Source organism: Cellulomonas sp. FA1 (assembly GCF_000986825.1).
Classification (GTDB): Bacteria; Actinomycetota; Actinomycetes; order Actinomycetales; family Cellulomonadaceae; genus Cellulomonas; species Cellulomonas iranensis.
On sequence record NZ_LBMY01000001.1, the window covers coordinates 2,995,212 to 3,051,805 of the forward strand.

The window sequence follows — 56,594 nt, forward strand, 5'->3', positions numbered from 1 at the left end:
GTCGTCCGCGTGTCGAGCGGGCCGACCCAGGCCGGCGCGCCCTCGGTCGCGGGTGCCTCGAGCGTGCGCTCCCACGCGACGCCCCCCTCGGGCGTGAGCGCCCGGACCCGCAGCACGTCGTCGGCGTCGTCCCACACCGCGAGGTCGGCACCGGCCGCTGCGAGGTTCCGCGGCAGCGGGCGCGGCAGCGCGTCGGTGAGGTCGGTGAGCACCCGCCCGTCACGCGCGTCGAGCACGAGCAGACGCGCGACGGTCGGGGGCAGGCTCTGCCACTTCTCGCCGTCCGTGTACCCGGCGGCGTCGGTGGCGAGGCACGCGACGGCGTCCGGGGTCACCGGGTGCGCGACGCACGTCCCCGCGAACCCGAGGATCTCTGCGTCGTCCGGCGCGTCGCGTGCGACCGAGGCGAGCGCCTCGACCCGCCACCGCTCGGTGCCGTCGGTCGCGTCGACCGCCACGACGTCGGCACGCTCGTCGGACTCCGTGCGGATGCTCACGAGGACGTCGCCGACGGGCGCCACGAGCATGTCGAGCCGGCCCTCGGGTGCGGTCCACGCCACGCGGGGCGGACCGTCGAGCGGTGCCGCCACGAACGGCAGGTCGGCGAGCGACGCGAGACGTTGGCGCTCGCGGGCGTCGGCCCGCACGTGGACGACCAGCACCGCCGCGAGGACGGCGAGGGCGGCGAGGGCGGACGTCAGCACCGTGCGACGTCGACGACGTCGGTCGGCGGCGGGTGTCGCGTGTGGTGGCGCCGCGGCGGAGGTCGACAGGTCCGGCGCCGGGGCGGAGCCCGGACGTGTGGTGCCGTCGTCCTCCACGAGGTCGACGTGCTGCATCTGCCCCCTGCGTGCCATGAGGCGCAGGCTAGTGAGCCGGACGCCGCGGCGTGGGTCTTTCGGGATGCCACGTGCGCGGTGCGCGTGCCGGTGCCATGCGCACGGTGCGTCCGGGCGCGCGTCACCCCTCGGCCGGGGGGAGGGCCGAGGGGTGACGGCACCGTGCCGCGCGGGGAAGTGCGGCGGTGCGGACGGGCGCGGGGGGTGCGCCCGTACGGTCAGCGTCCGGCCGTGGAGGGGGTGGCCGGGGCTGGGATCAGTGCAGCGTCGCCACTGCGCGGTGCGTCATCACTGCTTAGTGCGTCTTCACTGATCGGTGCGTCACCACTGCTCGGTGCGACGCGACCGCTCGGCGACGAGGCTGCTCAGTGCTGCGAGCGGTGACGACGGCGAGCCAGGACGAGGGCGGCGCCGCCGGCGATCGCGGCGACCCCGGCGAGCAGACCGAGCGCGGCCTGCGTGCCCGTGGCGGCGAGCGTGTCGTCGTCGGTCGCAGAGAGCACCTCGGCCCGCTCGGTCGGCGTCGGGGAGGCGGCAGGCGTGGGGGTGTCCGCGGGGGCCGGGAGCACCTCGGCGCGCTCGGTCGGCTCGGGGCTGGGCTCGGGGGTCGGCGCGTCGTCGACGTCCTCGCTGGGGGTCGGCTCGGGCGTCGGCTCCTGGCTGGGCTCGGGCTCCGGCGCGACGCTCGGCTCGGGCTCCGGCGTGGGCTCCGGGGTCGGCTCGGGCCGCGGCGCCGGCGGCGTGCACAGCGCGGTGACGTCGACGACCTCGGTCAGGTCGTAGTGGCCGTAGGCCGCGAGGTTGTCGGAGGAGAAGCCGCCGTTCGGGGGCGTGATGACGGTCGGCATGACCTGGGTGAGGTCCTTGCGCTCACCGTCCTTGCCGTTGCCGATGAGGTCGACCTGCAGCCCGAACGCGCCGGGTGCGGCGCAGACGGCGGCGGTGTCGGCGGCGTCGAGGACCAGCTCACGGACCTCGGCGTCCTTGGGCAGGAAGCCCGAGGCGCCGTGCCGTGCCGCGTCGTCCGCGGTCGGCCACGCCCACACGTCGTGCAGCGCGACGCGGTGCTGCTGGCCGCTGTTGGACCAGTTCGCGGGCTTCGACGCGTCGAGCTTCTGGTACAGGAAGTATCCGGTCGCGCGGTCGCAGGCGTAGGTGGACCAGTCGATGGCGCCGCGCGCGTTGCGGGAGACGCAGCGGTCGGGCTGCCCGGGCTTGTCCTTCCCCTTCCACCACGACGCGGAGTGGCCGGACCCGCCGGACCAGTGGTGGCCCCCGGTGGCGGAGGCCGCGGCGGCGGGCAGGACGACGAGCGTGGCGGCGGACAGCAGGACGACGGGAAGACGGCGGTTCACGGGGGAGGACTCCTCGGCCATGGACGGATGGACGGGTACCCGGCACGGCGGACTCGCCATCGGGCGTATCGGACAATAGAGGCAAACGTGAGGCGTTTGGTGAACTTCTGTCCAGGTTGTGCACGAATCATCCGAACGGCGGCGTTGAGGGTGGTTCGGGGCGGGTGAATCATCGCGTCGACCCCCTGACCGTTGCGCTATGCCCACCCTGTAACGCATGCGTTACTGCAGGTCAGCGACGGTTCGCCACCTCCCGCGCCGCGCTGACGGCAGGTCGACGGCCGCACGCGTCGCACCGCCTACCCATATCTTCGTCGCGAAGATATGGTCGCCTCATGTCTCCCGGCCTCCAGCAGCCCGCCTTCCTCGTCCTGAGCGCCCTCGCCGAGGGCCCGCTGCACGGCTACGGCATCGTCCAGGCCGTCGCGGCGGCGTCCGACGGCGCCGTGACGCTCCGGATCGGCACCCTCTACGGCGCGCTCGACCGGCTCGCCGCGCGCGGACTCGTCGCCGTCGACCGCGAAGAGGTCGTCGACTCCCGGCTGCGTCGCACCTACCGCCTGACCGGCGAGGGCGAGCGCGTGCTGCGCGCCGAGGCGCAGACGCTCCGTGCCCGCGCCGAACGGGCGCTCGCGGCGCTCGGACGGCGGAGCGCGCCCGGCGCCGACGTGTCGAGCGCGGGAGCCACGGCGTGACCGCCCACGACGCCCCGGTCGAGCTCGCCGAGCGCTACGCGCGGTGGCTGCGGCTCCTGCCGCCCACCGACCGCGCCCGCTCCGCCGACGAGATGCTCGCGACCTACCTCCGCACCGTCCCGCCCGGGCGCCGCCGCCCGACCGTCGCCGACCGTCTCGACGTCGCGCGGTACGCCGCCCGTCGCTGGTGGCACGCGCTCGGCGCACCCGCCGACGTCCGCCCCGAGGCGTCCGCGACGGTCGCGTGGCTCCTGGCCGCGGCGCTCTCGTACGCCGCCGTCCGTGCGCTGGTGCTGGGGGTGGCGTCCGTGCGGGAGGGCTGGTCGCTGAGCGCGCTCGCACCGCTCTCGCCGTCCTGGGCGCTGTGGCCGGTCGTCGTGGTCGCGCTGCTGTGCGGGTCGCGACGCGTCGCGGGGGCGACCGCGGCAGCGGCGGCAGCGCTCGGGGCGGGCGCGCTGGTCGGCGTCGTCGGGGACGGTGAGCGGCTCGTCGCGGTCTACGAGGTCGGCTGGGTCGTCGCGCAGGCCGTCGTCGCCGTCGCGGCGCTGCGGGCCGGTGCGCGGCCGCGGCGCCGCGTGCGGGTCGTCACCGTGCTGGTGCTGGTGGTCGGGAGCGTCCTCGGGCTCGTCACGGCGGTCGACCTCACGGGCGTCCTCCCGTCCGGGCAGCTGGGGCTGCGGCTGGCCGGCGGGCCGGGGGTCTCGGCCCTCGTCGGGCCCGCGGCCCTCGCGCTCGTGGTCGTGCTCGGCGGGCGGGTCGAGCGGCACGCGCTGCCGCCGCTCGCCGCGGTGCTCGCGGTCCTGGTCGTGGGTCGCGACGGCGGCCTGCTCCCCGGGTCCACGCGCTGGGTGCCGATGACGGGCCTGCCGCTGGACGCCGCGACGCTGCTGCCCCTCGTCGGCCTTCCCGTGCTCGTGCTCGTCGCCGTCCGCCTCGTCGTCGCGGCCGCGGACCGCGCGGCGCAGCCCCGCCGTGCCGTGCGGCCCGCGGGCCCGCCCGTCTGACGGGCTGGTCGGGCCGCGCCAGGTCCCGTCAGGTCCCGTCGCGCGCCGTCAGGCGGGGAGCGCGAGCGACGCGACGGCGCGTGCCAGCAGGTCGACCGACATCTCGGCGCGACGGTCGTCCCGGTCGACCACCCACGCCTGGATCACGCCGTCCGTCGCGCTGAGCACGAGCGCCGCGACGTCCGCCACGGGTGCTGCCCAGCGGACGCCCGCGTCCCGCGACCAGGCCGTGAGGCGGTGCTCGACCTCGGCGCGGTAGCGGTCCTGCTCCCACAGCGCGGGGCGCGTGCCGGCGTCGTCCTGCGCGGCCCGCACGAGCTCGGTGAGGTACGCGTCGCGCTCGGGGTCGGTGCGCACGATGTCGAGCTGCGCGAGCAGCGCCTGGCGCAGCGCCGTGGGCACGTCGTCGCTCTCGACGGCGGCGCCCCACGCGGCGGCGGCCCCGGTGAGCTCGCGCTCGACGAGCGCCCGCACGAGCGCGGCCTTCGAGCCGAACGCGTAGTGGAAGATCCCGTGCGGCACGCCCGCGCGCGCCGTGACGGCCCGGGTGGTGAGGCCCTTGAGCCCGTGCTCGCGCAGCACGTCGACGGCGGCGTCGAGCAGCTGCGCACGGCGTTCGTCGGCGGGCCGGTGCGTCCCCGCGGTGGGTCCCGTGCTCATCCCGTGAGCGTACCGAGAATCTTGGCCGCACGACTTGGTCACATGGCCAAGATCGACGTACGGTGGGGTTCCGCAGCGCCCGGCACGAGGAGGACCCGTGATCGTCATCGCCCCCGCCGCACCCGGCGACCTGCCCGCCGCCGTCGACATGCTCGCCGACGTCTTCGTCACCGACCCCGTGATGGCGGTGGTCGTCGGCGGAGCGCCCGACGACCGGGACGCGCGCCTGCGGCACCTGCTCACCGCGCTGCTGGCGCCGGCCGTCGCCGACGGGACGGTCGACCTCGCGCGCCGCACGGGCGACCCCGACGTGCTCGGCGTCGCGTGCTGGGAGGCGCCCGGCGCGCCCGTCAGCACGGCGCGGCTCGCGGCCCGGCTGCCCCGCCTGCTGCGCGCGGGCGGACCCACGGGCCTGCTGCGGGCCGCGCACGCCAAGCGCGTCATGGACCGCCACCGCCCCCGGCGCCCGCACTGGTACCTCGAGTGGATCGGCGTGACCGGCGCCGCCCGCGGCCTCGGCGTCGGCGCCGCCCTGCTGGGCGCACGGCTCGCGCACGCCGACGCGCGCGACGTGCCCGCCTACCTCGAGTCGTCGACCGAGCGGAACCGGCGCCTCTACCGGCGCCACGGGTTCGTCGACGTCGCGCCCGTCCGCGGCCTCGCGGGCGCCGCCCCGATGGCGATGTGGCGCCCGACGGCGTCCGAGCGCGCGGCCGCCGTGGCGGTCACGAGCGGCTGACGTCCGACGCGGGTCGCGGCCGCGTCGGGTCGGCGGCGTGGTGCGTCGGCGTCAGGCGGCGAGGTCGACGACCACGGGTACCGCCGGCGTGAGGGTCGCGGGGGCCGTGGCCGGCAGCGTCACGACGGCGTCCCGCGCCTCCGCCCGCCGGCGCGCGCGCCGCCGCAGCGCGACCACCACGGCGTGCAGTCCGACGACGCCCCACACGAGGTTGGTGACGAACGACGGCCACACGCCGCTCGCGGCCGCGACCGTGCCCATGAGGGCGCCGGACACGACGTTGGCGAGCTGGTAGCGGCCGGAGGACGGTGCCCAGGTGCCGCGCGTGACGAGGACGTAGGCGACGAGGCACGTGACCGCGCCGAGCCAGCCGAGCGCGGTGACGAATGCGGACACGGGCGTACTCCGAGCAACGAGCAGAGGGGTGGGGGAACCGCGTGGTCGGCGTGGCCGTGGCCCGCGCGGTGCCTCCAGTGTGGGGCTCTCCAGGGTTCAGCACAATCGAACTGGACTGCACCAGGGGTTCAGTGGAACTGAACTACTCTGCCAGGGTGACGACCGACCCCCGACGCCTCGCCGTCCTGCTCGCCGTGCACCGTGCCGGCGGGGTCCTCGCGGCCGCCGACGTGCTGCGCGTGACGCCGTCGGCGGTGTCCCAGCAGATCGCCCGGCTCGAGGCCGAGGAGGGCGTCGCCGTGCTCGACCGCGGGCCCCGCGGCGCGACCCTCACGGCCGCCGGGCGCGTGCTCGCCGACGCCGCCGAGCGCATCGAGGGCGAGCTCGTCGAGGCCCGCAAGGCGCTCGCCGCGCTCGGCGGCGAGCTCGCCGGCCGGGTCACCGTCACCGGCTTCCAGACCGCGCTGCGGGCCGTCGTCGCACCCGCGCTCGCGACCCTCGCCGAGCACCACCCCGGCGTCGACCTGGTCGTCGAGGAGCGCGACGCGACCGACGCGCTGCGCCGTCTGCGCGAGGGCGACGCGGACGTCGTGCTCATCGAGCGCGACGAGGACGCCGACACCCACACGCCCCGCGGGCAGCGCGACGTCGTGCTGCTCGAGGAGCCCTGGCGCGTCGTGCTGCCCCCGCAGGTCGCCGTCCCCACGCAGCTGTCCGACCTCGCGGGCGCGACCTGGCTCGAGTCCGAGCCGGGCACCGCCGCGGCCCGCGCGCTCGCCCGCGTCGCGGCGCAGGTCGGCACGCTCACCACGCGGCACGTCTACTACGACTTCGACGTCGCGCTCGCGCTCGTCGCCGCCGGGCAGGGCATCGGCATGCTGCCCGCTCTCGCGCTGCAGGGCGACCTGCCCGAGGGCGTCACCGTCGCGACCGTCCCCGGGCTCGGCTCGCGCCGCCTCGTCGCACGCCACCGCGCGACCCGGCACGAGCCCCGCCCCACCGTCGCCGCGGTCGTCGACGAGCTGCTCGCGTCCGCGTCCGCCCTCGACCTCGCCTGACCCGCCGTCGCCGACCCACCCGCTCCCCTCGGCGAGTGCGGTGCTCGTGCGTCGAGCGCGGTGCTCACGAGTGCCGCGCTCGACGTGCCTCTGCCGCGCTCGGCGGGGTGCGTGCCGCGCCCGGCGGGGGTCGAGGTGCGTGGGCACCGGGGGCGGGTGAGGATCGGTGGACCGCCAGCCGTCGAGAAGGAGCTGCTCCGTGGTCAACGTCGCGATCGTCTACTACTCCGCCAGCGGGACCGTGCAGGCCATGGCCGAGCGCCTCGAGCAGGCCGCGACCGCGGCCGGTGCGCAGGTGCGGCGCCGGCACGTCAAGGAGATCGCGCCCACCGAGGCGATCGACGCGAACCCGGCGTGGCGCGCGCACGTCGACGCGACCGCCGACGAGCCCGTCGCGACCCCCGACGACCTCGTGTGGGCCGACGTCGTGCTGCTCGGCAGCCCCACCCGGTTCGGCAACGTCACCAGCCAGTTCCAGCAGTTCGTCGACACGCTCGGGCCGCTGTGGGCGGAGGGGAAGCTGGCCGACAAGGTCTACTCGGCGTTCACCGCGACGCAGACCGCGCACGGCGGCCAGGAGGAGACCCTGCTGTCCATCCACACCGCGGTCATGCACTGGGGCGGGATCGTCGTCGCGCCGGGCTACACCGACCCGCTGAAGTTCGCCGACGGCAACCCGTACGGCGTCTCGCACGTCACCGGCCCCGACAACGACGCACCCCTCGGCGACGCGCAGCTCGACGCGCTCGACCACCTCGCGCAGCGCGCGATCTCCGTCGCGGAGAAGCTCGCGGGCTGACGCCGGAGGTTCACCGTCTGGCGGCGCGGCGGCCACCCGCGTGCCCTACCGTGCGCGCGTGACCAGCCCCGCCCTCGCGCGCCGACTCGGCCTCACCGACGCGGTCGTGATCGGGCTCGCGGCGATGCTCGGTGCCGGGGTGTTCGGCGTGTGGGCGCCGGCCGCGCAGGCGGCGGGTGCGGGGCTGCTCATGGGCCTGGTGGTGGCGGGCGCGGTCGCGTGGGCCAACGCCACGTCGACGGCGCGGCTCGCGGCCGCGCACCCGGTCGCGGGCGGTGTGTACGCGTACGGGCGCGCCGAGGTCGGCCCGTGGTGGGGGTTCGTCGCGGGCTGGTCGTTCGTCGTCGGCAAGACGGCGTCCTGCGCGGCGATGGCGCTCACGTTCGCCGCGTACGCCGCGCCGTCCGCGTGGCAGCGGCCCGTCGCGGTGGGTGCCGTGCTGCTGCTCGTCGCGGTCGACCTGCTCGGAGTGACGCGCACGGCGCGCGTCGCCCGCGTGCTCGTCGTCGTCGTGCTCGCGGCGCTCGCGACGGTGGTCGCCGCCGGTGTCGGCGTCGCCACCCCCGCGGGGCTGCCGCCCGTGGCCGACGTGCTCGCGGCCGGGCCGCTCGGCGTGCTGCAGGCCGCGGGGCTGCTGTTCTTCGCGTTCGCCGGGTACGCACGCGTCGCGACGCTCGGCGAGGAGGTGCGCGACCCGGCCCGCACCATCCCGCGCGCCGTCGCCGTCGCGCTGGTGACCGTCCTCGTGGTCTACGCCGTGCTGGGTGCGGTCGTGCTGCACGCCCTGGGCGCCGACGCGCTCGCGGCCTCGCGCGCCCCGCTCGCGGACGTGGTCGCGGCCGCCGGGTGGGACGCCGCCGCACCGGTCGTGCGGGTCGGCGCCGCCGCCGGCAGCCTCGGCGCGCTGCTGGCGCTGCTCGCGGGGGTCGGGCGGACGACGCTGGCGATGGCGCGCGAGCACGACCTGCCCGCGTCGCTCGCGGCCGTCGCACCCGGCCGGGCGACGCCCGCGCGCGCGACCGTCACGGTCGGCGTGGTCGTCGTGCTGCTCGTCGCGCTGCTCGACCTGCGCGGCGCCATCGGGTTCTCGTCGGCCGGCGTGCTGCTCTACTACGCGGTCGCGCACGTCGCCGTGCTGCGCGGGCGCACGTGGCGGGGTGCCGGGACCGGGGGCGGCACGCACGCGCCGTCGACGTGGCCCGTGCGCGTCCTGCCGGTCGCCGGCCTGGTCGGCTGCCTGCTGCTCGTCGCCACGCTGCCGCCGTCAGCGCTGGTCACGGCGCTGGGCGTCGTCGTCGTCGGCGTCGTCGTGCGCGTGCTGCTGCGGGGACGCGCGACGACCCCCTGAACCGACGCGCCCGACCCCCGGAAAACCCGTTGGCGGCCCCGCGGACGCGGCGTAGCGTCGTCGGTACACGGAGAGGAGGTGGTCCGAGACATGAAGTACTTCCGGACGCGTGAGGTGGCTGCCCGCTAGCCGCCCGAGACATCGGACGGACCGCGAAGATCCGCAGGTGCCCCGCCGGACCACCCGGCACGGGCGGCAGCGAATCCCCGCAGTCACCGCAGCCCGTGGGAGCCGCGACCTCGTCCCTCGCGGCAGGGCCCCGTCAGGGGTTCCGGCCCACGGGCTGTTCCCTGCCCGCACGCCGGCGGTGGCAGGCTGGGGGCGTGGCCCTCAAGACCCCCGCCGAGATCGAGCAGATGCGTCCCGCCGGGCGGTTCGTCGCGCACGTCCTCACGTCGTTGCGCGCGTACGCCCAGGTCGGCATGACGACGAACGACCTGGACGCGCACGCGCGCGGCCTCATCGAGGAGGCCGGGGCGCGCTCGGTGTACCTCGGCTACCACCCGAGCTTCGGCGCCATGCCGTACCCGGGGGTGCTGTGCACGTCGGTCAACGACCACGCGCTGCACGGCCTGCCGTCGGACCGGGTGCTCGCCGACGGCGACGTCCTGAGCATCGACTTCGCGTGCGACGTCGAGGGCTGGGTCGCGGACTCCGCGCTGACGTTCCAGCTCGGCACGACGACGCCCGAGGCGCAGCGCCTCATCGACACGACCGAGCGCGCGCTCGCGGCGGGCATCGCCGCCGCGCAGCCCGGCGCCCGCATGGGGGACGTGTCCGCCGCGATCGGCCGCGTCGGACGGCAGGCCGGGTACGGCATCAACACCGACTTCGGCGGTCACGGCGTGGGCCGCACGATGCACGAGGAGCCGCACGTCCCCAACGACGGCCGCGCCGGGTCGGGCCCGCGCCTCAAGCCGGGCCTCGTCATCGCCATCGAGCCGTGGTTCATGGCCGGCGGCAGCGGCTACGTGATCGACGACGACGGCTGGACCATCCGCAGCGCCGACGGCTCCACCGCCGCGCACGCCGAGCACACGGTCGCGATCACGAAGCGCGGCCCGCTGGTGCTGACCGCGCGGGACTGACCACGCGGGCCTGACGTCGGGCTCGACGCCGGGCCGCGGATCCGGGCCCGCGCGCCGACGAACTCTGGCAGGGTCGGGTGATGGCCAGCGCAGACCTGCCCCACGCCCGCCCCGTCGACCCCGACGCGTGGACCGGCGAGGACACCACGCCCTTCTACCGCGACCGCGGGTGGTGGGCGAGCACGGCTGCCGCCGTCGTGCTGCTGGCAGCGACGTGGGTGACGTCGTTCGGGCTCGCGGCTGCGGGGGTCCTCGCGGGCGTCGGGATCGCGCTCCACCCGGGCAAGGGACGCGACGACCGGATCGTCCGCGCCGCGTCCGTGGGCGGGTTCGTGCTGCTCGTGGGGCTCATGTCCCTGCTGAGCGCGGGAGCCGCGGGGCTGGGCCTCGGGCAGCGGGTCGCGCAGGCCGTCGGCGGTCTGGTCGTCGGGCTCGTCGTGGGCAAGGCCGTGCAGGTCAGGCGGGACGCAGCTCGGCGGGCACGGCGCTCGGCGGTGTGACGCCCACGGGCTCGACGAGCACGAGCGGGTCCGCGTCGAGGTCGAGCACGCGCGACCGCGCCGGGGCGGTGGTCGCGGTCTCGAAGCGGACGGTCGCCTCGCGGCCCCGCACGTGCACGACCCAGCCGCGCCCGAGCGTCGCGTGCTCGACGTCGAGCCCGGGGCGGGCGTTGGCCTCGTCGAGGGGGCGCCCGACGGGTGACGGGCCCAGCGGGCGCCCGACGACGGCTGCCCCGGACCCGGGGTCGGCGTCCGCCGCGTCGAGGGCGGTGACGTCGGGCAGGTCGGGGTCCGCGACCGGGTCGGTGGTGGCGCCGTCGACGGGGGCGGCGGCGGTGGTGTCGGCGACGTCGGGACCCGTCGGCCGGTCGTCGACGACCGCGACGTCGGGCGCGGCATCGACCTCGGGTGCGTCGGCGACCGCGAGCCGGCCGCTGACGTGGTCGTGCTCGGCGACAACGGCGCGGCGGGGCGCGTCGAACAGGTGCGCGTCGAGGTCGAGCGCGAGCTGCGCGTGCGCGGACAGCGCGTGGAACGCGACGCCGAGCAGGCGCACGGGCTCGACCACGCCCGCCGCGAGCACGGCCCGTCGCGCGGCATCCCGCAGGTCGGCGTCGGACGCCGTGGGGTGCGGGAACGTGACCGAGCGGGTCACGGTCGAGAAGTCGGCGTAGCGCACCTTCGCGACGACCGTGCGCGCGGCGCCGCCGTGCCGCTCGAGCCGTTGCAGCGCCTCGTCGACCACGTCGTCGACGGCCGCGAGCACGACGTCGCGGCCCCGCAGGTCGGTCGCGAACGTGCGCTCGGCGCCCGCGGACTTCCGCTCGGTGGACGTGACGACGGGCCGGTCGTCGAGCCCCCGCGACATGAGGTACAGCCCCGTGCCGTGCGCCTCGCCGAGCGTCATCGTCAGCGTGTCGAGGGGCTGGCGGCGCAGGTCGGCGACGGTCCGCACGCCCAGCCGTTCGAGCGCGCCCTGCGTCGCGGGCCCGACGCCGGGGACGGTGCGCACGTCGAGCGGCAGGAGCACGTCGTCCTCGTCCTCGGGGCGCACCACGACGACGCCGCCGGGCTTGCGCAGGTCGGACGCGATCTTCGCCACGAGCTTGGACCGCCCGACGCCCACGGACACCGTCAGCCCCGTGAGCTCGGCGACGCGGGCCTGCAGCCACGCCGCGGCGTCCTCGGGCTCGGGGACGCCGTCGGGGGCGAGCGCGAGGTCGGCGAACGCCTCGTCGATCGACAACGGCTCGACCGCGGGCGTCAGCTCGCGCAGCACCCCCATGATGACCTGCGAGTACGCCGAGTACGCCGCGAACCGCGGCACCAGGACGGCCGCCGCCGGGCTGAGCCGGCGTGCGCGCGACATCGGCATCGCGGACCGTGCGCCGTCGCGCCGCGCCTCGTACGACGCCGTCGACACGACCCCGCGCCCGCCGACGCCACCGACGAGCACGGGCCGCCCGCGCAGCGACGGCTTGTCGCGCTGCTCGACGGCCGCGAAGAACGCGTCGGCGTCGAGGTGCAGGACCGTCGCGGCGTCGCGCACGCGCACGCCCGCCTCGAGCCGCTGCGCGCGATCACCTCCCCGGTCCACGGCTCCATCCTCCGTCGTCCGGCTGACACCCACCCGCCGCGTGCGGCGTCCGGCACCCGTCGTCCGTCACAGGTGCTCGGTGCTACCCCGTCAGGTTCCTCGGCGGGTGTCGTCGTCGGAGGTCACCGCGAGCAGGTCTCGTGGACGGCTGCCGGGTCGGTGCGCGGGGCCAGGTCGTGGTCGCGCAGGATCACCGACAGGCGCGGGTCGTGCGTCCCGGGGTCGGACTGCGCGGCGCACAGGTGCTCGAACGGGGCGCGCTCGTACTCGATGTCGAGCACCACGGGGTAGACGGCCGTGTACGCGCCGCACTCGTCCCACTGCGCGCACGACTCGGACACCACGAGGTCGGCGCCGAGGGCCCGCACCGCCTCCGCGAGGTCGGGCGTGTTCTTCTGCGCGTACGCGAGGCCGTGCGCGTGGGCCCGCTCGACCAGCAGTGCCGTGAACGTGAGCGCGTCGTCGGGCGTCAGCAGGCCGCGCGAGCGCGTGAACGAGTCGAGGTTGTCGACCTCGACGGCGTCGAAGCCGCTGGCGGCGCACGTGTCGATCGACGCGCCGACGCGCTGCGCGACCCGGGCCCGCAGGTCGGGCGTCGACAGGTCGTACAGCACCTCGTCGGGCCACCCCGCGTCGACCACGGGCTCGCCGTCGTCGTGCAGCACCAGCTCGGGCTCGTCGCGCAGCACCGCGGCCGTGTCGCCCGGCTGGGTCTGGAACCCGTTGACGTAGCAGATCGCGTACGGCCCGGCGGGCTGCTCGGTCGAGTCGCGCGCGACCGCGACCGAGCCGGCCGCCGGCTCGTCGGCCCCGCCGAGCTGGTACTCGAACGGTGCGCCGGCGGGCGGCAGCCGCACGTCGGAGGACGGCACGTCCGGCGGCTGGGTCCGCGCCGACGCGGGCGTGGGTGGCGTCGTCCCCGGGGCGTGCGACGGCCCGCATGCCACGAGCGGCACGCACACGACGGCGACGGCGACGGCCGTGCGGGGGAGCCGCTGCCCGCTCGGGGAGTCCGGTCGCGGCACGACGTCCACTGTAGGAGGCCGCGCGTCGCCGAGCCGCGGCCGTGCGCGTCGACCCGTGGGCGTGTGGTGCCCGGTGACGCGCACCGGCGACCTCCGCACCGTCGACGCGACCTCGGGGCCTGGGAGGATGGACGCGTGAGCCGTCCGTACCGCGTCATGACCGTCTGCACCGGCAACATCTGCCGCTCCCCGATGGCCGAGGTGGTGCTGCGGCAGCGCCTGGCCGACGCGGGCCTGGGCGACGTCGTCGAGGTCGACTCGACGGGCGTCAGCGACGAGGAGCACGGCAACCCGGTGGACCCGCGGGCCCGCGCGGTGCTGCGCCGCCACGGCTACCCGACGGGCGACGGGCACCGCGCGCGGCAGGTCCGCGCCGCCGAGCTCGCCGAGCGTGACCTCGTGCTGCCGATGACGGCCGCGCACGCACGGGCGCTGCGACGCCTCGCCGGTGGTGACCCGGCGCTGACGGACCGGATCCGGATGCTCCGCACGTTCGACCCCGCGGCACCCGCCGACCCCGGTCAGCCCGAGCACGTCCTCGACGTCGACGACCCCTGGTACGGCCCGGACTCCGGGTTCGAGACGACGCTCGCCGAGATCGAGGCCGCCGCGGACGGGATCGTCGCGCACGTCCGCGCAGCCCTCGACGCCGCGCCCCGCTGACCCGTCCGCACGCGCGACTTCGCCCCACGTACCCCGCTCGTCGACGGACACCCTCGCGGACGACGGACAGCCGCGTGCCCGTGTCCGTGGAGTCGTCAGCCTGTCCGTCGACGGAGCCTGGTCGCGAGGCGCCAGCGCCGGTGCCGCCCGTGAGGTGACGTCGGCGCGCGTGTGGCAGCGTTGCCGTCCGTGCCTGCGATCCGTCACGTCCTGTTCCCCGGCCGTCACCACCTGGTCACGGCGTTCCAGGTGGCGTACCTGACCGACCTGCTCGCGGGGAGCGTGCGCGACTCCGCGGGCGAGCCGGTCGAGTGCGCACCCGACGCGCGCGTGGTGTGGGCGCTGACGTCCGCGACGCACAGCGGCACGCGCCGCAACCCGGTCCCGGCGCACCGGCGCGAGGCGATGGTCGAGGCGGTGACGACGCGCGCGGGGCTGCCGTCGCTCGTCGTGCCCGTGGCGGACGTGCCGCCGAGCCCGCGGTTCGCGCACACCGTCCTCGCGACGTCCGAGCTGGTGCTGGGCGCGCCGCTGACGCCCGCCGACACGGTGGTCGCGTGCTCGACGCCCGAGGTCGCCGCGATGTACGCGGCCGAGGGCTTCCGGATCGCGACGGTCGAGGCGGGTGCGCCCGGCGACCCGGACCGGCCGTGGGTCGTGCTGGAGCGCATGGTCGCGGGCGACGACGCGTGGCGGACGCTCGCGCACCCCGAGGCCGTCGCGTTCTACGAGCGGTACCGCCTGGACGAGCACGTGCGCCTGGTGCACACCGACCCGACCGTCCAGGACGACGGCGACCTCACCGCGACGCGCGACTACGCGACGTACACCGCGGCGTTCGACGACGCGTCGGACCGCAAGTGGGCGCAGGTCGCGCCGCACGTGCGCCCGGGCCGCGTCGTCGACCTCGGCTGCGCGGCCGGCGGTCTGCTGGAGCGCGCCGCGCGCGACCCGCGCCTGGCCGAGTCCGACCTGTACGGCGTGGACGTGTCGCGGCACCTGGTCGCGGAGGCCGAGCACCGGCGCGCGCAGGGCGTGTTCGCCAACCCCAACGTGTTCTTCGCGCAGCGCAACCTGCTGCTGGGCCCGGTGTTCCCGGACCGTTCGGTCGACACGACGACGACGATCGCGCTGACGCACGAGATCGCCAGCTACGGCGCGGGCCGCGCTGACCTCGAGCTGCTGGCGCGCCGGATCTTCGCGCACACGCGCCCGGGCGGCGTGTGGATCAACTCCGACGTGCTCGGCCCGGCCGACCCCGACCGCGTCGTCGACCTCGTGCTCGACGGCGACGGCGACGTGCCCGCGCGCGACCTCGACGCCCTGCCGCGCGCCGAGGCCGCGGCGCACGTCGCGGGCCTCGACCCCGCGGCGCGGTTCACGCAGTTCGCGCACGACTTCCCGCGGCTGTCCGGCGCCGACGTCGCCTACGAGTGGGTCGAGCGCGAGGACGGCCGCAGCGTCGCGCGCACGTCGCTGCGCACCGCGTTGGAGTACCTGTACACGCGCGACTACACGGACTCGTGGCTCTCGGAGTGCCACGAGCGGTTCTGCGACCTCACGGGCGACGACTGGGCGGACCTCCTGACGGGCGTCGGGTTCGAGCTCGAGCCCGGCAGCGGCCCGTGGCGCAACGACTGGCTCGTCGAGCACCGCCTGCGCGTCGGCGCGGCGCTGCGCGACCCGGCGACGGGCGAGCCCGTCGACTGGCCCGACACGCACACCCTCACGGTCGCGCGGCGCCCGCTGGTCGAGGTCGCGTCGTGATCCGACGCGCTCCGCACAGGCGCGGCGTGGACCTCGTCGGTGATCCTGCGCTCGGCGTCGGGCGGAGGAGGGGGCTGAGGGGAGCGACGACGGCGGCGCGTCGAGAATGTTCGACGAATGTCGAGAAGATTCGACAGTCGCCGACTATCATCGACGGATGGACGTCGCCCGCCCGCTCGCTGTCGTCGCGCCCACGCTCGACGCCGACGTGCTGCACCGGCTGCTGCGCGCAGAGGGCGCCGCTTTCACCGCGGGGCAGCTGCAACGTCTGATCCCGGAGCGATCCGTCGACGGCGTGCGCCGCACGCTCGAGCGGCTCTCGCGCCAGGGGGTCGTGAACGCCGTGCACGTCGGCCACGCGATCACGTACCGGATCAACCCCGACCACCTCGCGGTGCCCGGACTCCGGCTGCTCGCGGACCAGCCGGTCGAGCTCGTCGTCAGGATGTCGCGGCAGCTCGACACGTGGCCGGTCCAGCCGCTCTACGCATCGGTCTTCGGGTCGTGGGCCAGGTCACAGACCACGGAGACGTCCGACGTCGACCTGCTCGTCATCCTCCCGACCGCCGCCGCGGACGAGGTCGAGGCGTTCGTCCGGGATCTGGAGGACCGGGTCCACGCATGGACCGGGAACGATGCGCGGGTGCTCCTCCTGGACCAGGACCAGGTCCGCGACGAGAGCCTGCGGCCCGTGCTGCAGAACGCGCAGCGTGACGGGATCCGGCTCGCGGGCGACGAGCACTGGCTGCGTCGTGCCCTCCGACGCGCGGCGGCGCAGTCATGAGACTTCAGCCCGCTACCCCGGGCGTGCGCGCCGGTCGACTCGCCGAGGCACGGCAGTTCGGCGACGCAGCCGCCGACCAGCTGAGCCTGGCCGACGACCCACGTGACGTCGCGGACGCGTACGTGACCCTGGCGGTCCACGCCGGCATCGCCGCTGCTGACGCGATCTGCTGCGCACGGCTCGGGCACTACTCGCGCAGCGAGAGCCACCATGAGGCGATCGAGCTGCTGAAGTCCGCCGACCCGACGATGGCCCGACACCTCCACACGCTGCTCTCGCTCAAGACGCAGGCGGCCTACGCCTCGGGCTCCGTCCGCGAGGGCGACGTCACACGTGCGCAGCGGGCGATGGAGGCACTGCTGCGCAGCGCGGGCACGCTGACCTGAGTCCGCGTCGACGTCCCCGTGCACGGCAGACTGGGCCGCATGAAGGTCGCCGCCCGCGCGCACGTGCCGCCGTTCGCCGTCATGGAGATCCTCGCCGCCGCGAACGCGCGCCGCGCCGCGGGCGAGCACGTGCTCAACCTGTGCGCGGGCGAGCCGTCGACGGGGGCGTCGGACGTCGTGCGGCAGCGGGCGATCGACCTGCTGACGGCCGGGGACCTGGGGTACACCGAGTCGCTGGGCGCGCCGGGGCTGCGCGCGGCGATCGCGACGCACTACCGGGGCACGCACGGCGTCGACGTCGACCCGGCGCGGGTCGCGGTGACGACGGGCTCGTCGGGCGGGTTCATGCTCGCGTTCCTCGCGGCGTTCGACGTCGGCGACCGCGTGGCCCTCGCGCGGCCCGGCTACCCGGCGTACGCGAACATCCTCACGGCGCTGGGCTGCGAGGTCGTCGACCTGCCGTGCGGTCCCGAGCAGCGGTACCAGCCGACGGTCGCGCAGCTCGAGGCGCTCGACCGGCCGGTCGACGGGCTCGTCGTCGCGTCGCCCGCCAACCCGACGGGCACGATGATCGCCCCGGACGAGCTCGCGGCCCTCGCCACGTGGTGCGGCGAGCACGGCGTGCGCCTGGTCAGCGACGAGATCTACCACGGCATCACCTACCCGGACGCGTCGGGCGAGACGCCCGCCACCGCGACCGCCGCCCGGTACCTGGGCACCGGCGCGGTCGTCGTCAACTCGTTCTCCAAGTACTGGGCGATGACGGGCTGGCGCCTGGGCTGGCTCGTGCTGCCCGACGACCTCGTGGCGCCCGTCGACGCGCTCGCGGGCAACGTCGCGCTGTGCCCGCCGGCGCTCGCGCAGCACGCGGGCGTCGCGGCGTTCAGCGACGCGGGCATGGCCGCCGCGCGCGCCAACGTCGAGCGCTACGCCGAGTCCCGCCGGCTCCTGCTCGACCGCCTGCCCGACCTCGGCTGGGACCCCGTCGCACCCGCCGACGGGGCCTTCTACCTGTACGGCAACGTGGCGTCGACTAGCCTCGACGCCGTGACGTACTGCGCCCGACTGCTCGACGAGGCCGGGGTGGCGCTGACCCCCGGCACCGACTTCGACCCCGTGGGCGGCCGTGACTGGGTCCGGCTGTCCTTCGCCTCCTCGCCGGCGGTGGTCGCCGAGGCGGCCGACCGGGTCGTCGCGTGGCAGGGCACGCTGTGAGCGCCGTGCGCGCCGCGACCGCGGCCGACGTCCCCGCCGCCGCGCAGGTGCTGGCCGACGCGTTCACGGGCTACGCGTGGACCGACTGGGTGCTGCCGGCCGACGACCACGCGGCGCGGCTCGCCGAGGTGCAGGGCCTGTACCTCGCGCACGCCGTCGAGCACGGCGTCGTGCTGGTCGACGACGACGTGCAGGGCGTGGTCGCGTTCGTGCCCGTCGACGTCCCGCCGCCCGCCGACGAGGTGTGGCACCGCGTGGCCGAGCTGCACGGCGACCGCATCGAGCGCCTGGGCGCCGCGCCGAGCCCCGAGCCGCCCGCCGGGGCGTGGACCCTCGCGACCCTGGGCGTGCTGCCCGCCGCCCGCGGCGCGGGTCTCGGGTCACGCCTCGTGAGCGAGGGGCTCGAGCGCGTCGGCGACGTGCCGGTCGTGCTCGACACGTCCGACCCGCGCAACGTGACGCTGTACCGGCGGCACGGGTTCGACGTCGTCGCGCAGGTCGACGTGCCGGACGGGCCGTCGGTCTGGTCGATGCTGCGCCGGGCGGCCTGACGCACCGGCACACCACCGGGCGCGGCGCGCGGCTGGTCCCGCGCGCCCGGCACGCTCAGGGGCGCAGGCCGTGGAGCAGCACGGACGCGTAGCGCGCGGCCGCGCCGTCGTCGGCGGTGCGGGCCAGGCGGACCGCGACCTGCATGCCGCACACGAGGTGCTGCACGTCGACGGGCGTGAGGTCGGGGCGGACGTCCCCGGCGGCCTGTGCGCGGGCGAGCAGCGCGCCGAACGCGGTGAGCAGCTCGTCGAGCACGGCGCGCAGCTCGGGGCCGGCGTCGCCGGAGTCGCTCACGACCTCGGCGAGGGCGGGGTCGTCGGCGAGCAGGCGCATCGCGCCCACGACGAGGTCGCCGAACGCGTCGGCCGCGGGGTCGTCGGCGGCGTCGCGCACGGCCGTCACGAGCGGGTCGAGCGTCTCGAGCGCGAGCGCCTCGACGAGCGCCCGGTGGGACGGGAAGTGCCGGTACGCCGTGCCGACCCCGACGCCCGCGCGCGCGGCGACGTCGGCCAGCGCCGGGGGGTAGCCGCGCTCGTCGCGCGCGGTCCGGGCGGCGTCGAGCAGGGCGGTGCGGTTGCGCGCGGCGTCGGAGCGGAGGGCGGCCATGCGACGACCCTACCTTGAAACGGAATCCGGATCCGCTTAGAGTCCGCCAAGTCGGAACCGGAGAGTGGTTCCGCTTCTGATCGGAGTCGCCATGCCCGCGTCCACCACGCCCCGCGCCACCGCTGCCGCCCCGTCCCGCGGGCCCTTCCCCCGTCGCGCGTCGACCGCAGCCGCCACCGCGTGGGACCCGCACCACCTGCCCGACCAGACCGGCCGCACCGTGGTCGTCACGGGCGGCAGCGCGGGCATCGGCTACTTCATCGCCGAGCAGCTCGCGGGCGCCGGTGCGCACGTCGTCCTCGCCGCGCGCGACGCGGACCGCGCCGCCGCCGCGCAGGCCGCGATCACCACGCAGCACCCCGCCGCCGTCACCAGCGTGCTGCCGCTCGACCTCGCGTCGCTCGACTCGGTGCGCCGCGCGGCCGACGCGCTCGGCGACCTCGACCGCGTCGACGCGCTCGTGCTCAACGCGGCCGTCATGGTGCTGCGCACGGCCGGCGCGGTCACTGCCGACGGCTTCGACCCGGTCATGGGCACGGGGCACCTCGGCAACGCGGCGCTCGTCGCGCACGCGCTGCCCGTGCTGGCCCGCACGCCCGGCGCCCGCGTGGTCGGCACGACCAGCGGCCTCGTGCGGCGCTTCCACCCCGCGATCGGCGACCTCGCGGCGGCGTCCCGCCCGCTGCCGTCGGCACGGCCGCTGACCGTCGGCCGCCGGTACGTGCTGTCCAAGGCCGTGCACGAGGCGTTCTTCGCCGAGCTCGACCGGCACCTGCGCGCCACCGGCTCGTCGACCCTCGCGCTGCTCAGCCACCCCGGCGTCGCGATCGGCTCGCGCAGCCCCCTGCGGCCCGGGGTCCTCGACCCGCGCCGCGCCGACCGCGGCGTCGAGCCGCTGTGGGGCCTCGTCGGCGCGGGCAAGGACGCGGGCGCGTGGTCGGCCGTGCGCGCCGCCGCCGACCCGCACGTCGAGAGCGGGCAGTACTGGGGGCCCGCGGGCCGGGTCACCGGCCTGCCCGTGCTGGGTGCCGGCGACCCGCGCTACCGCGAGCCCGCGCTCGGGCGGCGCGTGCGCGAGGAGACCGAGGAGCTGGTCGGGGTGCGGCTGCCGTGACCGGGGCACCGGGCGGCCCACAGCCCGGCGACGTAGGTTGTGCCCACGCTGCCGAGAGGAGTCCCGCCATGCTGTGCCCCGTCGACCAGGCGACGCTCGTCATGACCGACCGCCAGGGTGTCGAGATCGACTACTGCCCGGTGTGCCGCGGCATCTGGCTGGACCGCGGCGAGCTCGACAAGATCCTCGACCGCGCCGCGCCGGCCGCACCGGGCGTCGACCCGCGCGCCGTCCCGGGCGCCGCGGCGCCCGCACCCGCGTACGGGACCCCCGAGCCGCGCGCGTACGACGACCGACGCGGGTACGACGAGCGCCCCGCTCCCGATCCTCGCGGGGGCTACGACCCCCGCGGCGGGTACGACCAGCGGGGCGGCTACGACGACCGCCGCGGGTACGACGGCCGCAAGCGCAAGAAGCGCGAGTCGTGGCTCGAGGACCTCTTCGACTTCTGACCCGACGTCCGACCCCGCCGACGCACCTCCACCGCTAGGGTCACGGCGACCCCGGTGACAGGAGAGACGTGAGGCTGTTCCGACGCGACCGCACCCCGCCGCCCGAGGCGCTCGGTGCGGGCACCGCCCTGACCGTCGACGTGATCGAGGGGCAGTTCACCTCGGCGCTGGTCTGGACGCGTGAGCTGCGCCGCGTGCTCGACGACGCGCAGCCGGCGCTCACGGTGCTGCACGCCGCGGGCTTCGAGGGAACCGTGCAGCTGCGTGCCGGTGACGAGCGCGGTGCCGTGCTCGGCGAGCTGCGGCAGCGCACCGGGCGCACGCTCGGGATCGAGGTCGAGCCCGGTGGCGACTTCGTCCTCGTCCTGGGTCGAGGGTCGCAGCAGCTACGGACCAGCCCGATCATGACCGAGCTCGTGGCGCTGCCCGGCCTCGGGCTCGAGGACCCGGGCGCCATCGCACTCGCCGAGGTCGTGCTCGCCGTCGCCGAGGTGGTCGCGGAGGAGGCGGACGACCCCGTCGCGCTACCGGCGCCGCTCACCGTCACGCAGGCCAACCTGCAGCTCCTCGCGGAGAACGACGACCTGCCCGAGCGCTGGTGCGCGTGCCTCTTCGTCACGCGTCCGCACGACGTGCCGCCGGACGCGGACGACGTGCTGCGGACCGCGCTGTGGATCGAGCACACCGAGGGAGTCAAGGTGCACCTCGACGGGTCGGTCGCCGACGACCCCAGCGAGCGGGACGACCCCGGCGCGGACTCGCACGCGGCTCTCGCGACGCTCGAGGAGTGGGCGGGCACGGACGTCGACCTCGGCCCGTACGCGCGCTGGCTCGCCGAGCGCACGCAGGAGTGGCTGGGCATGACAGTGCCGGGGCTGTCGCCGACCGGTCGCTGACCGGACCGGGCGGCCGGGGCGAGACCCGCCGGGACCCGTCGTGAGGCGGGACCGCGCCCCGGGCGGCGCCCGTGCCGGCTCGCTCCTACAGTCGCCGCATGGCAGGCGCGGTGCGCATCGGCATCTCGGGGTGGCGGTACCCGCCGTGGCGGGGCGTGTTCTACCCGCCGGGCCTGCCGCAGCGCAGCGAGCTCGCGTACGCGGCCGCGCACCTGGGGTCGATCGAGATCAACGGCTCGTTCTACTCGTTGCAGCGGCCGGACTCGTACCGCGCGTGGCGGGGCGACACCCCCGAGGGGTTCGTGTTCTCGGTGAAGGGCCCGCGCTTCGTCACGCACATGAAGAAGCTCGCGGGCGTCGAGACGCCGCTCGCGAACTTCTTCGCGTCGGGCGTGCTGGCGCTGGGCGACCGGCTCGGGCCGCTGCTGTGGCAGCTGCCGCCGAACCTCGGCTTCGACGCCGACCGGCTGGCCCGGTTCTTCGACCTGCTGCCGCGCAGCACCGCGGCGGCGGCGCGACTGGCGGAGCGGCACGACGACAAGGTCCCCGAGGGGCGCGCGCTGACGACGACGGACGCGGACCGGCCGCTGCGGCACGTGCTGGAGGTGCGGCACGACTCGTTCGTCACGCCCGCGTTCCCGCAGCTGCTGCGCGCGCACGACGTCGGCCTGGTCGTCGCCGACACCGCGGGACGCTGGCCGCACCTGGAGGACGTGACGAGCGACGTCGTCTACGTGCGCCTGCACGGGCACGGCGAGCTGTACGTGTCGGGGTACGACGACGCACAGCTCGACGCGTGGGCCGCGAAGGTCGCGGCGTGGGCCACGGGCGCGCCCCCGCCGGACGGCCCGCGCCTCACGCCCCCGGCACCCGACCGGCCGCGTGACGTGCACGTCTACTTCGACAACGACGTGAAGGTGCGCGCCCCGTTCGACGCGGCGGCGCTGGCGGCACGCCTCGCCGGGCGCGGTCTCGGGGTGCCCGCGGGTCGCTGAGGGGCGTTCCGCCGGACGGGTGGAGTCGTGGTCACAGCGCGAGCCCGTCGGTTATGACCGCTTAGTCTTCCCTGCGGCACGGCTGCGGGGCACGGCACCGCGGCACCGACACCACGAGCACGGGACGGCACATGATCTTCTTCGGCTGGGGACGACGCGGCAAGACGGCCGAGCTCGACCCGGGGCGCGTGCTGGTGCGCGCGTGGGCGTACTTCCACCTCTTCTGGCTGTTCCGCATCTCGTGGCCGAAGGGGTACACGCTCGCGACGGCCACGCCCGACGGCTGGGCGCAGCGCGCGATCTCCGACGAGGAGGGCCGCGCGCTCGACCCGAACGGTGCGACGGACGTCAACGTGTGGTGGCGCTTCGGGCTGCTGCTGCCGCTGGTCGGCATCGCCTGCTCGGTGGTCATCGCGTCGCTGTTCCCGTCCGCCTGACGTCCCGGGCCCGACCCGGACGCCCCGGCGCGGCCCCGCGCAACGTGCGCGTCATCCGGCACCCGTAGCGTGACCGGCATGGACGTGGCGGTGCTCGGGGCGACGGGCGACGTGGGCCGGCAGATCTGCACGCAGCTCGTGGAGCGGCAGGTGCTGCCGGCGACGTCGCGGCTGCAGCTCGTCGGGCGGCCCGGCGGGGCGTCGGGGCGCGCGGTGCACGGCCTGCGCACGGACCTCGTCGACGCGTACGACGAGCACGCGCCGCTGCTGGACGTCGCGCTCGACCCGGACGACGTGGTCGCGGACGTGGTCGTCGTGGCGGCCGGGCGCACGCCCCCGCCGACGAGCGGGGGCGTGCCCGCGTCGCGCGCGGAGCTCGCGGCCGACAACGCCGCCGTGTTCCGCGCGTACGCCGACGCGCTGGCCGCGCACGGGTCGGGCAGCGAGGTCGTCGTCGTGGTGTCGAACCCCGTCGAGCTGGGCGTCGCGATCCTCGCCGAGCGGCTGGGGCGGCACCGCGTGATCGGCATGGGCGCGTGGCTCGACACGCTGCGGTTCCGCCGCGAGCTCGCGGTGTCCCTGGGGGTGCGTCGGCACCGCGTGGGCGGGTTCGTCGGCGGGCAGCACGGCGAGGACGCGGTGCCGCTGTGGTCGACCGTGCGGATCAGCGGCCTCGACGTCGACGAGCGCGAGCGGGCCGTGGCGCGCCTGCGCGGCGGCCGCACGCTCGCGACGTTCCCCGCGGAGATCGCCGACGCGAAGGCGCAGCTCATGGCGCTCGCGTCGCGCGACATCGCGGCGGCGTTCGCGCTCATCGACACCTGGCCGCCCGACCTGCGGGTGGTCGCGCGGCCGTGGATGACGCACCAGTCGGGCGCCAAGACGGCCACGGGCACGGCGTCGGCGACGATCGACCTGGTCGAGACGATCCTCGACGGCCGCGAGATCGTGGTGGCCGGTCAGGTCGCGCTCGCGGGCGAGGCGTCGGTGGGCGGCTCACCGGTCGACGGGGTGCTGGGCGTGCCCGTCGTCGTCGGGCCCGAGGGCTGGACGCGCGTGCTGCTGGACCCGCTGCCGCCCGACGAGGACGCGCGCCTCGCGCAGGCGGCCGCGGCGATCGCGGCGGGCGCTGCGCCGTGGACGGGCCGCACCCCGGCGACGACGAGCCCGCCGACGACGAGCCCGCCGAGACCTGCGACGACGAGCCCGCCGACGACGGACGGAGCGGACCGGTGACCCACGACGACACGCGCTGGGTCGGCTACGTGCGCGCCGACCACCGCACCGGCAGCATCGCCGCGCTCGCGGGCGTGTTCGCGACCCGCGGCGTCAACGTCGACTCGATGGCGACGGGCGACGTGCACGACGACGCGGGACTGGTCGTCGTGACGTTCCGCGCGGGCGAGCGGCGAGCGCGCCTGCTCGCGCGCACGGTCGAGCGCCTGCCGCAGGTGCGCTCGGTGCTGCTGCGCCTCGCGGACGACGAGCGCGTGCGCGCCGCCGCGGTGGTCCGGCTGCCGCCGGGCGTCGCGTTCCGGCCGCCGCCCGAGGCGTCGGTGCGCTGGTCGGGTGACACCGCGACGGGTGACCCGCTGCTGGTCGAGGGGCCGCTCGCGGACGTCGAGCTCACGGTCGATGCGGCGCGCGCGGCCGGTGCGCACGCCGACGCCGCGGTCATCCAGCCGCCGTACGCGTGAGGGTCAGCACCCCACCTCGCAGCACCTTGTCGGACAAGTGACCACTTCGTGTTGTCCTGCCCGCTGCTGCCTGCCTAGCGTGGCGCTCGTCGCACTCCGGGTGCGGCGCGAGTCCTCGACGAAGAGGTGAGCAGCTTGTCCGACATGTTGGCGGGGCAGGACGAGGTCGACGTCCGGCTGGTCGAGCGGATCGTGGAGCTCGGCCTGCGGGTCGGCGAGGTGCTCCCCACGGAGTCGGAGATGGCGGCGGCCATGCACGCGGGGCGTCCGCAGGTCCGCGAGGCGCTGCGCGTCCTCGAGGCGTTCGGCGCGGTGCGGTCGCGGCAGGGGGCGCGGCGCGTGTGGCTCGGGTTCCACCCGGACCGGTTCGGCCTGTACCTCGCCGCGGTGCTGGGCGTGTCGGACCGGTCGGTCGAGGAGCTGTTCGAGATCCGGCACGCGTTCGAGATCAGCCACGTCGCCGAGGTGACGGCCCGCATGACGCTCGCCCAGCAGGACGACCTGCGGGCGACCGTCGCGGCGATGACGACCGGTGCGCGGCGCGGGCAGCCCGTGCACCGGGAGGACGAGGCGTTCCACCGTGCGCTGTTCTCGTCGGTCGAGAACCGCGTCTTCGAGGGCGTCTCGGCCGCGTTCTGGCGCCTGCACGGGCGCCTCGAGGGGGGCGCGCGGCAGCAGGAGGACCTGCTGTCCGTCGCGGCGATGCACGCGCGGATCCTCGAGGCCGTGGTCGCACGTGACGTGCGGCTCGCGACCCACGAGCTCGACGCGCACTTCTGGGGGGTCCGGCGCCGGCTCGACGACCGAGCGGCGACCGTCCCCGCCCTCACCTGACGGGTCGGGCACCACCGACCCGCACCACCTGTCCGGGACGCCCGGGCGCACCGTCGCGCCCCGGCACGCCCGGAGCACCCGACACCACCACTCGTAGGTCATGCACGGCTCAAGGAGGAGCAATGAAGGCACGCAGCAAGGTCGCCGCCGTCGCGCTGTCGATGGCCGCGGTCACCGCGCTCGCGGCGTGCGGGGGCGGCGACGACGCCGCCGAGGGGCCCACCACCGTCGAGTACTGGCTCTGGCAGGACGACGCCACCGACACCACCTGGGACGACCTCGCCAAGGACTTCAACGCGACGCACGACGACGTGCAGGTCAACCTCACGACGATCCCGCTCGAGCAGTACCAGGACCGGCTGCTCACGGCCGCGTCCTCGGGCACCGCGGCCTGCGCGGCGCGCAGCAAGGACTGGTGGCTCGGGCAGTTCGCGCCGCAGGGGATCCTCGCGGACCTCACCGACCAGGTCGACGCGTGGTCCGGCAAGGACGACGTCATCGACTCGCTGTGGGACACGGGCCGCCTCCCGGGCAGCGACGCGGTCTACATGCTGCCGCACCAGTACGTGACGCTGTGGCTGTACTACAACAAGGACCGCTTCGCGGAGGCGGGGATCGAGCCGCCGACGACCCAGCAGGAGTTCCTCGACGCCGCCGCGGCGCTCACCGACGCGGCGGCCGGCAAGTACGCGTTCGACGTGCGCGGCGGCGCGGGCGGCCAGGACCAGTGGATGGCCTGGATGTTCGCGGGCGGCGCCGACGTCGTCGACTCCGCGGGCGACGTCGTGCTCGACAGCCCGGAGGCCGTGGCCGCGAACGAGCGGTACCTGTCGGTCGTCACCGAGCTGGACGCCGCGCCCCCGGGCTCGGTGACCGCGGCGTTCGCGCCCGTGCAGACCAACTTCGCGGCCGGCACGACCGCGATGATGATCCACCACCCCGGCTCGCTCAACGCGATGCGCGAGGCCCTGGGCGACGCGCTCGGCGTCGTCCCGATCCCCGTCGGCGACGGCGCCGGGCCCTCGACGCTCACGTCGATGAGCGGCAACGTCGTGCTGCAGTCCTGCCAGGACAAGGACGCGGCGTTCGAGTGGATCTCGTGGCTCGCGACCGAGGAGCCGATGCGCACGGTCTCGACGTCGATCCAGGGGCAGCTGCCCGTGCTGGAGTCCGTCGCGGCGTCCGAGCCGTTCTCGACCGACCCCGACCTGCAGCTCGCGGTCGAGGCCGCGCGCACGGCCAAGAGCTGGCCGGCCCTGCCGGGCGTCGCGCAGCTCGCCGCCAAGGAGTTCCAGACGCAGGTGCAGATCGCGCTGCAGGGTCAGCAGTCCAGCGAGGAGATGCTCGCGAAGCTCGTCACGACGCTCGAGCAGGACTGACCATGACCACCGTCACCACCCGAGCGGCCGGTCCCACCGGCACCACCGGCACCGGCCGCTCGGCCACCACCCCCGCGCCGCGGCGTCGTCCGCGGCGCGGGCTGGAGGCCTATGTCTACCTCGCGCCCGCGCTCGTGCTGGTCGGCACGTTCGCCGGGTACCCGCTCGTGCGGTCCGTGTGGTTCGCGTTCAACGACGTCAACCCGTTCGTCGGCGTGCAGGGGTTCGTCGGCCTGCAGAACTTCGTGGACGTCGTCACCGCGCCCGACTTCGGGCTGCTGGCCCGCAACACGCTCGTCTGGACGCTGGGCGCGGTGCTGCTGCAGCTCGTGCTGGGCCTGGTCGGCGCGCACCTGCTGAACGCGAAGTTCCCGCTGCGGGGCGTGTACCGCGGGCTCGCGATGATCCCGTGGGCGACGCCCAGCGTGCTGGTCGCGCTCATGTGGATCTGGATCCTCGACCCCAACCACGGCGTGCTCAACGCGGCGCTGCGCGGGCTGGGGGTGATCGACCGGCCGATCGCGTTCCTCTCGGAGTCGTCGACCGCGCTGCCGACGCTCGTCGCGGTCGACGTGTGGCAGGGAGTGCCGCTGTTCGCGGTGATGATCCTGGCCGCGCTGCAGGGCGTCGCGCCCGAGCTGCGCGAGGCCGCGGGCATGGACGGCTGCGGGCCGGTGGGCGTGTTCCGGCACGTCGTGCTGCCGGCGATCCTGCCGACGATCCTCATCACGACCCTGCTGCGGCTCATCTGGACCGCGAACTACGTGGACCTGGTCCTCATCATGACCGGCGGCGGGCCGGGCCTGGCCTCGACGACGCTGTCGCTGCAGTCGTACGTCACGGCCTACAAGGCCATGGACTTCGGCACCGGTGCCGCGTACGCGGTGCTGCAGGCGGCCGTGCTGTCGGTGCTGGTCGTGGTCTACATCCGCCTCACCTCGAGGAAGGGGGCCGGCCGATGAGCGCCGTCTCCGCGCGGCTCACCGGCCTGGCGGCCGCGCGCCGCACCGGCCTGTACGTGCTGCTGACCGTCTGGATCGTGACGATCCTCGGGCCCTACGTGGTCATGTTCCTCACGTCGCTGACGCCGTCGTCGCAGCTCGCGTCCGCGGGTGCGTCGCTGTGGCCGTCCGAGATCAGCACCGCGGCGTACTCCGAGCTGCTGGGCTCGACGCCGTTCCTCACGTACCTGCGCAACAGCCTCGTGGTCGCGGCGGTCGCCGTGCCGCTGGCGCTGGTGTGCGCGAGCGGCGCCGCGATCGCGCTGTCCCGCTTCGAGTTCGTGGGGCGTCAGGTGTTCATGGTCGCGGTGCTCGTGGCGCAGCTGCTGCCCGCGGTGCTGCTCGTCATCTCGCTGCAGGGCCAGCTGCGGGTGTTCAACCTGCTCGACAACGTGCTGGGCCTCGCGCTCGTGCACGCGGCGTTCGCGACGCCGTTCGCGACGTGGCTGCTCAAGGGGTTCCTCGACTCGATCCCGCGCGAGCTCGAGGAGTCCGGCCGCATCGACGGCGCGAGCTCGTGGCAGGTGGTCCGCATGATCATCGTCCCGCTGCTCGCCCCCGGCATGGTCGCCGCCGGCACGTACATCTTCATCCTGTCGTGGAACGAGTTCCTGTACGCGCTGACCTTCATGCAGTCGACGTCGACGCGCACGCTGCCGATCGGCCTGCACCTGTTCATCGGCGAGTACCAGATCCGCTGGGACCTGCTCACCGCGGGCGGCGTGCTCGCCGTCCTCCCGGTCGTCGCCGGGTTCCTCGTCGTCCAGAAGCGCCTCGTCGCGGGCCTCGCCGCGGGCGCCGTCAAGGGGTGATCGCGCAGCGCAGACCCACCCCGCCGGCACCCGCACGCACCACCCCCGGAAGGACCCCGTCGTGAAGATCGAGAGCATCGAGTACCAGCTGTCCCGCCTGCCCCTGCCGAAGGGCACGTGGGGCGACCAGATCCACGTCGTCACCCACATCGAGATCATCACCGCGCACCTGACGACCGACACGGGCGTCGTGGGCGTGGGCCTGTCCCACACGTCCGGCGTCGGTGGGCGCGCCATGATGGCGATGCTCGAGGAGCTGACGCCGACCCTCCTCGGCCAGGAGGTCGCGGCCGTCCCGCTGTGGCACCGCTCGTGGCAGTACCTGCGCGACAACGGCCCCGGCGGCACGACGACGCTCGCGCTCGCGGCCGTCGACATCGCCGTGTGGGACGCGCTCGCCAAGGAGCGCAACGTGCCGCTCGCGGACCTCCTGGGCCGCGTGCGCGACCGCGTGCCGCTGTACGGGTCGGGCATCAACCTCAACCTGTCGGCCGAGGAGGTCGTCGAGCAGGTCAAGGGCTGGAAGGCCGACGGCTACTTCGCCGCCAAGGTCAAGGTCGGCAAGCCCGACCTCGAGGAGGACGTCGAGCGGCTCACCAAGATCCGCGAGGCCGTCGGCATGTACCCGCTCATGGTCGACGCGAACCAGGGCTGGACCCTCGGGCAGGCCGTGCAGGCCATGTCGCGGTTCGAGCACCTGGGCCTGTACTGGGTCGAGGAGCCGCTGCGCGTCGACGACGTCGTCGCGCACCAGCGGCTGCGGGCGCGCTCGACCACGCCGATCGGGCTGGGCGAGAACGTGTACACGCTGCAGCAGTTCAACCAGTACCTCGCGAACGACGCGTGCGACTTCGTGCAGGCCGACCTGGGGCGCGTCGGCGGCATCACGCCGTACCTCGACATCGCGGCGCTCGCCCGCGCGTACTGCGCGCCCATGGCCCCGCACTTCGTCGTCGAGCTGTCCGCGCACGTCCTGTGCTCGGTGCCCAACGCGCTGTGCGGCGAGATGACCGACGGCGGCACGCTCACCGAGCTCGGCGCGATCCTCCCGCAGCCGCCGCAGCGCGGGTTCTTCGTGCCGCGCGACGTGCCCGGCCACGGCCTCGAGCTCGACACCGAGCACCTCGCGGCGCACCGGGTGGAGGTGTGACCGTGACCGACCACCTCTTCGGCCTCGAGGGCCGCACGATCGTCGTCACCGGCGCGCTGGGTCAGCTCGGCTCGGCCCTCACGCGTGAGCTGCTGGCGCGCGGCGCGCGCGTCGCGGCGGTCTCGCGCGAGGCCGCACCCGGCCCGGGGCACGCGCTCGCGGACCTCGTGGACCACCCGCACCTGCGGTTCGCGGCGCTCGACATCGCCGACCAGGGCAGCATCGAGGCGGGTCTCGACGCCGTGCTGGAGCCGTGGGGCGCGCCCGACGGCCTGGTCAACACCGCGGGCATCGACACGCAGCCCAGCGCGCCGCCCGAGGTCTCGGGCCCGTTCGAGCAGTTCCCGGTCGAGGTGTTCCGGCAGGTCGTGGACGTCAACCTCACGGGCACGTTCCTCATCACGCAGGCCGTGGGGCGGCGCATCCGCGAGGCCGGCAAGCCCGGCTCGATCGTCGCGGTCGGCTCGATCTACGGCATGCTCTCGCCGGTCCAGGACATCTACGCGTACCAGGAGGAGCGCACGGGCGTCCCGTTCGTGAAGCCCGTCGCGTACTCGGCGTCGAAGTCCGGGATCTACAACCTCACGCGGTACTGCGCGACGTACTGGGGCCGGCACGGCATCCGCGTCAACACGCTCACGCCGTCGGGGATCGAGCGGGACACGCAGGACGCGACGTTCCAGGCCAACTACACGAGCCGCATCCCGATCGGCCGCATGGCCACGACGGACGACTTCCTGGCGCCCGTCGTCTACCTGCTCAGCGACGGCTCGCGCTACATGACGGGCGCGAACCTCGTGGTCGACGGCGGGTGGACGGCGTGGTGAGCGACCTCGAGCGCATCTTCTCGGCGCTCGTCACCCCCACGCGCGCGGACGACGCGGTCGACCTCGACGTGCTGGGCGAGGTCGTCGAGGAGCAGCTCGCGCGCGGCGTCGAGGGGTTCTACTGCTGCGGCTCGTCGGGCGAGGCGCTGCTGCTCTCGCTCGACGAGCGGCAGCAGGTCGTCGAGCGCGTGACCCGGCAGGTGGCCGGGCGCGTGCCGGTCGTCGCGCACGTCGGCACCGCGAGCACCGCGCAGACGGTCGCGCTCGCGCGGGCCGCGCAGGAGTCCGGCGTCTCGGCGATCTCGATGATCCCGCCGTACTACTACGCGTTCACGCCCGACGAGATCGAGCGGTACTACCTCGAGGTCGTCGAGGCGGTGGACGTACCGGTGCTGCTCTACAACATCCCGCAGTTCACGCGCGTCGCGTTCGACAAGTCCAACGCGTCGACGCTGCTGGCGCACCCGCGCGTGGTCGGCATGAAGCACACCGACCACAACCTGTACTCGCTCGAACGGCTCGTGCAGGCGTTCCCCGACAAGGTCTTCGTCAACGGGTTCGACGAGCAGTACCTGTCGGCCCTGACGGTGGGTGCGCGCGCGACGATCGGCACGACCGTCAACATCCAGCCCGAGCTGTTCGCGCGCGTGCGCGACCGGTTCGCCGCGGGCGACCTGGCGGGCGCGCGGCGCACGCAGTCGCAGATCAACGAGGTCGTCGAGACGCTCGTCGCGCACGGCGTGTTCCAGTCCGCCAAGTACCTGGCGTGCGCGCGCGGCGACGCCACGGGCAACTGCCGGCGGCCCTTCCGCCCGCTCGACGACGACGACCGGGCGGCGCTCGACGCGCTGCGGGGCCGCATCGCGGCGTTCGTCGAGCAGGACGCGGCATGACAGGCCCGGCCGTGCCCACGCAGCGGCGAGGGGCGGCCGTGCCCCCGACGTCCGCAGCCGAGCGCACCGCCGACCCGCACCCCGCGGACCAGCACCGCGCCGCCACGCACCCCGCCCCCGCGCACCCCGCCCCGCGCACCGTCGCGCGGCGGGCCCCGACCACCGAGGAGAGACCGCCATGTCCACCTACGCCGTGCCCACGCTCGCCCCTGAGCCGGTTGCTCCGCCGCGGACGGCGTTCCTGGTGGCGTCGGGTGATCTGCGGGAGTCGGCGAACATCGCGGGGTGGGCGACGCAGGTGGCGTTGGAGCGGGTGGTGACTGACGCGTTCGCGGAGCAGGGGTGGGATCTGGTGCGGGCGAACGGGGTGGATCCGGTGACGGGTCATGGGTTCATCAGCTCGCAGCGGATGGGTCTGGAGGTGTTCGCGAGCGTTCCGCCGGATGCGCCTCTGGTGGTGGCTGAGGCGGTGTGGCAGTACTCGCACCATGTGCTGGCGGGGTTGCGGTCGCATCGGGGTCCGGTGTTGACGGTGGCGAACTTCGCGGGGGACTGGCCGGGTCTGGTGGGTCTGCTGGGGTTGAACGCGGGCATGACGAAGATGGGTCGGGAGTACTCGACGATCTGGACGGTCGACGGCACGGACGCGTGGTTCCGTGCGGGGGTCGCGGCGTGGTTGACCGAGTGGCGGATCGTGCACGACGCGTCGCACGTGCGCCCGTTGCCGGTGCTGCCGGAGGGGCCCGAGCAGGCCCTGGGGGAGGCGTTGGCGGCGCAGCTCCTGCGCGAGAAGGCGATCGTCGGGGTGTTCGACGAGGGTTGCATGGGGATGTACAACGCGATCTTCGACGACGAGCTGCTGAACCCGACGGGGATCTACAAGGAGCGGTTGTCGCAGTCGGCGTTGTGGGCGCAGATGCAGCAGGTCCCCGACGAGGTCGCGAACGGTGTCCACCAGTGGTTGCTGGACGCGGGGATGACGTTCCGTCTGGGCACCGATGAGGCGACGGAGCTGACGCGTGAGCAGCTGCAGTGGCAGTACAAGATGTACGTGGCGGCGTTGTGGATCGCTGAGGACTTCGGTCTGGACGCGGTGGGGATCCAGTATCAGCAGGGGTTGAAGGACGTGTGCCCGGCCTCGGACCTGGCCGAGGGGTTGTTGAACAACGTGGCGCGTCCGCCGGTGCGTTCGCGTGACGGGTCGCGGGTGCTGTGGGACGGGCGGGCGTTGCCGCACTTCAACGAGGCCGACGAGGGTGTCGCGGTCGACGCGCTGGTGACCAACCGGGTGTGGTCGGCGATGGGTCTGGACCCGGCGACCACGTTGCACGACGTGCGCTGGGGCGAGGAGCACGACGGCCGGTTCGTGTGGGTGTGGGAGATCTCGGGGTCCGTGCCCGCCTCCCACCTGGACGGCGGGTACGCCGGGGCCGAGGGGTGGCGGCAGGACCCGGTGTTCTTCCCCGCCGGCGGCTCGACCCTCAACGGCGTGTGCAAGGCCGGGGAAGTGGTCTGGTCCCGGGTCTACATCGCCGACGGTCGTCTGCACGCTGATCTGGGCCGGGCCACCGCGGTCGACCTGCCCGCCGCCGAGACCCAGCGCCGCAAGCAGGCCACGAACCCCGAGTGGCCGATCCTGCACGCCGTGCTGCACGGCGTGACCCGCGACCAGTTCATGGCCCGCCACAAGGCCAACCACCTCAACGTGGCCTACGCCCCCGACGCGACCACCGCCGACAAGGCCCTGACCGCCAAGGCCGCCATGCTCCACGGCATGGGCATCGAGGTCCACCTCTGCGGCGACATCCAGATCTGACCACCGGAGCAGGGCACGGAGCAGGCGCCGTACGCCCGGCCGCGGCACCGCGGCCGGGCGTACGGTCGGGTGCCGGCGCACGGCCGGCGGACGAGAGGGACGGCACATGGCTGACACGCAGGACGACGCGACGGCGCTGGTCGAGCGGCTCGAGGCCGAGCTGCGGGACGTGACGCTCGTGCGGTTCGGGCACGACGACGCGTGGTGGCTCGGCACGTGGGTCTGGCGCGTCGCCGCCGAGCGCGACCTGCCGGTCGTGGTCGACGTGCGCCGCGGCGAGCACCAGCTCGTGCACGCGTCCCGGCCGGGCACGTGCGCCGACAACGACGGGTGGGTCGAGCGCAAGGTGCGCACGGTCCGCCGGTTCGGCACCGCGTCGTACGTCGTCGGGCGGCGGCTGGCCGCCAAGGGCCAGACGCTCGCCGACTACGGCCTCGACCCCGCGCGCTACGCGACCGCGGGCGGCTGCGTCCCCGTCGTCGTGGACGGTGCCGGTGCCGTCGGCACGCTCGCGATCTCGGGGCTGCCGCAGGCCGACGACCACGCGCTCGCGCTCGAGGCGCTGCGCGCGCTGCGGGCCGCGCAGGAGGCCGGCGAGGTCTGAGGCCCGCGACGGGCGGCGCGAGCGTCGCGACGACGGGTCGGCGTCAGGCGGTGTCGGTGCGGGCCGCCGGCACCGCCGGCGTCGCCTCCGCGTCGTCGGCCCCCGCCGGCGTCGTCGCCGACCGCTCCGGGCCGGCCGGCTGCGCTGCCGCCGGCACCCCCGCCGCCGCCAGCGCGGCGTCGACCCGCGACTGCACGAGCGCGGCCGTGCGCCGGCGCCGCCACCTCACCAGCACGACCCCGCCGACCACCACGACCAGCAGCGCGAGCTGCGACCACGGAACGGCCCACACCACGACCGACGCCGAGCCCGTGCGCAGCGCCGCGTCCACGACGTCGTCGCCCACGACCCACGGGCGCGTGTCGACGTGCCCGGCCGCGCGGACCACGGGCCACACCCGCAGGTCGCCCTCGACCCACGCGGACTGCCCGGGCAGCACCTCGCGCAGCTCGGCGCGGTGCTCGGCGGCGCCGACCCCGGCCGGCCCCGCGAGCTCCGCGACCGTGCGGGCCGCGAGGCGCACGTCGCCGGTGTTCGCGACGCGGTAGCGCACGTGCACCGTGCCGGGCGCGAACGGGTTCCACGACGGCACCCAGCGCGCCTCGACGTCCTGCGGCGCGAGCGCGGCCGTGACCTCGCCCGTCACGCGCAGGTGCAGGCGCACGCCCGTGCGCGCCGCGAGCCGCACGCCCTCACCCGTGACGAGCTCGGCCACGACGCCCGCCGGGTGGTCGCCCGGCGTCGCGTCCGCGGGCACCGTGACCGTCACCGGCACGGTCGCGCGCGCACCGGGGTCGAGCGTGACGCGCAGCGCGCCGTCCGCCTGGCGCTCGGCCCCGGGGACGTCGCCGAGCGTGACCCACGCGCCGCCGTCCGCGGGTGTCGAGCCGCCGGGCGGCAGGTCGAAGTCGCCGCCCTCGGACAGCGTGCCGTCGCCCGCGTACACCGCGAACGTCGCGGCGCGCTCGCCCAGGTTGTCGAGCACGACCGCGTCGTCGACCGACGCCCCCGGGTCGAGGACGTGCCGCAGCGACAGCCGCCCGTCCGGGCCGTCGGGCGTCCCGGGGCGCACGGACCACGTGACGGCGGGCGTCCCGGCGTCCGTCGTCGCCGGGACGGGCGCGGGTCCCAGCGCGGCCGCGGGTGCGGCGGCGCCGGCCGCGGCGAGCGCCGCGAGCACACCCGCGGCGAGGAGGCGCCCGGCGCGGACGTGCACGGCGCGGGCGCCGGCGGTGCGGTGCGTGCGGTCGGTGCGGCGGGTGTGGTCGGTGCGGCGCGTGCGCGTGCCCCGCGGCGCGGGGGTGGTGCGCGGCGCGCGGGCGGCGTGGGGCGTGCGGTGCATGGGTCTCTCCTCGGTCCGGCGTGCGGCGGGGGTGGCCCCCCGCCGCACGCCGGTGTCCGTCGGTCGGGTCAGTCGACGGGGAACAGCGTCAGGCTCAACGTGCCCGCGTACTCCCCGGGCGCGGTGTCGACCGGCACGTCGAGCACGAGGTCCGCGCCCAGCGTCGCCGTGCCGACCCGGCCCTCGGCGGTCGCCGACGCGAGCCGGCCGGGCACGGCCAGCCCCTCGCCGCCGCCGAGCGCCGTCGCGCGCGCGTCGCCCGCCACCAGCCCGGCCCGCGGCGTCTCGACCCGCGGCGTCCACCCCAGGTGCTTGCCCTCGAGCAGGCGCGCCCCGGAGTCGAACGTGTACGCCTGGCCGGTGACGGCCCACCCGGTGACCCCCGCCTGCGCGACGGTCCGCGAGTCGGTGACGGTCACGGCGGGCAGCTGCCCCCGGAACCGCAGCGCGGTTCCGGTCTGCTGCGGCCCGTCGAGCGTGACGCCCGAGCCGTCGTCGGCCACGGACAGCGCGAGCACGCCGTCCTGCCCCTCCGGCACGACCGCCCGCAGCTCGACGCCCTGCGTCCCGCCGTCCTCGCGGAACAGGCGCGGCAGCAGGTCGATGAGGTTCGTCGACCACACCTCGAACCCGTGCGGGCCCTGCGTGACGCCGGCGAACTCGTGCTCGACCCCGTTCTTCTCCAGCAGGTCCAGCAGGTTCATCGTCTGCTGGTAGGTGAAGTCGGTCTTGTCACCGGTGTACATGCGCGCCAGCCGCGTCTCGGCGTTGACGGCCGCCGCGTCGAACTGCGGCGTGCCGAAGAACAGCCCGCCCGAGAACGCGCCGACCCACCCGAACTGACCCGGACGGGTCAGCCACGTGTTGAGCGTGTTCATCGCGCCCATCGACAGGCCCGCGATGCCCTGCCCGGCCGCGTCGGACCGGATGTGGTACGCCGCGCGCGCCGCCGGTGCGAGGTTGTCGAGCAGCTCGGTCGGGAAGTCGGGCACGTTGCCGTTGCCCATGACGACGACCATCGGGACGATGCCGCCCTGCGCCGAGTAGTTGTCGAGGATCTGCGGCGCACGGCCCACCTCGACCCAGTCGCCGTAGTTCTGCCCGCCGCCGTGGTTGAGGTACAGCACGGGGTACGGCTCGGCGCGGTCCGGGTCGTAGCCCGGCGGCGTCCAGACGTACGCCTTGCGCTCCTCGTTCGCGACCTTGCTGTCGTACGTCAGCAGGGACAGCTCGCCCCGCTGGCCCTCCGGGGCGTCGGCGAGCATGCGGTCGTTCTCGCCCGGCACGAACAGCGGGCTGACGCCGGTGAGCGTGTTCACCGTGTCGGCAGGGTCCTTCTCGTCGACCCCGTCCACCACGTACCGGTAGTAGTAGAAGCCGTCGAGCGGCCCCATCGACAGCCGCCACCGGTCGCCGACCTTCGTCATCGGCACCCGGAACCACGCGCCGTTCGGCGCCCAGTTCGCCCACACCGTGACGCCCTTCGCGTCGGCCCACTGCGTGCCGGTCTCGAACGTGACGATGCCGTCCGCGTCGACGTGCGGGGTCGTGATCGAGCCCGCCGCGGGCGGCGTGTAGCGCGCGTCGAGCGGGCGGTGCCCCTCGCGCGGGCCGTGCCCCGCGTCGTCCTGGAAGACGCGCGACGCGAAGTCCCGCAGGCCCTCGCGCCACGTGTCCCACGTGCCGCCCGTGTCGGGGTCGACGCCGTCGAACTCGTGCTCGACGCCTGCGCGCTCGAGCGTGCGCAGCAGGTCGTGCGTGCTGTTGTACGCGGGGTCGAGCACGTTGCCGACGTAGACGCGCAGCCGGTCGGTGCCCGCGTTGATCTCGCGCGCGGTGCTCGCGCTGATCGACCCGGTGAGCCGCCCGGAGAACGACGCGACCTCGGAGAACACGCCCGGGTCGGTCCGCAGCACGGTGAGCGCGTGGTGCGCGCCGTCGCCGATGCCGGCCAGCGCCTGGCCGGCCGCGTCGTCGGTCACGTGGTACGCGTCGCGGGTCGCGGCGACCACGCCGTCGAGCAGCTCGGTGCGCGGGTCGGTGCCCCGCGCGTCGGCCATGACGACGACCATGTCGGCCAGGCCGCCCTGGGCGGCCAGGTTGTCCAGGACCTGCGGCGCGCGGCCCAGCTCGGCCCACTCGCGCGCCGACTGCGAGCCGTCGGCGAGCAGGTAGAGCACGGGGTAGGCGTCGGCGCGGCCGGGGTCGTAGCCCGGCGGCGTCCACACCAGCGCGTCCCGCTCGGCGCCGTCGACGGGGCTGTCGTACGCGAGGTCGGCGACCGTGCCGCCGTGCGCGACGTCCGCCATCCACTGCACCGACGGTCCGGGCACGAACAGCGTGCTCCACGTGGGGTGCGCCGTCACCGCGACGGGGCTCGTGGGCTCCTTGAACGACTTCTTGGTCCGGTCGGGCCACGTGGCCGTGTACTGGTAGTAGTACAGGCCGGGCTGGAGGATCCCCACCTGCGTCGGGTAGTCGGTCCCGCTCGGGTCCATGGCCAGGTCCGACCACGTGCCCGCGGGCCCGAAGTTGCCCTGGAGCTCGACCTGCGCGGGCTTGCTGCCCAGGATCCGCTCGGCCTCGGCCTGCGGCACCACGAACCGGTGGTAGCCCTCGGGCGTCACCGACACCCACGGGTCCGGCGCCACCGGGTCGGCCGCCGCGGACGGAGCCATCGCCGCCGCCGTGCCGAGCGCCAGCGCGGCGCCGGTGACCACGGCCGTGGTCCTGCGTGCTGCGCCACGGGCCTGCCGTGGCGTTCTTCCCCTCATCCCCATCGGTACCCCTTTCACGGTCCCGACCGGCAGGGGACGTCGCGGCCCCGCGCTCGTCCTCGAGCGTGGGGGAGTACGTCCTGCGCCACCCCCTGACGGAGCCACGGACGCCTGCGTCCGCGGCCTTCCCGCCGTCCTGCGACGGTGCAGGGGCGGGTGCCCGAATGCTGTCGGGTCGAGAGGTTTAACGTCAACCTTCCGAGTGCACCGGGGTGTGCAGGGCGGCGCGGCGCACGGCTCGGCCGTACCGGGACCCGGGCCCGTGCAACCGTTCCGGGGGCCGCGAGCGTCTAGGGGGCATGGGGCGAGAGGGCGGACGATGACACGAGACGACGAGTTCCGCGCATGGACGCAGCAGCACCGACAGGGGCTGGTCCGCACGGCGACGCTCCTGACGGCGGGCGACGGGCACACCGCCGAGGACGTCGTGCAGGCCACGCTGACCAGCCTCTACGTGGCGTGGCCGCGGGTGAGGCTCGCCGACGACCGCAGCGCGTACGTGCGCCGTGCCCTCCTCAACGCGTTCACCGACGAGATGCGGGCGCGTGCGCGCCGCCGCGAGGACCTGCGCAGCGAGCCGCCCGACGACGCCGTGCCCCTCGGTGCCGTGGACCCCGACATGCTGCTGCTCTACGACGCCCTGCGCGAGCTGCCCGACCGCATGCGCGCGACCGTCGTGCTGCGGTACTTCCACGACCTGAGCGTGCAGGACACTGCGCGGACCCTGCGGTGCACGCAGGGCACCGTCAAGAGCCAGACCGCCCGCGCGCTCGACAAGCTCCGGGTCCGCCTCGGTCCGACGCTCGGGCCGCCCGCGGACGCCCGCGCCGCCCCCTCCCTCCCGACCGGCGCGCCGACCGACGCACCGGCCGTCCGCACGACCGACCACCCGTCCGACGGCACGGCTCTCGCCGCCGTCCCCGCACCGAGGAGCGTGGCATGACCCACGACGACGCCCCGCACGACGGAACCGCCCTGACCGACCTGCTGACGCGTGCGGCGGCCACGGTCGTCGCCGTCCCCGGCGACGAGCTGCTCGACGACGACCTGCGGCGTGGGCGTGAGGCGCGCCGACGCCGCACCCTGGGGCGGCTCGCCGGGGTCGGTGTGGTGGCCGTCCTCGGCGTCGGGCTGTCGCTCGCGCTGCCGCGCGGCACGACCGCACCGGCCGCCGCCGTGCCGCTCGTGGCCTTCACGGGCGAGGACGTCACAGGTTTCGAGCTGGAGGTCGTGCCCGAGGGCTGGCGCGTCCTCACGTCCCACGCGGGTGACCTGGTCCTGGCCTCGCACGACGACGACGGCGCCCAGCCCGGCAGCTTCGCCGGGCGCATCGCGATCATGCTGACGGAGGAGCAGTACCTGCCGGGCGCGCCGGCGGACGCCGTGCGCGTCACGGCGGGGGGCAGGGACGTCCTGGTGTTCACGACGCCCGGCACCTCCCCGTCGCAGGGGGTGTCCGTCGCGCAGCCCGACGGGTCGTACCTGTACGTCCAGGTCCCCGCCGAGGTGCGTTGGTCGGATCAGCAGGCGGCCGACTTCGCCGTCACGGTGGGGGTCACGCCGGAGGCGGTCGTCGGGGTCGGCTGAGACGCCGGCGCCGCGGTGGGGTGGGTGCCGTACGCTGACGGTGACCCACCCCACAACTGAACACGCTGCTCGAACCGCGGCGGGAGAGCTCCCGCCGACCGTCCGCCCGCACACCGGCGGGCGGCAGCGCGGGACGCCGAAGGAGCAACCCTCCCCGGGAATCTCTCAGGCCCCCGTACCGCCGCGGCCAGGCAACTCTGGAAAGCGGCGCCGGCCAGGTCCGGCGCCCACCGACGGTGCAAGTCGGCGCGCCCCGGAGCCCGTCCCGTGGGACGCGCTCATGGCGGACCGGCAAAACTCTCAGGTCACCCCTGCGCGGGTGGATGACAGAGCGGGGAGCCCCTACCCGTCCCGGACCCGTCCGGACGACCCCGTGGAGCACCCGTGACCGACCTCGCCACGCCGCCCGTCACCCCGCCCGCCGCACCGACGCACTCGCCCGCGGCCGCGGGTTTCGTCGACCGGCACGTCGGCCCGCGCGGCGACGAGACCGCGCGCATGCTCGCGACGCTCGGGTTCGCGGACCTCGACGCGCTCGTCGACGCGGCCGTGCCCGCCGTCATCCGCACGGACCGGCCGCTCGACCTGCCCGCCGCGCGCGGCGAGGAGGAGGTCCTCGCGGACCTGCGCGCGATCGCGGGCCGCAACCGCGTGCTGCGCCCCATGATCGGTCAGGGCTACTACGGCACGACGACGCCCGCGGTGATCCGCCGCAACGTGCTGGAGTCGCCGGCCTGGTACACCGCGTACACGCCGTACCAGCCCGAGATCTCGCAGGGCCGGCTTGAGGCGCTGCTCAACTTCCAGACCGTCGTCTCCGACCTGACGGGCCTCGACGTCGCGAACGCCTCGCTGCTGGACGAGGCCACCGCGGTGGCCGAGGCGGTCGCGCTGATGTGGCGCGCGTCGCGGGCGACGACGGGCACGGTCGTGCTGGACGCCGACCTGTTCCCGCAGTCGCTCGCGGTCGCGCGGGGGCGGGCCGAGGCCGTCGGCCTGCCCGTGGTGGTCGCGGACCTGCGGGACGGCCTGCCCGAGGTCGACGGGCCGCTGGTCGGCGTCGTCGTGCAGCAGGTCGGCGCGTCGGGCGCGCTGCACGACCTGCGTCCGGTGGTCGCCGCGGCCAAGGAGCGCGGCGCGCTCGTGACGGTCGCGGCGGACCTGCTCGCGCTCACGCTCACGACGACGCCCGGCGAGCTCGGCGCGGACATCGCGGTGGGCTCGGCGCAGCGGTTCGGCGTCCCGCTGTTCGGCGGCGGCCCGCACGCCGCGTTCATGGCCGTGCGCCAGGGCCTCGAGCGCACGCTGCCGGGGCGCCTCGTGGGCGTCTCGGTCGACGCCGACGGCGCACGCGCCTACCGGCTCGCGCTGCAGACCCGCGAGCAGCACATCCGCCGCGAGAAGGCGACGAGCAACATCTGCACCGCGCAGGCGCTGCTCGCGATCGTCGCGTCGATGTACGCCGTCTACCACGGGCCCGACGGCCTGGCCGCGATCGCGCGGCGCGTGCACGGCGGCGCCGTCCGGCTGGCCGAGGTGCTGACGGCGGCGGGCGTCGAGGTCGTGCACGAGCACGTGTTCGACACCGTGCGCACGCGCGTCCCCGGTGCGGCGCGCGCGGTCGTGGCCGCGGCCGCCGAGCGCGGCGTCAACCTCTGGGCGCCCGACGACGACCACGTGCAGGTCGCGTGCGACGAGACGACGACGGGCGACGACCTGCGCGCCGTCGTCCTCGCGTTCGCCGACGCGGGCGTCGCGACGCCGCCGGTGGACGGGCCGTCCGTCGCCTCCGTCGCGCCGCAGCCGGCGGACGTGCCCGCGCACCTCGCGCGGTCGACCGGCTACCTCACGCACCCGGTGTTCCACGTGAATCGTTCCGAGACCGCGATGCTGCGGTACCTGCGGCGGCTGTCCGACAAGGACCTCGCGCTGGACCGCACGATGATCCCGCTGGGCTCGTGCACCATGAAGCTCAACGCGACCGCGGAGATGGAGCCGATCTCCTGGCCCGAGTTCGCCGCGATCCACCCGTACGCGCCCGCCGACCAGACGCAGGGGTACGCGGCGCTCGTCGGAGAGCTGCAGGACTGGCTCGCCGAGATCACCGGGTACGCGGCCGTGAGCGTGCAGCCGAACGCGGGTTCGCAGGGCGAGCTCGCGGGGCTGCTCGCGATCCACGCGTACCACGAGTCGCGCCGCGCCGACGGCGACGAGCCGCGCGACATCTGCCTGATCCCGGCGTCGGCGCACGGCACGAACGCGGCATCGGCGGCGCTCGCGGGGCTCAAGGTCGTGGTCGTCGCGACGGCCGAGGACGGCGAGGTCGACCTCGCCGACCTGCGCGCGAAGCTCGCGCAGCACGGCCCGCGGGTGGCCGCGATCATGATCACCTACCCCTCGACGCACGGCGTGTACGAGGCCCACGTGCGCGAGGTCTGCGACCTCGTACACGAGGCAGGTGGGCAGGTGTACATCGACGGTGCGAACCTCAACGCGCTCGTCGGGCTGGCCCGCCCGGCCGAGCTCGGCGGGGACGTGTCGCACCTCAACCTCCACAAGACGTTCTGCATCCCGCACGGCGGCGGCGGCCCCGGCGTCGGCCCCGTCGCGGTCGCGGCGCACCTCGCGCCGTTCCTGCCCGGCGACCCCACGCCCGGTGCGGCCGGCGGCTCGCCCGTCGCACCGGTCTCGGCCGCGCCCTGGGGCTCGGCCGGCATCCTGCCCATCTCGTGGGCGTACGTCGCGCTCATGGGCCCCGACGGCCTGCGCCGCGCGACCGAGACGGCGGTGCTCGCCGCCAACTACCTCGCGGCGCGCCTGCGCGAGCACTTCCCCGTGCTGTACGCGGGCCCCGGCGGGCTCGTCGCGCACGAGTGCATCCTCGACCTGCGCCCGCTCACGAAGGCCACGGGCGTCACGGCCGAGGACGTCGCCAAGCGGCTCATGGACTACGGCTTCCACGCCCCGACGCTGTCGTTCCCCGTCGCCGGCACGCTCATGGTCGAGCCGACCGAGAGCGAGGACCTCGCCGAGCTCGACCGGTTCGTCGACGCGATGGTCGCGATCCGCGCCGAGATCGACGCGGTCGCCGACGGCACGTGGGAGCTCGCCGACTCGCCGCTGCGGCAGGCGCCCCACACGGCCGCCGCCGTCACGGCCGACGCGTGGGACCACGCCTACGGCCGCGAGCGGGCGGCCTACCCGCTCGCGTCGCTGCGGGCCGACAAGTACTGGCCGCCCGTGCGCCGCATCGACGGCGCGCGCGGCGACCGGCAGCTCGTGTGCTCGTGCCCGCCCGTCGAGGCGTACGCGGACGACGTGCGATGACCGGCCGCGCCACGCCCGCCACCCCCACCACCCCGGGAGACGACATGACCGACCGGCGCTCGCCGCTGCACGACGAGCACGTCGCCCTGGGCGCCGCGCTCACGTCCTTCGCCGGCTGGCAGATGCCGCTGCGCTACACGTCCGACCTGGCCGAGCACACCGCGGTCCGCACCGCCGCCGGCCTGTTCGACCTGTCGCACATGGGCGAGATCGAGGTGACCGGCCCCGACGCCGGCGCGTTCCTCGACCGCGCGCTCGTCGGCGACCTCACCGGTCTGCGGGTGCTCGGCGCGCGCTACACGATGGTCGTGCAGGAGGACGGCGGCGTCGTCGACGACCTCGTCGTCTACCGCACGGGCGAGCGGACGTACCTCGTGGTCGCGAACGCGTCGAACCACGAGGTCGTGCTCGCCGAGCTGCGCGAGCGCGCCGCGGGCGTCGGTGCGGGCCTCGACGTCGAGGTCGTGGACCGCTCGCAGGCCACGGCGCTCGTCGCGGTGCAGGGACCGCACGCGCTCGCCGTCGTCGAGGCGCTGCCCGGCCTCGCTCCCGCACCCGACGCCCCCGCCGACGTCACCCCCGCGACGCTCCGGTACTACGCGTGCCTGCCGATGGTCGTCGACGGCACGCCCGTGCTCGTCGCGCGCACCGGCTACACCGGCGAGGACGGCTTCGAGTTCTTCCTCGACGCGGCCGCCGCGCCCGCGCTGTGGCGCGCGCTGCTCGCCGCGGGCGCCGACCACGGGATCGTGCCGGCCGGGCTGTCCGCGCGGGACTCGCTGCGCCTCGAGGCCGGCATGCCGCTGTACGGCAACGAGCTCGACCGCACCACGACCCCGCACGACGCCGGCCTCGGGCGCGTCGTGCGGCTCGACAAGGTCGACGCGGCGGGCGAGCCCGTGCCGTTCGTCGGGCGTGACGCGCTCGCGGCGCGCGCGACCTCGCAGCCCGCGCGCGTGCTCGTCGGCCTGCAGGGCCTCGGGCGCCGCGCCGCCCGCCACGGGTACGCCGTGCTCGCGTCCGACGCCCCCGACGCCGCGACCGTGGGGACCGTGACGTCGGGCGCGCCGTCGCCCACGCTCGGCCACCCCGTCGCGATGGCCTACGTGACGCCCGAGGTGTCCGCCGAGGGCACCGAGCTCGCGGTCGACGTGCGCGGCCGCCGTGAACCGGTGCGCGTCGTGCCCCTGCCCTTCTACCGTCGTCCTCGGTGACGGCGCACACGCCGTCGCCCCGCACCCCGCACCCCCGCACCGCCCGAGACCCCCAGGAGCCCCGATGACCGCCGAGCTGCCGACGACGCTGCAGTACACCGCCGAGCACGAGTGGGTCGACGACGCGTCGCCCGCGACGATCGGCATCACGTCGGTCGCCGCCGACGCGCTCGGCGACATCGTCTTCCTCGAGCTGCCCGCGGTCGGCGCGACCGTCGAGCAGGGCGCCGTGATCGGCGAGATCGAGTCGACGAAGTCGGTGTCGGAGCTGTTCTCGCCGGTGTCCGGTACGGTGACCGAGGTCAACCAGGCAGCGGTCGACGACCCGTCCGTGGTCAACTCCGACCCGTTCGGCGCCGGCTGGCTCCTGAAGGTCGACGTCACCTCCACGGGCCCCGTCATGACGGCCGAGGAGTACCGCGCGCTCAACCCGTGAGGCCCGTTCACCCCGATCCGTGGGTGAAAGTGCCCAGCAGACCCCCCGGACGGGCGCGAACTCGGACACGCGTCCATTCGTCCGGGTGCTTGCCCCGAACGAGTGACCTGCCGCACCCTGCTGAGGACGGAAGTTCGCCCGGGTGTATCAGGGCCGGTCGGACGACGTCATGTCAGGTGCAGCGATCGGCACCGCGGGGGGGATCTCACGGTGATTCGGAGAAGTCGGCAGAAGTCGCGTCATAGCGGTCCCACCTGCCCCTCTCATCCGGTACGCAGCCACCGCGGTCCCGGAGAGTCCGGGCCCGCCGCACTCCGGAGGACATCATGAGCATGCTGGACACCACCGTGAACCCGGCCGCCACGGGAGCGCACGCGCTCACCCGTCGTGAGCGGGTGGTGCTGGCGGAGCTGGCCGAGGACGTGACGCTCGAGGAGATCGCCACGCGGCTGTTCGTCACGCGCAACACGGTCAAGTCGCAGGTGCGTTCCGTGTACCGCAAGATCGGCGTCTCGACGCGTGCCGAGGCGGTCGCGTGGGCCGAGGCGCACGGCATCCGCTGATCCGGCGTGCCGCCGGCCCGCGCGTCGGGAACGGTGCGGCCACACGGCTGTGACCGCGACGTGACACGTGGCTGGCACACTCGGCGCATGGACCCCGTGCTCGTCGTCGCCGCCGCCGTGGTCGACGACCTCGACGACCCCCGCCTGCTGCTCGCCGCGCGGCGTGCCACGCCCGCGAGCCTCGCGGGCCGCTGGGAGTTCCCCGGCGGGAAGGTCGACCCCGGGGAGACGCCCGAGGAGGCGCTGCACCGCGAGCTGCGCGAGGAGCTCGGCGTGCGCGTGGGGCTCGGCGTCGAGCTGCTCGGCCCGGACGACGGGGCGTGGCGCCTGTCGGAGCGGTACGTCATGCGGCTGTGGTTCGCCGAGGTGGTGGAGGGCTCGCCGGAGCCGATCGTCGAGCACGACGAGCTGCGCTGGCTGCCGTCGGGGCAGTGGCACGACGTGCCGTGGCTCGACGCGGACGTGCCGATCGTCGACCGTCTGGTGGAGTTCGTGGCGTCGTTCGCGCCCGACCCGCACCCCGGACCGGGGCGCTCGGTCTGACGTCGCGCGGCCGTGTTCTCCGTGCGCGAACACCTGCCGCCGACCACTTGGCACTCTCCCACGGAGAGTGCTAATCCTTGACGTGTAGCCGACCCCCCGGCGGGCGACCCCGCCGGCGGGAGCACCGGGGCCCGGGCGGTCCGGGCCCCTCGTCGAGGAGGTGATGGGTGTGGCTACTCGTGTCGACCCCTTCCGGGAGATGGACCGACTGCTCACGCAGGTCCTGGCGTCCGACCGCGCCGCGGCGACGATGCCCATGGACCTCTACCGCGACGGCGACCACTACGTGCTGCACGTCGACCTGCCGGGCGCCGACCCGGGCACGATCGACGTCAACGTCGAGGACCGCACGCTGACCATCCGCGCCGAGCGGACCGCCCGCACCGAGCACGACGTGCAGTGGCTGGCCAAGGAGCGCCCCGTGGGGACGTACGCCCGGCAGCTCACCGTCGGTCGCGGGCTGGCGCTCGACCGCATCTCCGCGACCTACGCCGACGGCGTGCTGACCCTCACGGTGCCCGTCGCCGAGGAGGCCAAGCCGCGCCGCATCGAGGTGCAGCACGGCGCGACGCCGACGTCGATCGAGGCGGGCGCCACGGCCGGCTGACCGCCGCCCTGCCCCGCGACCCGGCAGGCCGTGCCGCGCCCCCGGTGCGCGGCACGGCCTGCGCCGTGCCGCGGCGCGACGTCAGGCAGCCGGTCCGAGCCCCGCGAGCACCCGCGTGACGGTCGCCGTGCTCACGGGCTTGCTCAGCAGCGCCGTCACCCCCTGCGGGGGGTCGTCGCCCACGGCCGCGTGCTCCACGACGCCCGTGACCAGCACGAACGGCACGTCGGCGCACGCCCCGCGCACGCCGGCCAGCACGTCGAGCCCCGTGCCGGACGGCAGGCGGTAGTCGCAGAACACCACGTCCGCGCCGGGAGCCGCGGCGACCGCCGCCGCGACGTCGTCCGCCTGCGCGACGTCCCAGCCGGCCTTGTGCAGGATGTGGGCGAGCACCAGCCGGGACACGGTGTCGTCGTCGACGACCAGCGCCCTCATCCGGCGTCCCCCGCCGAGCGCGCCGTGACCATGCGCAGCACGCGGTCCAGCATCGTCAGCTCGAACACGCGCCGCGCGTCGGCGGAGCGCGGCTCGCACACCACAGCCGTGCCCCCGACCGACTCGCACACGCGGTGCGCGTGCACGACCGCCGCGAGCCCGGCGGAGTCGACGAACGTCGCCTCCGTGAGGTCGACCACCGCCGTGTCGACGCCCCCGACGGCGAACGTGTCGATCGCGCGCCGCACCTCGAGCGCGACGGGCGCGTCGAACCGGCCCGCGACCTCGACCACCGCGAGCCCCGGCGCGGGTCGCGTCACCTCCAACGACGTCGGCGTCACCGCGCACCCCCCGCCGGCGGTCGGTGCACGTGCAGCCGCCAGGTGTTCACGGCGCCCTCCCGGGTGTGCTCGAAGTCGTCGACGAGCTTGCGGACGATCAGCAGGCCGTACCCGCCCTCCTGCGGCACGCCGGGCACGGGCTCGACCGCCATCCGCGTGCGGTCCGGCGCGGCGCCGCCGTCGCTCACGTGCACGGTGACGCCGCGGTCGTCGACCGCGCCGCGCACGTGCAGCCGGTCGCAGCGCGTCAGGCCCGAGTGGTCCACCACGTTGACGCAGACCTCGTGCGTCGCGAGCTCGATGCGGGTGCGCACGCGACCCGGGCTGGACCAGCCGGCGTCCGCGAACAACGCGGTGAACCAGTCCTCGAGCACGCTCAGCGCCGAGTGGTCCACGGGCAGGTCGATCTCCCGGATCATGCCCACGCCTCCCGTCGGACGACGACGAGCGTGCGGTCGTCGGACTGCGCCACGCCCCGGCCGTGCGCCGCGACCGCGTCGAGCACGGCCGCGAGGCCGTCCGCCGCGGTGCCCCGCGACCACCGCGCGCACAGCGCCGCGAAGCGGTCGTACCCGAGCATGCCCCCCGTCGCGTCCTCCTGCTCCACGAGCCCGTCGGAACCGACCCACAGCGTGTCCCCGGGCGCCATCCGGACCTCGCGGACCGCGTGCGCCAGGCCCGGGAGCACGCCGAGCGGCGGCGACGTCGCGCGCAGCGGCGTCACGCGCCCGCCCGCGCCCAGCAGCACGGGCGAGTGGCCCGCGTTGCACACGCGGGCGACGCCGCTCGCCGGGTCGACGTGGCCGACCGCGAGCGTGACGAACCGCCGGATGTCGACGAGCCAGTCGTGGACGTCCCGGTCGACCCGCTGCGTCGCCGCCTCGACGTCGCCCGGCTCGACGCTGGTGAACGCCGCGAGGCACTCGGCGATCACGCGGCTCATGACGACCGCCGCGGGCAGGCCCTTGCCCGCGACGTCGCCCACGGCGAACCACAGCCCGCCGTCGCGCTCGGCGAACGCGTACAGGTCGCCGCCCGCGACGTGCGCGGGCACGGAGCGCGCCGCGACGTCGAGCCCGGGCACCACGGGCGGCGCGGGCGCGAGCACCGCCTGCGCGACGGTCGACGCGGCCTCGTGCTCGCGCGCGACGGCCGCCCGCTCGACGGCCGTCGTGTGCAGGCGCCAGATGGTGCGGGCCATCACGGCGGTCGCCACGACGACGTCGACGAGGTCGAGCTCGCCCGTGCCGAACGGCGGCCCGGCGGTGCGGGACACGACGACCGCGCGCAGGTCGTCGTCGGGCTCGGCGGGCACCTGCACGACCGTCGAGCCGCCGTCGAGCACCGCGACCCGGCCCGGCGCGGTCGTCGCGGCCGCCGCTGCGGCGCGTGCGACCACACCCGTCGCGGCGTCGGGGTCGGCCGCGCGCACGTCGTCGGGTCCCAGCACGGCCACGACGTCGGCGTCCGTGAGGTCGGCCGCGATCGCGAGCAGCCGCGCACGCGCCTGCGTCGGGTCGAGCGCCCGGTCCAGCACGGACGCCAGCAGCCGCAGCGCGTGCAGGCGGTCGAGCGCCGTGACGAGCGCGTCCATGATCTCCGGTGCGTCCGGCGTCCCCGTGGTCACCGCGCGCCCCTCACCCGGCGTCCGGCAGCAGGACGCCGGCGAGGTCCGTGACCTCGAGGATCGTCCGCACCGGCTCCGACGTGCCGGTGAGGGTGAACGTGCCTCCCCGCGCGAGCGCGGTGCGCCGCAGCGCGACCAGCTCGGCGAGCGCGCTCGAGTCGACGAACGTGACCCCGGACAGGTCGACCTCCAGCGCGGGGGCGTCACCCTCGACGAGCGCGCGCAGCACCCCTTGGGCCTGCGCCACCTCGTGCGCGTCGAACCGCCCCACGACCTCCGCCCGGCGGGTGCCGCCCACCCGCTCCGTGCGCACGCTCATCCGTCCCGCCCCCTCCGGTCCTCCGGCGCCCCGGCGCGCCCCGTGCCCCGCGCGCTCACGAGCGCCCGCCCTCGGCGGCCAGCCGCCGCAGGTGCAGCACGTGCCAGTGCACGACGTCGGCGAGGGCCGCGCCCGCCGCCGCGGTGAAGTTCTGCCGCCCCAGCCGGGTGCGCAGCTCGTCGTCGTCGAGCACGCGCTCCAGCGCGTCCGCGAGCCCCGCCGCGTCACCGAGGTCGAACCGCTCGCCCGCGAACCCCTCGTCCTCGACGAGGTCGTCCAGCTCGCTGCCGCGCGGCAGGACCACCGCTCGCCCGTGCTCGCCGGCCAGGTGCAGCGCTCCGGGGGCGCCCGCGCCCGCCGCGGACGGGAACGCGACGACCGCCGCCGAGCGGAACAGCGCCGGCACGTCCTCGTCCGCGACGAACCCGGTCAGCTCGAGGCCCGGCAGGTCCGCGTGCCGCGCGGCGAGCTCCGCCAGGTACCCCGGCTCGTCCGGACCGTCCGACCCCGCGACCACGAGCACGACGTCGTCGCGGCCGCGTCGCCGCAGCTCGCGGTACGCGTCGACGAGCACGTCGGCGGTGACGGCGGCGCCCCACCTGCCGTAGGCGAGGACGCGCCGGGGGCCGGGCGGACGCGCGAGGTCCGGCAGCGGCACGAGCTCGAAGCTGCCGTGGGGTGCCAGCGCCACGTGGTCCGCGCCGAAGCGGTCGCGCACGAGGTCGACGTGCCGCGGGATGGTCAGCGCCAGCAGGTCGGCGCGCAGCAGGGCCCGCAGCCGCAGCCGCCCGACCGCGCGCGCCGCCCGGGCTCGCAGCGACGGACGCCCGTGGTCCGCCGCGCGCTCGTCGATCTCGTCGGCGAGGTCGTGCAGCAGCACGACCACGGGCACCCCCGTGCGCCGCACGAGCCACGGCGACAGCAGGCCGAGCGTGCCCGGCACCCCGTGGTCCCCGAAGGACGCGAGCTGCACGTTGAACAGCACCGCGTCCAGGCGGTGCTCCCGCGTCGCGCGGCGGATCCGCCAGGGCGTGCGCAAGTCCTCCGGCCGCCATGCCGGGACCGGCGTGACCCCCGGCGACGGGGCGGGCGCGCCCCAGCGCGTCACGTCGTGCAGCAGCACCACCTCGGCGACCTGCTCGTGGTGGGCGAGGTGGTGCACGAGGTGCCGCCCGTACTCGGTGAGCCGCGCGCGGCTCGGCGGGTACGCCGTCACCACGCCCACGTGCAGCCCGCGGCGGACCGCGCTCGCTGGTGCCATCGGCCACCCCCCCTGAGGGGTCGGCCCGCGGTCGCCGCGGGCGGGTGTTGACGCCCGGTGCTCCACGTCCGACCCTGTGGATGGTCCAGACGGTACTCCTGGCGCTGCGGCGCCGACAGCAGGGGCGCAGATGACCGGCACGGGGCAGACCGGTACGGGGGCGGCGGGCGCCGACCTGCTCCGACGGCTGCCCGCCGGCGTCCGTGCCGCGCTCGCGGTCGGTCTCCTGGGGGTGCTCGCCGTCGTCCCGCTCGACCTCGCCGGGGGTGAGCGGGCCGCGACCGTCGTGTGCCTCGTCGTCGAGCTGCTCGCGGCGGCCGTCGTGACGGCGCGCGTCATGATCCTGCCCGCCGAGCGCGGCGCGTGGAGCGCGATGGCGGCGGCGCTGCTGCTGCACGCCGTCGAGGAGCTGCTCGCGGCGTCGTCGGTGGGCGGGGTCGGGCTGTGGGTCGCGCTGTCGGCCGCGTCCTCGGCGTTCGCGGTCGTCAGCGTCGTCGCCGTCGTGTCCGCGCGCCTCGTGACGCAGACCCCGGTGATGTGGCTCGAGACGACCATCGCGGCGTCGGGGCTGCTCGCGGTCGGCGCGATGCTCGTGGGGCCGCTCGGTGGCGCCGGGTGGCTCGTGCTCGTGCACGTCGCGGGACCGCTCGTCGTGCTCGCGGCCCTCGTGGGCGGGCTCGTGGCGCTCGCGCAGCGACCCACGCCCGCGTGGTGGGCGATCACGGTCGGCTTCTCGCTCGTGGCGCTGTCCGCGGTGCTCACCACCGCGGAGTCCGCCTGGGCGGGCGGCGGGCCGGGGGCGGCGGCGGACGTCCTGACGGGCGTCGGCGCGCTCGTCGTCGCCGCCGGGGCGTGGTGGTCCCGGCCGCGGACGACCGGCGTCAGCGCACCGCTGTCGAACCTCGGGGTGCCGCTCGTGTTCCTCGTCGCGGCGCTCGTCGTCGAGCTCGTCGACACCGTCGCCGAGGTGCCCGTGCTCGCCGAGGCGGCGGCGTTCGTCGCGCTCACCGCGGGGGTCGGGCGGCTGTTCCTCGCGGTGCGGTCCGCGCAGCGCGTCGGGCGCACCGAGCAGGCGCTCAACCGCACCCTGCGGCAGGCGCACGAGGACGCGCTCGCCGCCGCCGCGGCCCGCACGGCCTTCGTCGCCAACATGAGCCACGAGATCCGGACGCCGATGAACGCGGTGATCGGCATGACGGGCCTGCTGCTCGACACCGACCTCGACGCCGAGCAGCGCGAGTACGCGCAGACCGTGCGGCTGTCGGGGAACCTGCTGCTCGACCTCATCAACAACGTGCTCGACCTGTCGAAGATCGAGGCCGGCGGGCTCGACCTCGAGGACCACCCGTTCGACCTGACGGCCGCCGTCGACGACTCCCTCGGGCTGCTCGCGCACGCGGCGAGCGCGCGCGACGTCGCGCTGCTCGCGGACGTCGACCCCGCGTGCCCCGCGTGGGTGCGCGGCGACGTGACGCGGCTGCGGCAGGTGCTCGTCAACCTCGTCGGCAACGCCGTGAAGTTCACGCACAGCGGTGACGTGGTGGTGCGGGTCGCACCCGCCGCCGGCCCGCCCGGCGCGCTGCGCTTCGCCGTCACCGACCAGGGCATCGGCATCCCGCGCGACCGCATGGACCGGCTGTTCCGCGAGTTCAGCCAGGTGGACGCGTCGACCACGCGGCGCTACGGCGGCACGGGGCTGGGGCTGGCGATCAGCCGTGCGATCGTCGAGCTCATGGGCGGTGCGCTCGGCGTGACGTCCGAGGTGGGCGTGGGCTCGACGTTCGCGTTCACGGTCGTGCTGCCGCCCGTGCCGGCCCCGACGCCCGAGTCGACCGCGCCCGCGGTGCTGCACGGCCGCACCGCGGTCGTCGTCGAGGACGACCCCACCAACCGTCGCATCCTCGTCTCGCAGCTCGAGCGGTGGGGGCTGACGTGCCGCGCCTTCGCGTCGGCCGAGGACCTGCTCGACGCGACCGACGTCGACCGTCCCGACCTCGTGACGCTCGACATGCGGCTGCCCGGGCTCAGCGGGGTCGAGGCGGCGACCCGAGTGCGGGAGCGCCCGGGCTGGCAGGACGTGCCGCTCGTGCTGCTGAGCAGCCTGAACGACGTGCTCACCGTGCAGGAGCGTGCACCGTTCGCCGCCCTGCTGACCAAGCCCGTGCGCGCGGCCGAGCTGCGACGCGTCGTCACCGACGTCGTCACGGGCCGGCGGCGCGAGCCCAGCCGCGCCGCACCGGCCCGGACCGGCGCGCGCCTGCGGGTGCTCGTCGCCGAGGACAACGCGGTCAACCGGACGATGGCGGAGCGCGTGCTGGCCGCGATGGGCCACGACGTGGAGACCGTCGGCGACGGCGGTGCGGCCGTGGCGCGCACGGCCGAGCAGGACTTCGACGCCGTGCTCATGGACATCCACATGCCCGTGCTCGACGGCCTGGAGGCGACCCGGGAGATCCGCGCGCGGGGCGGCGCGCACCAGCCGGTGATCGTCGCGCTGACCGCCAGCGCGACGGCCGAGGACCGGCAGGCGAGCGCCGCGGCCGGCATGGACGACTTCCTCACCAAGCCGTTCCGGTCCCAGGACCTCGATCACGTGCTCGCGCGCGTCGTCCCGCAGCGCTCGGACGCCGCGGTGGCACCCGTGCCCGGCGCGCCGACGGCGCCCGCGACGTCCGGCGCCGCCGCCCCGACCGTCTCGGCCGACCCGGCCGTCCCCGCCGACCCGGCCGACCCGGCCGCCCCCGCCGCTCCGGCCGCCCCCGCCCACCCCGCGGAGGGGGCGCCCGTCCTCGACGCCGACGCGTTCGCGCTCGCGTGCGAGGTCGACGCCGCGTCGGGCGGTGCGCTGCTCGGCGCGTTCGTCGCCGACTGCGCGACCGGTGCCGACCGCCTCGACGCGGCGGCCGCCGCGGGCGACCCCGGCGAGGTCGCCGCGGTCGCGCACGCGTGGCTGGGTGCGTGCGGGACGGTCGGCGCGACGGGCCTGGCGGACCTGCTGCGACGGGTCGAGGACGCCGCACGGCGCGGCGCGCTCCCGGGCGCGGACGTGCTCGGTGCCGTGCGTGCCGAGGCGACCGCGGTGACCGCCGCGGTGCGTGCTGCCGTCAGCGCGTGAGCGTCGCCACGAGGCGGTCGAGCGCGTCGTCGAGGATCGACGGCGCCGTCGCGAGGTTGAGGCGCACGTGCCCGTCGCCGGCCTCGCCGAACGTCGGGCCGGGGTTGACCGCGAGCCGCCCGCGCGCGAGCAGCAGCCGCGCCGGGTCGGCGCCGCTCGCGACCACCGCGGGCGTCGCGCGCAGGTCGAGCCACGCGAAGTACGTGGCCGCCGGGCGGTCCCAACGGGCCTCCGGCAGACGCTCCGCCAGGACGGCGGCCGTGCGGTCGCCGTTCGCGCGGATCCCGGCACGCACGTCGTCGAGCCACGCGTCGCCGGCGCGGTAGGCGGCCTGGTGCGCGATCGACGCGACGTGGCTGACGCCGTGCCGCACGATCTCCGGCAGCCGCTCCAGGTCGCGCGCCGCGGGTCCCGGCACGGCGATCGCGGCCTTCAGCCCGGCGAGGTGGAACGCCTTGGACGCCGAGTGCAGCGCGATCGCGTCGGGGATCACGGTGGTGGTGGGCACGAACGGCTCGTCGCCCACCACGAGCGGCGCGTGGATCTCGTCCGCGACGACCCGCACGCCGTGGTGCGCCGCGAGCTCGCCCAGCGCGCGCAGCTCGTCGGCCGTGTGCAGGGTGCCGGTCGGGTTGTGCGGGTGGCACAGCAGGTACGCGCGGGCACCGGCGAACGCGCGGTCCAGCGCGTCGAGGTCGAGCCGCCCCGCGGGCGTGAGCGGAGCGGTGACCACGCGCCGGCCCGCGTGCTCGACGAACGCGCGGAACGGGGGGTAGACCGGCGGGCTGATGACCACGCCGTCGCCGGGCCCGGTCACCAGGCGCAGCACCTCGACGGCGCCCAGCATGACGTCGGGCACGAGCCGTGTGCGCTCGACCGGCACGTCCCAGCCCTGCCGCCGGGCCGCGAAGTCCGCGAACGCCTCCGCGTACGCGGTGCCCTGCGGGCTGGTCGGCTCGGCCTCGTACCCCGTGTCGCCGGTCGTCATGGCGCGGTGCACCGCGTCGACCACCGCCTCGAGGGGCCGGACGTCCATCTCGGCGACGAACGCGGGCAGCACGTCCGGCTCGTACGTGTGCCACTTCAGCGAGGTGCGCCGACGCAGCTCGTCGGGCGTGACGTCGAACGGCGAGGTCATGAGGTCACGGTACGGCCAGGCGTGCGAGTCGTGGCGACGAGGTGCGGCGCCGACGTGCGGCGACTGGGTCTGCGTTCCATTTCTCACCATGGAACTTGAATGCGACCGGTCGCCGTTCAAGTCCGCTTGTCAGCGACGAGGGCTGCTGGTCAGGACGTCGACCACCGCGGGCGCGCGGTAGATCTGGCTCCGGGACTCACCGCCAGATGCCTGCCCGCCGCAGCAGACCGCGCGAGGCCCCGGCCGCCGCGGGTGCGGCGGGCCGGGGCCCCGGGTCGTGCGGCGCGGCGCCTGCGTCAGAGCGTCGCGCGGACCGTGCGGGTCGCCTCGACCAGGTGCTCGAGCGAGGGCGTGACCTCCTCGTAGCGGCGGGTCTTGAGGCCGCAGTCCGGGTTGACCCAGAGCTGGTCGACGTCGATGGTGCGGACCGCCTCGGTGAGCAGCTCGGTGACCTCGGCCTGCGACGGCACGCGGGGCGAGTGGATGTCGTACACGCCCGGGCCGACGGCGCGCGGGTAGCCCGCCGCCGCGATGTCGCCGAGGATCTCCATCTTCGAGCGGGCCGCCTCGATGCTCGTCACGTCCGCGTCGAGGCCGTCGATCGCGTCCATGATCTCGCCGAACTCCGAGTAGCACAGGTGCGTGTGGATCTGCGTGTCCGGGCGCACGCCGGCCGTCGAGAGGCGGAACGAGCGCACCGACCAGTCGAGGTACGCCGCGTGGTCCTTCTCGCGCAGCGGCAGCAGCTCGCGCAGCGCCGGCTCGTCGACCTGCACGATGCCGATGCCCGCGGCCTCGAGGTCCGCGATCTCGTCGCGCAGCGCGAGCGCCACCTGGTTCGCGGTGTCGCCGAGCGGCTGGTCGTCGCGCACGAACGACCACGCGAGGATCGTCACCGGGCCCGTGAGCATGCCCTTGACGGGCTTGTCGGTGAGCGACTGCGTGTACGTGGTCCACGCGACCGTGATGGGTGCGGGCCGCGACACGTCGCCCCACAGGATCGACGGGCGCGTGCAGCGCGAGCCGTACGACTGCACCCAGCCGTTCTGCGTGACCGCGAACCCGTCGAGGTTCTCGGCGAAGTACTGCACCATGTCGTTGCGCTCGGGCTCGCCGTGCACCAGCACGTCCAGGCCGATGCGCTCCTGCAGCTCGACGACCCGGCGGATCTCCGCCTTCATCTCGTCCTCGTACGCCGCCGCCGACAGCTCGCCCTTGCCGAACGCGGCGCGGGCCTTGCGGATCTCGGGCGTCTGCGGGAACGAGCCGATCGTCGTGGTCGGCAGCGCGGGCAGCCGCAGGCGCTCGGCCTGCGCGGCCTTGCGCGCCGCGAACGGGCCGCGGCGGAACTGGTCGTCGGTGAGCGCGGCGGCGCGCTCGCGCACCTCGGGCCGGACCACGCCGGGTGCCGTCGCGCGGCTGCGCACCGCGTCGGACGCCGCGAGCAGCTCGGTGCGCACGGCCTCACGGCCCTCGGTCAGGCCCGTCGCGAGCGTCGCGACCTCGCGGACCTTCTCGTCGGCGAACGCGAGCCACTGCACGAGCGTGCGGTCGAGCGCGGGCTCGTCGTCGAGCGTGTGCGGCACGTGGAACAGCGACGTCGACGTGCCGACCGCGACGGCGGCCGCACCGAGGCCCGCGAGCTGCTCGAGCACCGTGAGCCTCGCGTCGAGGTCCGCGCGCCAGATGTTGTGGCCGTCGACGACGCCGCCGACGAGCGTCTTGCCGGCCAGGCCGGGCACCGGGACCGTGGGCGCGTCGCCGCGCACGAGGTCGATCGCGAGACCCTCGACGTCGGTGGCCGCGAGCACGGGCAGCGCCGCGCCCAGGTCGCCGTAGGGCGCCGCGACGAGGACTGCGGGCCGCTCGGGTCGTGCGAGCTCGGTCGCGAGCGCGCGGTAGGCGCGGGTCGTGGCCTCGGCCAGCACCGCCGCGTCGACGCCGATCGAGTCGGAGACGAGCGCGGGCTCGTCGAGCTG

At 75.6% G+C, this 56,594-nt stretch carries 56 protein-coding genes and 1 riboswitch (2 of these 57 cut by a window edge); of the genes, 39 read left to right on the forward strand and 17 right to left on the reverse strand.

Translation table 11 applies throughout. The features are described from left to right. Positions 1-857 carry the 5' portion of an outer membrane protein assembly factor BamB family protein gene (locus tag GY42_RS13435; protein ID WP_152667328.1) on the reverse strand. 712 nt of this gene lie to the left of the window's left edge, so 857 of the gene's 1,569 nt are visible here — the first part of the coding sequence; the start codon lies at positions 855-857; the stop codon falls past the left edge of the window. 347 nt (positions 858-1,204) lie between these two features. Then, complete coding sequence (locus tag GY42_RS13440) at positions 1,205-2,215, reverse strand: LPXTG cell wall anchor domain-containing protein (protein WP_152667329.1); 1,011 nt, start codon at positions 2,213-2,215, stop codon at positions 1,205-1,207. Positions 2,216-2,529: 314 nt separating this feature from the next. Between GY42_RS13440 and GY42_RS13445 the strand changes: the two genes are divergently transcribed. Together GY42_RS13445 and GY42_RS13450 are read left to right on the forward strand one after the other, a co-directional pair. After that, complete coding sequence (locus GY42_RS13445) at positions 2,530-2,889, forward strand: PadR family transcriptional regulator (RefSeq protein WP_046529717.1); 360 nt, start codon at positions 2,530-2,532, stop codon at positions 2,887-2,889. Beyond that, positions 2,886-3,893: a hypothetical protein gene (locus tag GY42_RS13450; RefSeq protein ID WP_046529718.1), complete on the forward strand. Its 1,008-nt coding sequence runs from the start codon at positions 2,886-2,888 to the stop codon at positions 3,891-3,893. The genes GY42_RS13445 and GY42_RS13450 overlap by 4 nt, the downstream gene beginning before the upstream one ends. A gap of 48 nt (positions 3,894-3,941) precedes the next feature. Here the strand turns inward: GY42_RS13450 and GY42_RS13455 are convergent, their stop codons facing one another. Next, positions 3,942-4,553, reverse strand: coding sequence for a TetR/AcrR family transcriptional regulator (locus GY42_RS13455; RefSeq protein WP_046529719.1), 612 nt, complete (start codon positions 4,551-4,553; stop codon positions 3,942-3,944). Between the two features lie 97 nt (positions 4,554-4,650). Here GY42_RS13455 and GY42_RS13460 point away from each other — a divergent pair, with 97 nt between their 5' ends. After that, positions 4,651-5,292 carry a GNAT family N-acetyltransferase gene (locus GY42_RS13460; protein WP_052748392.1) on the forward strand — a complete coding sequence of 214 codons (642 nt, stop codon included), beginning with the start codon at positions 4,651-4,653 and terminating at the stop codon, positions 5,290-5,292. Between the two features lie 51 nt (positions 5,293-5,343). Here the strand turns inward: GY42_RS13460 and GY42_RS19625 are convergent, their stop codons facing one another. Next, positions 5,344-5,688, reverse strand: coding sequence for a CBU_0592 family membrane protein (locus GY42_RS19625; RefSeq protein ID WP_175578564.1), 345 nt, complete (start codon positions 5,686-5,688; stop codon positions 5,344-5,346). Positions 5,689-5,843: 155 nt separating this feature from the next. Between GY42_RS19625 and GY42_RS13470 the strand changes: the two genes are divergently transcribed. The 5 genes from GY42_RS13470 to GY42_RS13490 all read left to right on the forward strand — a co-directional run bounded on the left by GY42_RS13470 (position 5,844) and on the right by GY42_RS13490 (position 10,481). Further along, the gene (locus GY42_RS13470; protein ID WP_046529720.1) at positions 5,844-6,746 is read left to right on the forward strand and encodes a LysR family transcriptional regulator; all 903 of its coding nucleotides are present in this window, start codon (positions 5,844-5,846) and stop codon (positions 6,744-6,746) included. 199 nt (positions 6,747-6,945) lie between these two features. Continuing rightward, on the forward strand, positions 6,946-7,545 hold the full coding sequence (gene wrbA, locus GY42_RS13475; protein WP_082131552.1) for an NAD(P)H:quinone oxidoreductase: 600 nt from the start codon (positions 6,946-6,948) through the stop codon (positions 7,543-7,545). Between the two features lie 58 nt (positions 7,546-7,603). Next, the gene (locus tag GY42_RS13480) at positions 7,604-8,893 is read left to right on the forward strand and encodes an APC family permease (protein WP_046530985.1); all 1,290 of its coding nucleotides are present in this window, start codon (positions 7,604-7,606) and stop codon (positions 8,891-8,893) included. A 323-nt stretch (positions 8,894-9,216) separates the two neighbouring features. Then, the gene (map, locus tag GY42_RS13485; RefSeq protein ID WP_082131553.1) at positions 9,217-9,981 is read left to right on the forward strand and encodes a type I methionyl aminopeptidase; all 765 of its coding nucleotides are present in this window, start codon (positions 9,217-9,219) and stop codon (positions 9,979-9,981) included. Positions 9,982-10,061: 80 nt separating this feature from the next. Continuing rightward, positions 10,062-10,481, forward strand: a complete 420-nt coding sequence (locus GY42_RS13490) for a hypothetical protein (protein ID WP_046529721.1) — start codon at positions 10,062-10,064, stop codon at positions 10,479-10,481. Here the strand turns inward: GY42_RS13490 and GY42_RS18325 are convergent. Further along, positions 10,438-12,078, reverse strand: coding sequence for a DNA polymerase IV (locus tag GY42_RS18325; RefSeq protein WP_052748393.1), 1,641 nt, complete (start codon positions 12,076-12,078; stop codon positions 10,438-10,440). The two genes, GY42_RS13490 and GY42_RS18325, sit on opposite strands and share 44 nt — an antisense overlap. A gap of 122 nt (positions 12,079-12,200) precedes the next feature. After that, on the reverse strand, positions 12,201-13,103 hold the full coding sequence (locus GY42_RS13500) for an endo alpha-1,4 polygalactosaminidase (RefSeq protein ID WP_046530988.1): 903 nt from the start codon (positions 13,101-13,103) through the stop codon (positions 12,201-12,203). A gap of 135 nt (positions 13,104-13,238) precedes the next feature. Here GY42_RS13500 and GY42_RS13505 point away from each other — a divergent pair, with 135 nt between their 5' ends. The 6 genes from GY42_RS13505 (at position 13,239) to GY42_RS13530 (ending at position 18,469) form a co-directional block, all read left to right on the forward strand. Next, positions 13,239-13,766: a low molecular weight protein-tyrosine-phosphatase gene (locus GY42_RS13505; RefSeq protein WP_330217852.1), complete on the forward strand. Its 528-nt coding sequence runs from the start codon at positions 13,239-13,241 to the stop codon at positions 13,764-13,766. Positions 13,767-13,955: 189 nt separating this feature from the next. Then, complete coding sequence (locus tag GY42_RS13510; protein WP_236686793.1) at positions 13,956-15,533, forward strand: class I SAM-dependent methyltransferase; 1,578 nt, start codon at positions 13,956-13,958, stop codon at positions 15,531-15,533. Between the two features lie 157 nt (positions 15,534-15,690). Beyond that, positions 15,691-16,317, forward strand: coding sequence for a nucleotidyltransferase domain-containing protein (locus GY42_RS13515; RefSeq protein ID WP_046529722.1), 627 nt, complete (start codon positions 15,691-15,693; stop codon positions 16,315-16,317). Positions 16,318-16,340: 23 nt separating this feature from the next. Continuing rightward, complete coding sequence (locus GY42_RS13520; RefSeq protein ID WP_152667331.1) at positions 16,341-16,703, forward strand: hypothetical protein; 363 nt, start codon at positions 16,341-16,343, stop codon at positions 16,701-16,703. A gap of 39 nt (positions 16,704-16,742) precedes the next feature. After that, positions 16,743-17,918: an aminotransferase class I/II-fold pyridoxal phosphate-dependent enzyme gene (locus GY42_RS13525; protein ID WP_046529724.1), complete on the forward strand. Its 1,176-nt coding sequence runs from the start codon at positions 16,743-16,745 to the stop codon at positions 17,916-17,918. Beyond that, positions 17,900-18,469, forward strand: coding sequence for a GNAT family N-acetyltransferase (locus GY42_RS13530; RefSeq protein ID WP_082131556.1), 570 nt, complete (start codon positions 17,900-17,902; stop codon positions 18,467-18,469). The genes GY42_RS13525 and GY42_RS13530 overlap by 19 nt, the downstream gene beginning before the upstream one ends. Positions 18,470-18,524: 55 nt before the next feature. Here the strand turns inward: GY42_RS13530 and GY42_RS13535 are convergent, their stop codons facing one another. Next, complete coding sequence (locus tag GY42_RS13535) at positions 18,525-19,076, reverse strand: TetR/AcrR family transcriptional regulator (protein ID WP_046529726.1); 552 nt, start codon at positions 19,074-19,076, stop codon at positions 18,525-18,527. A 91-nt stretch (positions 19,077-19,167) separates the two neighbouring features. Between GY42_RS13535 and GY42_RS13540 the strand changes: the two genes are divergently transcribed. The 16 genes from GY42_RS13540 to GY42_RS13615 all read left to right on the forward strand — a co-directional run bounded on the left by GY42_RS13540 (position 19,168) and on the right by GY42_RS13615 (position 33,983). After that, entirely contained in the window at positions 19,168-20,190 is a 1,023-nt protein-coding gene (locus GY42_RS13540; protein ID WP_082131557.1) for an SDR family NAD(P)-dependent oxidoreductase, read from the forward strand. Positions 20,191-20,258: 68 nt separating this feature from the next. Continuing rightward, entirely contained in the window at positions 20,259-20,642 is a 384-nt protein-coding gene (locus GY42_RS13545) for a TFIIB-type zinc ribbon-containing protein (RefSeq protein WP_046529727.1), read from the forward strand. Positions 20,643-20,710: 68 nt separating this feature from the next. After that, positions 20,711-21,538, forward strand: coding sequence for a hypothetical protein (locus GY42_RS13550; RefSeq protein ID WP_046529728.1), 828 nt, complete (start codon positions 20,711-20,713; stop codon positions 21,536-21,538). 98 nt (positions 21,539-21,636) lie between these two features. After that, a complete protein-coding gene (locus GY42_RS13555) occupies positions 21,637-22,533 on the forward strand; it encodes a DUF72 domain-containing protein (protein ID WP_046529729.1) in 897 nt (298 codons plus the stop codon). Positions 22,534-22,664: 131 nt separating this feature from the next. Then, positions 22,665-22,970, forward strand: a complete 306-nt coding sequence (locus tag GY42_RS13560) for a hypothetical protein (RefSeq protein ID WP_046529730.1) — start codon at positions 22,665-22,667, stop codon at positions 22,968-22,970. Positions 22,971-23,048: 78 nt separating this feature from the next. Further along, complete coding sequence (locus GY42_RS13565) at positions 23,049-24,206, forward strand: lactate/malate family dehydrogenase (RefSeq protein WP_082131558.1); 1,158 nt, start codon at positions 23,049-23,051, stop codon at positions 24,204-24,206. Beyond that, positions 24,203-24,667: an ACT domain-containing protein gene (locus GY42_RS13570; RefSeq protein ID WP_160309423.1), complete on the forward strand. Its 465-nt coding sequence runs from the start codon at positions 24,203-24,205 to the stop codon at positions 24,665-24,667. The genes GY42_RS13565 and GY42_RS13570 overlap by 4 nt, the downstream gene beginning before the upstream one ends. Positions 24,668-24,811: 144 nt before the next feature. Next, entirely contained in the window at positions 24,812-25,501 is a 690-nt protein-coding gene (locus GY42_RS13575; RefSeq protein WP_046529732.1) for a FadR/GntR family transcriptional regulator, read from the forward strand. A gap of 122 nt (positions 25,502-25,623) precedes the next feature. Further along, the gene (locus GY42_RS18330; RefSeq protein ID WP_052748395.1) at positions 25,624-26,880 is read left to right on the forward strand and encodes an ABC transporter substrate-binding protein; all 1,257 of its coding nucleotides are present in this window, start codon (positions 25,624-25,626) and stop codon (positions 26,878-26,880) included. A gap of 2 nt (positions 26,881-26,882) precedes the next feature. Continuing rightward, on the forward strand, positions 26,883-27,842 hold the full coding sequence (locus GY42_RS13585) for a carbohydrate ABC transporter permease (protein ID WP_052748396.1): 960 nt from the start codon (positions 26,883-26,885) through the stop codon (positions 27,840-27,842). Continuing rightward, the gene (locus GY42_RS13590) at positions 27,839-28,693 is read left to right on the forward strand and encodes a carbohydrate ABC transporter permease (protein WP_046529733.1); all 855 of its coding nucleotides are present in this window, start codon (positions 27,839-27,841) and stop codon (positions 28,691-28,693) included. Before GY42_RS13585 ends, GY42_RS13590 begins: the two co-directional genes overlap by 4 nt. Before the next feature lie 61 nt (positions 28,694-28,754). Next, on the forward strand, positions 28,755-29,843 hold the full coding sequence (locus GY42_RS13595; RefSeq protein ID WP_046529734.1) for a mandelate racemase/muconate lactonizing enzyme family protein: 1,089 nt from the start codon (positions 28,755-28,757) through the stop codon (positions 29,841-29,843). Between the two features lie 2 nt (positions 29,844-29,845). Further along, positions 29,846-30,670 carry an SDR family oxidoreductase gene (locus GY42_RS13600; RefSeq protein WP_046529735.1) on the forward strand — a complete coding sequence of 275 codons (825 nt, stop codon included), beginning with the start codon at positions 29,846-29,848 and terminating at the stop codon, positions 30,668-30,670. Next, complete coding sequence (locus GY42_RS13605) at positions 30,667-31,563, forward strand: dihydrodipicolinate synthase family protein (RefSeq protein ID WP_201775280.1); 897 nt, start codon at positions 30,667-30,669, stop codon at positions 31,561-31,563. The genes GY42_RS13600 and GY42_RS13605 overlap by 4 nt, the downstream gene beginning before the upstream one ends. 178 nt (positions 31,564-31,741) lie before the next feature. After that, on the forward strand, positions 31,742-33,379 hold the full coding sequence (locus GY42_RS13610; RefSeq protein ID WP_046529736.1) for a fucose isomerase: 1,638 nt from the start codon (positions 31,742-31,744) through the stop codon (positions 33,377-33,379). Between the two features lie 106 nt (positions 33,380-33,485). Further along, entirely contained in the window at positions 33,486-33,983 is a 498-nt protein-coding gene (locus GY42_RS13615) for a heme-degrading domain-containing protein (protein ID WP_046529737.1), read from the forward strand. Between the two features lie 43 nt (positions 33,984-34,026). Here GY42_RS13615 and GY42_RS13620 read toward each other — a convergent pair whose 3' ends face one another. Both GY42_RS13620 and GY42_RS13625 read right to left on the reverse strand, forming a co-directional pair. Then, the gene (locus GY42_RS13620) at positions 34,027-35,325 is read right to left on the reverse strand and encodes a hypothetical protein (RefSeq protein WP_052748397.1); all 1,299 of its coding nucleotides are present in this window, start codon (positions 35,323-35,325) and stop codon (positions 34,027-34,029) included. 68 nt (positions 35,326-35,393) lie between these two features. Further along, positions 35,394-38,045, reverse strand: a complete 2,652-nt coding sequence (locus GY42_RS13625; RefSeq protein ID WP_046529738.1) for an alpha/beta hydrolase-fold protein — start codon at positions 38,043-38,045, stop codon at positions 35,394-35,396. A gap of 376 nt (positions 38,046-38,421) precedes the next feature. Here GY42_RS13625 and GY42_RS13630 point away from each other — a divergent pair, with 376 nt between their 5' ends. The 8 genes from GY42_RS13630 to GY42_RS13665 all read left to right on the forward strand — a co-directional run bounded on the left by GY42_RS13630 (position 38,422) and on the right by GY42_RS13665 (position 46,379). Continuing rightward, positions 38,422-39,045: a SigE family RNA polymerase sigma factor gene (locus tag GY42_RS13630; RefSeq protein WP_082131560.1), complete on the forward strand. Its 624-nt coding sequence runs from the start codon at positions 38,422-38,424 to the stop codon at positions 39,043-39,045. Further along, positions 39,042-39,689 (forward strand): hypothetical protein, encoded by a 648-nt coding sequence (locus GY42_RS13635; protein WP_046529739.1) that lies wholly within the window; start codon positions 39,042-39,044, stop codon positions 39,687-39,689. Before GY42_RS13630 ends, GY42_RS13635 begins: the two co-directional genes overlap by 4 nt. A 70-nt stretch (positions 39,690-39,759) precedes the next feature. Continuing rightward, positions 39,760-39,880, forward strand: a riboswitch (glycine riboswitch). 193 nt (positions 39,881-40,073) lie between these two features. Beyond that, complete coding sequence (gene gcvP, locus GY42_RS13640) at positions 40,074-43,016, forward strand: aminomethyl-transferring glycine dehydrogenase (protein WP_046529740.1); 2,943 nt, start codon at positions 40,074-40,076, stop codon at positions 43,014-43,016. A 44-nt stretch (positions 43,017-43,060) separates the two neighbouring features. Next, positions 43,061-44,230 carry a glycine cleavage system aminomethyltransferase GcvT gene (gene gcvT, locus GY42_RS13645; protein ID WP_046530998.1) on the forward strand — a complete coding sequence of 390 codons (1,170 nt, stop codon included), beginning with the start codon at positions 43,061-43,063 and terminating at the stop codon, positions 44,228-44,230. A gap of 64 nt (positions 44,231-44,294) precedes the next feature. Continuing rightward, the gene (gene gcvH, locus GY42_RS13650) at positions 44,295-44,666 is read left to right on the forward strand and encodes a glycine cleavage system protein GcvH (protein ID WP_046529741.1); all 372 of its coding nucleotides are present in this window, start codon (positions 44,295-44,297) and stop codon (positions 44,664-44,666) included. Positions 44,667-44,992: 326 nt separating this feature from the next. Then, the gene (locus tag GY42_RS13655) at positions 44,993-45,229 is read left to right on the forward strand and encodes a helix-turn-helix domain-containing protein (RefSeq protein WP_046529742.1); all 237 of its coding nucleotides are present in this window, start codon (positions 44,993-44,995) and stop codon (positions 45,227-45,229) included. Between the two features lie 87 nt (positions 45,230-45,316). Next, positions 45,317-45,772 (forward strand): (deoxy)nucleoside triphosphate pyrophosphohydrolase, encoded by a 456-nt coding sequence (locus GY42_RS13660; RefSeq protein WP_046529743.1) that lies wholly within the window; start codon positions 45,317-45,319, stop codon positions 45,770-45,772. 169 nt (positions 45,773-45,941) lie between these two features. Next, positions 45,942-46,379, forward strand: a complete 438-nt coding sequence (locus tag GY42_RS13665) for an Hsp20/alpha crystallin family protein (RefSeq protein WP_046529744.1) — start codon at positions 45,942-45,944, stop codon at positions 46,377-46,379. 81 nt (positions 46,380-46,460) lie between these two features. Here GY42_RS13665 and GY42_RS13670 read toward each other — a convergent pair whose 3' ends face one another. From GY42_RS13670 to GY42_RS19165, 6 genes are read right to left on the reverse strand one after another with little or no spacing between them, the layout of a single operon-like run. Then, on the reverse strand, positions 46,461-46,814 hold the full coding sequence (locus tag GY42_RS13670; protein ID WP_052748398.1) for a response regulator: 354 nt from the start codon (positions 46,812-46,814) through the stop codon (positions 46,461-46,463). Then, entirely contained in the window at positions 46,811-47,134 is a 324-nt protein-coding gene (locus tag GY42_RS13675) for an STAS domain-containing protein (protein ID WP_052748399.1), read from the reverse strand. The genes GY42_RS13670 and GY42_RS13675 overlap by 4 nt, the downstream gene beginning before the upstream one ends. Before the next feature lie 17 nt (positions 47,135-47,151). Further along, on the reverse strand, positions 47,152-47,574 hold the full coding sequence (locus GY42_RS13680; RefSeq protein WP_143320455.1) for an ATP-binding protein: 423 nt from the start codon (positions 47,572-47,574) through the stop codon (positions 47,152-47,154). Further along, complete coding sequence (locus GY42_RS13685) at positions 47,571-48,782, reverse strand: PP2C family protein-serine/threonine phosphatase (protein ID WP_046529746.1); 1,212 nt, start codon at positions 48,780-48,782, stop codon at positions 47,571-47,573. Before GY42_RS13685 ends, GY42_RS13680 begins: the two co-directional genes overlap by 4 nt. A 10-nt stretch (positions 48,783-48,792) precedes the next feature. Next, positions 48,793-49,101, reverse strand: a complete 309-nt coding sequence (locus GY42_RS13690; protein WP_052748400.1) for an STAS domain-containing protein — start codon at positions 49,099-49,101, stop codon at positions 48,793-48,795. Between the two features lie 55 nt (positions 49,102-49,156). After that, positions 49,157-50,362, reverse strand: coding sequence for a glycosyltransferase (locus tag GY42_RS19165; protein WP_152667332.1), 1,206 nt, complete (start codon positions 50,360-50,362; stop codon positions 49,157-49,159). 130 nt (positions 50,363-50,492) lie between these two features. Here GY42_RS19165 and GY42_RS13700 point away from each other — a divergent pair, with 130 nt between their 5' ends. Then, a complete protein-coding gene (locus GY42_RS13700) occupies positions 50,493-53,477 on the forward strand; it encodes a response regulator (RefSeq protein WP_052748401.1) in 2,985 nt (994 codons plus the stop codon). Here GY42_RS13700 and GY42_RS13705 read toward each other — a convergent pair. Further along, the gene (locus tag GY42_RS13705) at positions 53,467-54,615 is read right to left on the reverse strand and encodes a MalY/PatB family protein (RefSeq protein ID WP_046529748.1); all 1,149 of its coding nucleotides are present in this window, start codon (positions 54,613-54,615) and stop codon (positions 53,467-53,469) included. The genes GY42_RS13700 and GY42_RS13705 overlap by 11 nt on opposite strands. A 296-nt stretch (positions 54,616-54,911) precedes the next feature. Further along, positions 54,912-56,594, reverse strand: the 3' portion of a protein-coding gene (gene metE, locus GY42_RS13710) for a 5-methyltetrahydropteroyltriglutamate--homocysteine S-methyltransferase (RefSeq protein WP_046529749.1). It continues 669 nt past the right edge of the window; only the last 1,683 of its 2,352 coding nucleotides appear in the window; the start codon falls outside the window, past its right edge; its stop codon occupies positions 54,912-54,914.

Excerpts from the sequence above, each read along its gene's own strand:
- GY42_RS13440 (WP_152667329.1), bottom strand. The coding sequence starts at position 2,215 with ATGGCCGAGGAGTCCTCCCCCGTGAACCGCCGTCTTCCCGTCGTCCTG.
- GY42_RS13445 (WP_046529717.1), top strand. The coding sequence starts at position 2,530 with ATGTCTCCCGGCCTCCAGCAGCCCGCCTTCCTCGTCCTGAGCGCCCTC.
- GY42_RS13455 (WP_046529719.1), bottom strand. The coding sequence starts at position 4,553 with ATGAGCACGGGACCCACCGCGGGGACGCACCGGCCCGCCGACGAACGC.
- GY42_RS13490 (WP_046529721.1), top strand. The coding sequence starts at position 10,062 with ATGGCCAGCGCAGACCTGCCCCACGCCCGCCCCGTCGACCCCGACGCG.
- GY42_RS13515 (WP_046529722.1), top strand. The coding sequence starts at position 15,691 with ATGGACGTCGCCCGCCCGCTCGCTGTCGTCGCGCCCACGCTCGACGCC.
- GY42_RS13525 (WP_046529724.1), top strand. The coding sequence starts at position 16,743 with ATGAAGGTCGCCGCCCGCGCGCACGTGCCGCCGTTCGCCGTCATGGAG.
- GY42_RS13535 (WP_046529726.1), bottom strand. The coding sequence starts at position 19,076 with ATGGCCGCCCTCCGCTCCGACGCCGCGCGCAACCGCACCGCCCTGCTC.
- GY42_RS13540 (WP_082131557.1), top strand. The coding sequence starts at position 19,168 with ATGCCCGCGTCCACCACGCCCCGCGCCACCGCTGCCGCCCCGTCCCGC.
- GY42_RS13545 (WP_046529727.1), top strand. The coding sequence starts at position 20,259 with ATGCTGTGCCCCGTCGACCAGGCGACGCTCGTCATGACCGACCGCCAG.
- GY42_RS13555 (WP_046529729.1), top strand. The coding sequence starts at position 21,637 with ATGGCAGGCGCGGTGCGCATCGGCATCTCGGGGTGGCGGTACCCGCCG.
- GY42_RS13560 (WP_046529730.1), top strand. The coding sequence starts at position 22,665 with ATGATCTTCTTCGGCTGGGGACGACGCGGCAAGACGGCCGAGCTCGAC.
- GY42_RS13565 (WP_082131558.1), top strand. The coding sequence starts at position 23,049 with ATGGACGTGGCGGTGCTCGGGGCGACGGGCGACGTGGGCCGGCAGATC.
- GY42_RS13575 (WP_046529732.1), top strand. The coding sequence starts at position 24,812 with ATGTTGGCGGGGCAGGACGAGGTCGACGTCCGGCTGGTCGAGCGGATC.
- GY42_RS18330 (WP_052748395.1), top strand. The coding sequence starts at position 25,624 with ATGAAGGCACGCAGCAAGGTCGCCGCCGTCGCGCTGTCGATGGCCGCG.
- GY42_RS13585 (WP_052748396.1), top strand. The coding sequence starts at position 26,883 with ATGACCACCGTCACCACCCGAGCGGCCGGTCCCACCGGCACCACCGGC.
- GY42_RS13590 (WP_046529733.1), top strand. The coding sequence starts at position 27,839 with ATGAGCGCCGTCTCCGCGCGGCTCACCGGCCTGGCGGCCGCGCGCCGC.
- GY42_RS13610 (WP_046529736.1), top strand. The coding sequence starts at position 31,742 with ATGTCCACCTACGCCGTGCCCACGCTCGCCCCTGAGCCGGTTGCTCCG.
- GY42_RS13615 (WP_046529737.1), top strand. The coding sequence starts at position 33,486 with ATGGCTGACACGCAGGACGACGCGACGGCGCTGGTCGAGCGGCTCGAG.
- GY42_RS13620 (WP_052748397.1), bottom strand. The coding sequence starts at position 35,325 with ATGCACCGCACGCCCCACGCCGCCCGCGCGCCGCGCACCACCCCCGCG.
- GY42_RS13630 (WP_082131560.1), top strand. The coding sequence starts at position 38,422 with ATGACACGAGACGACGAGTTCCGCGCATGGACGCAGCAGCACCGACAG.
- GY42_RS13635 (WP_046529739.1), top strand. The coding sequence starts at position 39,042 with ATGACCCACGACGACGCCCCGCACGACGGAACCGCCCTGACCGACCTG.
- gcvT (WP_046530998.1), top strand. The coding sequence starts at position 43,061 with ATGACCGACCGGCGCTCGCCGCTGCACGACGAGCACGTCGCCCTGGGC.
- gcvH (WP_046529741.1), top strand. The coding sequence starts at position 44,295 with ATGACCGCCGAGCTGCCGACGACGCTGCAGTACACCGCCGAGCACGAG.
- GY42_RS13655 (WP_046529742.1), top strand. The coding sequence starts at position 44,993 with ATGAGCATGCTGGACACCACCGTGAACCCGGCCGCCACGGGAGCGCAC.
- GY42_RS13660 (WP_046529743.1), top strand. The coding sequence starts at position 45,317 with ATGGACCCCGTGCTCGTCGTCGCCGCCGCCGTGGTCGACGACCTCGAC.
- GY42_RS13670 (WP_052748398.1), bottom strand. The coding sequence starts at position 46,814 with ATGAGGGCGCTGGTCGTCGACGACGACACCGTGTCCCGGCTGGTGCTC.
- GY42_RS13680 (WP_143320455.1), bottom strand. The coding sequence starts at position 47,574 with ATGATCCGGGAGATCGACCTGCCCGTGGACCACTCGGCGCTGAGCGTG.
- GY42_RS13690 (WP_052748400.1), bottom strand. The coding sequence starts at position 49,101 with ATGAGCGTGCGCACGGAGCGGGTGGGCGGCACCCGCCGGGCGGAGGTC.
- GY42_RS19165 (WP_152667332.1), bottom strand. The coding sequence starts at position 50,362 with ATGGCACCAGCGAGCGCGGTCCGCCGCGGGCTGCACGTGGGCGTGGTG.
- GY42_RS13700 (WP_052748401.1), top strand. The coding sequence starts at position 50,493 with ATGACCGGCACGGGGCAGACCGGTACGGGGGCGGCGGGCGCCGACCTG.
- GY42_RS13705 (WP_046529748.1), bottom strand. The coding sequence starts at position 54,615 with ATGACCTCGCCGTTCGACGTCACGCCCGACGAGCTGCGTCGGCGCACC.